Origin of the sequence: Paenibacillus sp. MMO-177 (assembly GCF_037147795.1) — a bacterium.
In the GTDB taxonomy this organism is placed as follows: domain Bacteria; phylum Bacillota; class Bacilli; order Paenibacillales; family Paenibacillaceae; genus Pristimantibacillus.
Window position 1 is genome coordinate 1 of sequence record NZ_JBBCUR010000017.1, and the last position, 54,591, is coordinate 54,591.

The 54,591-nt window shown below is 49.6% G+C and carries 71 protein-coding genes, 1 rRNA gene and 1 other annotated feature (1 of these 73 only partly in view); of the genes, 2 read left to right on the forward strand and 70 right to left on the reverse strand.

The window, feature by feature from the left end; all coding sequences use genetic code 11:
* From WFK81_RS29020 to WFK81_RS29030, 3 genes are all read right to left on the reverse strand, one after another.
* Nucleotides 1-102 (reverse strand): 16S ribosomal RNA (locus WFK81_RS29020); the annotation flags it as partial.
* Between the two features lie 198 nt (nt 103-300).
* Nucleotides 301-522 carry a hypothetical protein gene (locus WFK81_RS29025; RefSeq protein WP_015847185.1) on the reverse strand — a complete coding sequence of 74 codons (222 nt, stop codon included), beginning with the start codon at nt 520-522 and terminating at the stop codon, nt 301-303.
* A gap of 135 nt (nt 523-657) precedes the next feature.
* Nucleotides 658-1,281 (reverse strand): stage II sporulation protein M, encoded by a 624-nt coding sequence (locus WFK81_RS29030; RefSeq protein WP_336790757.1) that lies wholly within the window; start codon nt 1,279-1,281, stop codon nt 658-660.
* A gap of 121 nt (nt 1,282-1,402) precedes the next feature.
* Here WFK81_RS29030 and pdaB point away from each other — a divergent pair, with 121 nt between their 5' ends.
* The gene (gene pdaB, locus WFK81_RS29035; RefSeq protein ID WP_336790759.1) at nt 1,403-2,227 is read left to right on the forward strand and encodes a polysaccharide deacetylase family sporulation protein PdaB; all 825 of its coding nucleotides are present in this window, start codon (nt 1,403-1,405) and stop codon (nt 2,225-2,227) included.
* Between the two features lie 3 nt (nt 2,228-2,230).
* On the opposite strand, the gene WFK81_RS29040 is transcribed toward pdaB, so the two are convergent.
* Nucleotides 2,231-2,854, reverse strand: a complete 624-nt coding sequence (locus WFK81_RS29040) for a KinB-signaling pathway activation protein (protein WP_336790760.1) — start codon at nt 2,852-2,854, stop codon at nt 2,231-2,233.
* A 185-nt stretch (nt 2,855-3,039) separates the two neighbouring features.
* On the opposite strand from WFK81_RS29040, the gene gerD reads away from it, so the two are divergent.
* Nucleotides 3,040-3,750, forward strand: a complete 711-nt coding sequence (gene gerD / locus WFK81_RS29045) for a spore germination lipoprotein GerD (protein ID WP_336790761.1) — start codon at nt 3,040-3,042, stop codon at nt 3,748-3,750.
* 79 nt (nt 3,751-3,829) lie between these two features.
* On the opposite strand, the gene WFK81_RS29050 is transcribed toward gerD, so the two are convergent.
* The 66 genes from WFK81_RS29050 to WFK81_RS29375 form a co-directional block, all read right to left on the reverse strand.
* Nucleotides 3,830-4,924 (reverse strand): Mrp/NBP35 family ATP-binding protein, encoded by a 1,095-nt coding sequence (locus WFK81_RS29050; RefSeq protein ID WP_336790763.1) that lies wholly within the window; start codon nt 4,922-4,924, stop codon nt 3,830-3,832.
* Between the two features lie 98 nt (nt 4,925-5,022).
* Entirely contained in the window at nt 5,023-5,829 is an 807-nt protein-coding gene (gene cwlD / locus WFK81_RS29055; RefSeq protein WP_336790765.1) for an N-acetylmuramoyl-L-alanine amidase CwlD, read from the reverse strand.
* Between the two features lie 110 nt (nt 5,830-5,939).
* A complete protein-coding gene (sat, locus tag WFK81_RS29060; RefSeq protein ID WP_336790766.1) occupies nt 5,940-7,109 on the reverse strand; it encodes a sulfate adenylyltransferase in 1,170 nt (389 codons plus the stop codon).
* 62 nt (nt 7,110-7,171) lie between these two features.
* On the reverse strand, nt 7,172-7,867 hold the full coding sequence (locus WFK81_RS29065; protein WP_336790829.1) for a phosphoadenylyl-sulfate reductase: 696 nt from the start codon (nt 7,865-7,867) through the stop codon (nt 7,172-7,174).
* A 198-nt stretch (nt 7,868-8,065) separates the two neighbouring features.
* Complete coding sequence (gene rpsI, locus WFK81_RS29070; protein WP_015847193.1) at nt 8,066-8,458, reverse strand: 30S ribosomal protein S9; 393 nt, start codon at nt 8,456-8,458, stop codon at nt 8,066-8,068.
* An 18-nt stretch (nt 8,459-8,476) separates the two neighbouring features.
* Entirely contained in the window at nt 8,477-8,914 is a 438-nt protein-coding gene (rplM, locus tag WFK81_RS29075) for a 50S ribosomal protein L13 (RefSeq protein WP_127497518.1), read from the reverse strand.
* A 198-nt stretch (nt 8,915-9,112) separates the two neighbouring features.
* Nucleotides 9,113-9,859: a tRNA pseudouridine(38-40) synthase TruA gene (gene truA, locus WFK81_RS29080; protein WP_336790769.1), complete on the reverse strand. Its 747-nt coding sequence runs from the start codon at nt 9,857-9,859 to the stop codon at nt 9,113-9,115.
* A gap of 425 nt (nt 9,860-10,284) precedes the next feature.
* Nucleotides 10,285-10,650, reverse strand: a complete 366-nt coding sequence (gene rplQ, locus WFK81_RS29085; protein WP_091190749.1) for a 50S ribosomal protein L17 — start codon at nt 10,648-10,650, stop codon at nt 10,285-10,287.
* A 48-nt stretch (nt 10,651-10,698) separates the two neighbouring features.
* Nucleotides 10,699-11,643, reverse strand: coding sequence for a DNA-directed RNA polymerase subunit alpha (locus WFK81_RS29090; RefSeq protein WP_015847197.1), 945 nt, complete (start codon nt 11,641-11,643; stop codon nt 10,699-10,701).
* Between the two features lie 126 nt (nt 11,644-11,769).
* Nucleotides 11,770-12,165: a 30S ribosomal protein S11 gene (gene rpsK, locus WFK81_RS29095; protein WP_015847198.1), complete on the reverse strand. Its 396-nt coding sequence runs from the start codon at nt 12,163-12,165 to the stop codon at nt 11,770-11,772.
* A gap of 20 nt (nt 12,166-12,185) precedes the next feature.
* Complete coding sequence (rpsM, locus tag WFK81_RS29100) at nt 12,186-12,554, reverse strand: 30S ribosomal protein S13 (protein WP_015847199.1); 369 nt, start codon at nt 12,552-12,554, stop codon at nt 12,186-12,188.
* A gap of 18 nt (nt 12,555-12,572) precedes the next feature.
* Nucleotides 12,573-12,686 (reverse strand): 50S ribosomal protein L36, encoded by a 114-nt coding sequence (gene rpmJ / locus WFK81_RS29105; RefSeq protein WP_003333770.1) that lies wholly within the window; start codon nt 12,684-12,686, stop codon nt 12,573-12,575.
* Between the two features lie 44 nt (nt 12,687-12,730).
* Entirely contained in the window at nt 12,731-12,946 is a 216-nt protein-coding gene (infA, locus tag WFK81_RS29110; protein WP_015847200.1) for a translation initiation factor IF-1, read from the reverse strand.
* 2 nt (nt 12,947-12,948) lie between these two features.
* Nucleotides 12,949-13,230, reverse strand: coding sequence for a KOW domain-containing RNA-binding protein (locus tag WFK81_RS29115; RefSeq protein WP_336790771.1), 282 nt, complete (start codon nt 13,228-13,230; stop codon nt 12,949-12,951).
* Between the two features lie 6 nt (nt 13,231-13,236).
* The gene (map, locus tag WFK81_RS29120) at nt 13,237-13,995 is read right to left on the reverse strand and encodes a type I methionyl aminopeptidase (RefSeq protein WP_336790773.1); all 759 of its coding nucleotides are present in this window, start codon (nt 13,993-13,995) and stop codon (nt 13,237-13,239) included.
* Nucleotides 13,995-14,645, reverse strand: coding sequence for an adenylate kinase (locus tag WFK81_RS29125; protein WP_336790775.1), 651 nt, complete (start codon nt 14,643-14,645; stop codon nt 13,995-13,997). Before WFK81_RS29125 ends, map begins: the two co-directional genes overlap by 1 nt.
* Before the next feature lie 89 nt (nt 14,646-14,734).
* Nucleotides 14,735-16,036: a preprotein translocase subunit SecY gene (gene secY / locus WFK81_RS29130; protein ID WP_336790777.1), complete on the reverse strand. Its 1,302-nt coding sequence runs from the start codon at nt 16,034-16,036 to the stop codon at nt 14,735-14,737.
* Complete coding sequence (gene rplO / locus WFK81_RS29135; protein ID WP_015847205.1) at nt 16,037-16,477, reverse strand: 50S ribosomal protein L15; 441 nt, start codon at nt 16,475-16,477, stop codon at nt 16,037-16,039. It abuts the gene before it with no gap.
* A 44-nt stretch (nt 16,478-16,521) separates the two neighbouring features.
* Nucleotides 16,522-16,701 carry a 50S ribosomal protein L30 gene (gene rpmD / locus WFK81_RS29140; protein ID WP_015847206.1) on the reverse strand — a complete coding sequence of 60 codons (180 nt, stop codon included), beginning with the start codon at nt 16,699-16,701 and terminating at the stop codon, nt 16,522-16,524.
* A 13-nt stretch (nt 16,702-16,714) separates the two neighbouring features.
* Nucleotides 16,715-17,212, reverse strand: coding sequence for a 30S ribosomal protein S5 (gene rpsE / locus WFK81_RS29145; protein ID WP_015847207.1), 498 nt, complete (start codon nt 17,210-17,212; stop codon nt 16,715-16,717).
* A gap of 30 nt (nt 17,213-17,242) precedes the next feature.
* A complete protein-coding gene (gene rplR, locus WFK81_RS29150) occupies nt 17,243-17,611 on the reverse strand; it encodes a 50S ribosomal protein L18 (protein WP_132313336.1) in 369 nt (122 codons plus the stop codon).
* Between the two features lie 61 nt (nt 17,612-17,672).
* Entirely contained in the window at nt 17,673-18,215 is a 543-nt protein-coding gene (gene rplF, locus WFK81_RS29155) for a 50S ribosomal protein L6 (protein WP_336790780.1), read from the reverse strand.
* Nucleotides 18,216-18,245: 30 nt separating this feature from the next.
* Entirely contained in the window at nt 18,246-18,644 is a 399-nt protein-coding gene (gene rpsH / locus WFK81_RS29160; RefSeq protein ID WP_015847210.1) for a 30S ribosomal protein S8, read from the reverse strand.
* A 31-nt stretch (nt 18,645-18,675) separates the two neighbouring features.
* Nucleotides 18,676-18,861, reverse strand: a complete 186-nt coding sequence (locus tag WFK81_RS29165) for a type Z 30S ribosomal protein S14 (RefSeq protein ID WP_015847211.1) — start codon at nt 18,859-18,861, stop codon at nt 18,676-18,678.
* Between the two features lie 26 nt (nt 18,862-18,887).
* Nucleotides 18,888-19,430, reverse strand: coding sequence for a 50S ribosomal protein L5 (gene rplE, locus WFK81_RS29170; protein WP_091190722.1), 543 nt, complete (start codon nt 19,428-19,430; stop codon nt 18,888-18,890).
* Nucleotides 19,431-19,461: 31 nt separating this feature from the next.
* Nucleotides 19,462-19,815: a 50S ribosomal protein L24 gene (gene rplX, locus WFK81_RS29175; RefSeq protein WP_336790782.1), complete on the reverse strand. Its 354-nt coding sequence runs from the start codon at nt 19,813-19,815 to the stop codon at nt 19,462-19,464.
* A 69-nt stretch (nt 19,816-19,884) separates the two neighbouring features.
* A complete protein-coding gene (gene rplN / locus WFK81_RS29180) occupies nt 19,885-20,253 on the reverse strand; it encodes a 50S ribosomal protein L14 (protein WP_015847214.1) in 369 nt (122 codons plus the stop codon).
* Between the two features lie 48 nt (nt 20,254-20,301).
* Nucleotides 20,302-20,565 carry a 30S ribosomal protein S17 gene (gene rpsQ / locus WFK81_RS29185; RefSeq protein WP_015847215.1) on the reverse strand — a complete coding sequence of 88 codons (264 nt, stop codon included), beginning with the start codon at nt 20,563-20,565 and terminating at the stop codon, nt 20,302-20,304.
* 51 nt (nt 20,566-20,616) lie between these two features.
* Complete coding sequence (gene rpmC / locus WFK81_RS29190) at nt 20,617-20,817, reverse strand: 50S ribosomal protein L29 (protein ID WP_091190718.1); 201 nt, start codon at nt 20,815-20,817, stop codon at nt 20,617-20,619.
* Nucleotides 20,807-21,241, reverse strand: a complete 435-nt coding sequence (gene rplP / locus WFK81_RS29195; protein WP_015847217.1) for a 50S ribosomal protein L16 — start codon at nt 21,239-21,241, stop codon at nt 20,807-20,809. The genes rpmC and rplP overlap by 11 nt, the downstream gene beginning before the upstream one ends.
* Before the next feature lie 2 nt (nt 21,242-21,243).
* Nucleotides 21,244-21,906, reverse strand: a complete 663-nt coding sequence (gene rpsC, locus WFK81_RS29200; RefSeq protein WP_015847218.1) for a 30S ribosomal protein S3 — start codon at nt 21,904-21,906, stop codon at nt 21,244-21,246.
* 13 nt (nt 21,907-21,919) lie between these two features.
* Nucleotides 21,920-22,255 carry a 50S ribosomal protein L22 gene (rplV, locus tag WFK81_RS29205; protein ID WP_015847219.1) on the reverse strand — a complete coding sequence of 112 codons (336 nt, stop codon included), beginning with the start codon at nt 22,253-22,255 and terminating at the stop codon, nt 21,920-21,922.
* A gap of 42 nt (nt 22,256-22,297) precedes the next feature.
* A complete protein-coding gene (rpsS, locus tag WFK81_RS29210; RefSeq protein WP_156284261.1) occupies nt 22,298-22,576 on the reverse strand; it encodes a 30S ribosomal protein S19 in 279 nt (92 codons plus the stop codon).
* A gap of 66 nt (nt 22,577-22,642) precedes the next feature.
* Nucleotides 22,643-23,473: a 50S ribosomal protein L2 gene (rplB, locus tag WFK81_RS29215; RefSeq protein ID WP_336790787.1), complete on the reverse strand. Its 831-nt coding sequence runs from the start codon at nt 23,471-23,473 to the stop codon at nt 22,643-22,645.
* A 17-nt stretch (nt 23,474-23,490) separates the two neighbouring features.
* A complete protein-coding gene (gene rplW / locus WFK81_RS29220) occupies nt 23,491-23,784 on the reverse strand; it encodes a 50S ribosomal protein L23 (protein WP_127497493.1) in 294 nt (97 codons plus the stop codon).
* The gene (gene rplD, locus WFK81_RS29225) at nt 23,784-24,407 is read right to left on the reverse strand and encodes a 50S ribosomal protein L4 (protein WP_015847223.1); all 624 of its coding nucleotides are present in this window, start codon (nt 24,405-24,407) and stop codon (nt 23,784-23,786) included. The genes rplW and rplD overlap by 1 nt, the downstream gene beginning before the upstream one ends.
* 27 nt (nt 24,408-24,434) lie before the next feature.
* On the reverse strand, nt 24,435-25,058 hold the full coding sequence (gene rplC, locus WFK81_RS29230) for a 50S ribosomal protein L3 (RefSeq protein WP_015847224.1): 624 nt from the start codon (nt 25,056-25,058) through the stop codon (nt 24,435-24,437).
* A 39-nt stretch (nt 25,059-25,097) separates the two neighbouring features.
* A complete protein-coding gene (gene rpsJ / locus WFK81_RS29235) occupies nt 25,098-25,406 on the reverse strand; it encodes a 30S ribosomal protein S10 (protein ID WP_005544556.1) in 309 nt (102 codons plus the stop codon).
* 386 nt (nt 25,407-25,792) lie between these two features.
* Nucleotides 25,793-26,587 (reverse strand): ABC transporter ATP-binding protein, encoded by a 795-nt coding sequence (locus tag WFK81_RS29240; RefSeq protein ID WP_336790789.1) that lies wholly within the window; start codon nt 26,585-26,587, stop codon nt 25,793-25,795.
* A complete protein-coding gene (locus WFK81_RS29245; RefSeq protein ID WP_442956108.1) occupies nt 26,553-27,449 on the reverse strand; it encodes an ABC transporter permease in 897 nt (298 codons plus the stop codon). Before WFK81_RS29245 ends, WFK81_RS29240 begins: the two co-directional genes overlap by 35 nt.
* A gap of 121 nt (nt 27,450-27,570) precedes the next feature.
* Complete coding sequence (locus tag WFK81_RS29250) at nt 27,571-28,629, reverse strand: ABC transporter substrate-binding protein (RefSeq protein WP_336790793.1); 1,059 nt, start codon at nt 28,627-28,629, stop codon at nt 27,571-27,573.
* Between the two features lie 180 nt (nt 28,630-28,809).
* Nucleotides 28,810-30,000 (reverse strand): elongation factor Tu, encoded by a 1,191-nt coding sequence (gene tuf, locus WFK81_RS29255; protein ID WP_127497486.1) that lies wholly within the window; start codon nt 29,998-30,000, stop codon nt 28,810-28,812.
* 115 nt (nt 30,001-30,115) lie between these two features.
* Nucleotides 30,116-32,191, reverse strand: a complete 2,076-nt coding sequence (gene fusA / locus WFK81_RS29260) for an elongation factor G (protein WP_336790794.1) — start codon at nt 32,189-32,191, stop codon at nt 30,116-30,118.
* Nucleotides 32,192-32,244: 53 nt separating this feature from the next.
* Nucleotides 32,245-32,715, reverse strand: coding sequence for a 30S ribosomal protein S7 (gene rpsG, locus WFK81_RS29265; protein WP_132313320.1), 471 nt, complete (start codon nt 32,713-32,715; stop codon nt 32,245-32,247).
* A 64-nt stretch (nt 32,716-32,779) separates the two neighbouring features.
* The gene (gene rpsL / locus WFK81_RS29270; protein WP_132313318.1) at nt 32,780-33,199 is read right to left on the reverse strand and encodes a 30S ribosomal protein S12; all 420 of its coding nucleotides are present in this window, start codon (nt 33,197-33,199) and stop codon (nt 32,780-32,782) included.
* Nucleotides 33,200-33,355: 156 nt separating this feature from the next.
* The gene (locus WFK81_RS29275) at nt 33,356-33,586 is read right to left on the reverse strand and encodes a ribosomal L7Ae/L30e/S12e/Gadd45 family protein (RefSeq protein ID WP_132313316.1); all 231 of its coding nucleotides are present in this window, start codon (nt 33,584-33,586) and stop codon (nt 33,356-33,358) included.
* Between the two features lie 250 nt (nt 33,587-33,836).
* Complete coding sequence (gene rpoC, locus WFK81_RS29280; RefSeq protein WP_442956106.1) at nt 33,837-37,484, reverse strand: DNA-directed RNA polymerase subunit beta'; 3,648 nt, start codon at nt 37,482-37,484, stop codon at nt 33,837-33,839.
* 74 nt (nt 37,485-37,558) lie between these two features.
* Complete coding sequence (gene rpoB / locus WFK81_RS29285; RefSeq protein WP_336790798.1) at nt 37,559-41,122, reverse strand: DNA-directed RNA polymerase subunit beta; 3,564 nt, start codon at nt 41,120-41,122, stop codon at nt 37,559-37,561.
* 293 nt (nt 41,123-41,415) lie between these two features.
* Complete coding sequence (locus WFK81_RS29290) at nt 41,416-42,021, reverse strand: class I SAM-dependent methyltransferase (protein ID WP_336790799.1); 606 nt, start codon at nt 42,019-42,021, stop codon at nt 41,416-41,418.
* A 101-nt stretch (nt 42,022-42,122) separates the two neighbouring features.
* On the reverse strand, nt 42,123-42,482 hold the full coding sequence (gene rplL / locus WFK81_RS29295) for a 50S ribosomal protein L7/L12 (protein ID WP_336790801.1): 360 nt from the start codon (nt 42,480-42,482) through the stop codon (nt 42,123-42,125).
* 90 nt (nt 42,483-42,572) lie between these two features.
* Nucleotides 42,573-43,076, reverse strand: a complete 504-nt coding sequence (gene rplJ / locus WFK81_RS29300; protein ID WP_015847237.1) for a 50S ribosomal protein L10 — start codon at nt 43,074-43,076, stop codon at nt 42,573-42,575.
* A 59-nt stretch (nt 43,077-43,135) separates the two neighbouring features.
* Nucleotides 43,136-43,288 (reverse strand) — a sequence feature (ribosomal protein L10 leader region).
* 18 nt (nt 43,289-43,306) lie between these two features.
* Nucleotides 43,307-43,999, reverse strand: coding sequence for a 50S ribosomal protein L1 (gene rplA / locus WFK81_RS29305; RefSeq protein ID WP_127497471.1), 693 nt, complete (start codon nt 43,997-43,999; stop codon nt 43,307-43,309).
* Nucleotides 44,000-44,139: 140 nt separating this feature from the next.
* Nucleotides 44,140-44,565 carry a 50S ribosomal protein L11 gene (gene rplK / locus WFK81_RS29310; RefSeq protein ID WP_015847239.1) on the reverse strand — a complete coding sequence of 142 codons (426 nt, stop codon included), beginning with the start codon at nt 44,563-44,565 and terminating at the stop codon, nt 44,140-44,142.
* 51 nt (nt 44,566-44,616) lie between these two features.
* Complete coding sequence (gene nusG / locus WFK81_RS29315) at nt 44,617-45,150, reverse strand: transcription termination/antitermination protein NusG (protein WP_015847240.1); 534 nt, start codon at nt 45,148-45,150, stop codon at nt 44,617-44,619.
* 23 nt (nt 45,151-45,173) lie between these two features.
* Nucleotides 45,174-45,383: a preprotein translocase subunit SecE gene (gene secE / locus WFK81_RS29320; protein WP_015847241.1), complete on the reverse strand. Its 210-nt coding sequence runs from the start codon at nt 45,381-45,383 to the stop codon at nt 45,174-45,176.
* A 17-nt stretch (nt 45,384-45,400) separates the two neighbouring features.
* Nucleotides 45,401-45,550 carry a 50S ribosomal protein L33 gene (rpmG, locus tag WFK81_RS29325; RefSeq protein WP_015847242.1) on the reverse strand — a complete coding sequence of 50 codons (150 nt, stop codon included), beginning with the start codon at nt 45,548-45,550 and terminating at the stop codon, nt 45,401-45,403.
* 327 nt (nt 45,551-45,877) lie between these two features.
* The gene (gene sigH / locus WFK81_RS29330; RefSeq protein ID WP_015847243.1) at nt 45,878-46,528 is read right to left on the reverse strand and encodes an RNA polymerase sporulation sigma factor SigH; all 651 of its coding nucleotides are present in this window, start codon (nt 46,526-46,528) and stop codon (nt 45,878-45,880) included.
* A gap of 230 nt (nt 46,529-46,758) precedes the next feature.
* On the reverse strand, nt 46,759-47,283 hold the full coding sequence (locus WFK81_RS29335; RefSeq protein ID WP_336790804.1) for an NYN domain-containing protein: 525 nt from the start codon (nt 47,281-47,283) through the stop codon (nt 46,759-46,761).
* A gap of 3 nt (nt 47,284-47,286) precedes the next feature.
* Nucleotides 47,287-48,015, reverse strand: coding sequence for a 23S rRNA (guanosine(2251)-2'-O)-methyltransferase RlmB (gene rlmB, locus WFK81_RS29340; protein WP_336790831.1), 729 nt, complete (start codon nt 48,013-48,015; stop codon nt 47,287-47,289).
* A 23-nt stretch (nt 48,016-48,038) separates the two neighbouring features.
* Nucleotides 48,039-48,542: a Mini-ribonuclease 3 gene (locus WFK81_RS29345; RefSeq protein ID WP_442956107.1), complete on the reverse strand. Its 504-nt coding sequence runs from the start codon at nt 48,540-48,542 to the stop codon at nt 48,039-48,041.
* A gap of 35 nt (nt 48,543-48,577) precedes the next feature.
* Nucleotides 48,578-49,990, reverse strand: a complete 1,413-nt coding sequence (gene cysS / locus WFK81_RS29350) for a cysteine--tRNA ligase (RefSeq protein WP_336790806.1) — start codon at nt 49,988-49,990, stop codon at nt 48,578-48,580.
* Nucleotides 49,987-50,649: a serine O-acetyltransferase gene (gene cysE, locus WFK81_RS29355; RefSeq protein ID WP_336790808.1), complete on the reverse strand. Its 663-nt coding sequence runs from the start codon at nt 50,647-50,649 to the stop codon at nt 49,987-49,989. The genes cysS and cysE overlap by 4 nt, the downstream gene beginning before the upstream one ends.
* Nucleotides 50,650-51,204: 555 nt before the next feature.
* The gene (gene gltX, locus WFK81_RS29360) at nt 51,205-52,668 is read right to left on the reverse strand and encodes a glutamate--tRNA ligase (RefSeq protein WP_336790810.1); all 1,464 of its coding nucleotides are present in this window, start codon (nt 52,666-52,668) and stop codon (nt 51,205-51,207) included.
* Nucleotides 52,669-52,699: 31 nt separating this feature from the next.
* On the reverse strand, nt 52,700-53,188 hold the full coding sequence (ispF, locus tag WFK81_RS29365; RefSeq protein ID WP_015847249.1) for a 2-C-methyl-D-erythritol 2,4-cyclodiphosphate synthase: 489 nt from the start codon (nt 53,186-53,188) through the stop codon (nt 52,700-52,702).
* Entirely contained in the window at nt 53,185-53,895 is a 711-nt protein-coding gene (ispD, locus tag WFK81_RS29370) for a 2-C-methyl-D-erythritol 4-phosphate cytidylyltransferase (protein ID WP_336790812.1), read from the reverse strand. Before ispD ends, ispF begins: the two co-directional genes overlap by 4 nt.
* A 49-nt stretch (nt 53,896-53,944) precedes the next feature.
* A protein-coding gene (locus tag WFK81_RS29375) for a PIN/TRAM domain-containing protein (RefSeq protein WP_336790814.1) crosses the window boundary here: on the reverse strand, nt 53,945-54,591 show its 3' portion. The gene runs 445 nt beyond the window's last position; 647 of the gene's 1,092 nt are visible here — the last part of the coding sequence; its start codon lies beyond the right edge, outside the window — the gene reads right to left on this strand; its stop codon occupies nt 53,945-53,947.

Here is a 54,591-nt window from a genome sequence, read left to right on the forward strand (position 1 = left end):
CCGTCCGCCGCTAACTTTACCCGAAGGCAAAGTCCGCTCGACTTGCATGTATTAGGCACGCCGCCAGCGTTCGTCCTGAGCCAGGATCAAACTCTCCATTAAAGTGTTTGACTTGCTCATTCATTTAAAAAATCGCTTTTCCGTTATAAATAACGGGGCAGTTTCGCTCGTTGTTCAGTTTTCAAAGAACAATTTGTTTTTCGCGTCGTTCGCGTTTATCTCAGCGGCGACAAGAGATAATATATCATGGACGTCTATAGGATTGCAACCCTTTTTTAAAACTTTTTTTACTGGATTTTTCTACCTGTAATTGCGCACATTTAACGCATACCGGGACAGCTCTTTCGGGGATGCAATGCGGGCATACATACGGAAGATGATTTTGTACCGTCTCGTTATGGCTTGCTTAATATCACCGTCTAACCGATTGTCATTCAGATCAAGCAGCATCTCATCTAATTCTTTGCGCAGGACGTAGTCGAGTTCTTTGCATTCTTTGTCGTTGAATAGAATTCCTAGCATAACTAATGTGCGCCCTCCTAAGCTGTATTGGCCCTGCAGCTAAGTTTTGCTGCGGCAATCGAAAGCAAAAGCGGCGTCTTGCGATTACGCATCACGACGCCGCCTTACTGTTATGCTCAATTAATCGGAAAAATATTACAACGAACTTACCCAAACGCTAACCGTACTTTCTATAACCGCCGCAACAAGCAATGCCACCGTTAGTATAACGACCACCGGAACGGATCTGATCATGAAATACTCGATCTCCCGTCCGGATTTGCCCGCTTCCTTCCCCGGAATAACGATCCTCCCTATTGCCTTGAGCAAAAGAACGCCAAACTTCATCCCGTAAGCACACGCTACTACGATCGCCGGAATTTCAATAATACCGTGAGGCAGCAGCCCCAATACAACCGTAAGCATGTCTCCCGTCCCCTGCGTCTGTGCCACATGCTGCAGCAAGAAGCCTACAACCATGCCATTAAGAACGAGGAAGAAAATCGGGATGATCCCGAAGAGCGCCCCTATATAAATAATGAAGATGGACTTGATTGCATTGTTTAAAAAGATAAAGACCATAAAGGCAAGCGTCGGATTCTCCGTTTGATCCAGAGTTTGGGCCACATTGCCGAGTGCCTTCAGCTGCTGCTCGAGATAATCGCTGAATGCGCTGTTGGTACCTCCGACGACAAGTCCGGCAAAAAACAAAATGAATCCAAACGCGATGTAGGGATTCATGATTTTGAAATGAGCTTTTATTTCTGACCAGCGAAACATGCCTCTTCTCTCCTTTGTAACTTCTTTATGAATTGGTTTGAACAAGCATGAATATCTTGGATGTGTACGAGCATAGGATTGTACTAGAACAAGCTTCCAATAGAAAGGAGAGCCTTAACAGATGAACTTTTTCTATGTACTGAACGGACGAAAATTAAAACGCAACTTCCTTCTTGTTCTCGCACTCGTCTTCTCTGTAGGGGTTATTTACGCAGAAAGAGACAACATCACGGTATTCTCACCACAGCAGCCGGCCGCTATATACAGTGTCCCTACGGATAAGAAGGTCGTAGCCCTGACATTCGACATTAGCTGGGGGGACAAGCGTACCGAACCGATTCTGAAGGTGCTGAAAGACAAAGGGGTTACGCAGGCAACCTTCTTCCTGTCTTCCCCTTGGAGCCAATCGCATCCCGACATTGTCAAAGACATCGTGAACGACGGCTTCGAGATCGGCAGCCATGGACACAAGCATGATAACTACAGCAAACTTAGCGACGAAGAGATCCGCACGCAAATTACAACCGCCCATACGATCCTTACCGACCTGACCGGCAAGCAGCCGAACCTGATCCGCCTCCCTAACGGAGATTTCGACAAACGCGTGCTCCGTATAGCGGAAGAACTGAACTACAAAGTCATCCAATGGGATACCGACTCGATGGATTGGCTGAACATTGGAACGGATAAGATAATCAACCGTGTCGTCAGCCGTGCCCATAACGGCGACATTATTCTTATGCACGCCAGCGATTCGGTGAAACAAACGCATGAAGCGCTGCCCGTCATCATCGATGAGCTTCGCGCAAAAGGTTATGAATTCGTTACCGTATCGGAGCTGATTAATCAAACCGAGTCGGAAGGCCATGCGGTGCAGGACAAAACGTCCTCTCTTACGATGCTTGGACTCGATAACGCTATGGCAGCTGCGGATACTGGCTATTGATTATTACGCGACCGGCTTTGCAGATGTTGCAGAGTCGGTTGTTGTATTTTTTTGAAGCAAGCGGTGCAGCATGAGGATTTGGTAAGCATTGCAGACAAACAAAGGGATAATCATAAAGACGATAGCCGAAATGTTGGTATCTCCTTGCAGTGCAGGCCATGCTTCCACGAAGGTAACGAAGAACATCAAAAACGCGGTTGGTACAAACGCGCTTGGTTTTGTTTGCTTGACTTTGACGTATGCCACGCCCAAGGAGCAGATTAAAAGGGCAAGCGGCAGTACCCAGAAGAACCATTCGTTGGTCCGCTGTTCATAAAGCATATAGCCAAGGCCAAATACGGCAAACAGCGTTGTATAGCCCTGTAGAGCGTTCCAAAGATAACTTTTGCGGAAAATGCTTAATGCAATGTAATTCAAGGTCAGATAAGCAAAGAACCCCATCTGGCTGAATGCCCCTATCAATAAGCCGACCATCGCCATCATAAAGGCGTTGAATCCGGCTGCCTCAAGCCCCATAAATCCGAAGGACTGGTCCGTCCATTGCATGATCGATCCGCTGACGACTGTCACTACAGCCCCGACGGCCATGCAGGTCCAAAAAAGAAAAAACCATCTTTTCAAATTCATAATTCCGTTATCCTCCTTCATGTTCGGCGAGGGTCGTGCCATTGTAAGCACTTACCTGTACCATCCATTATTTTACCACGTTCGTCATAAAAAGCTAACTATGAAGCCATGATAATCCCGTGAACTTTAACGCATACTACGTTTAAATTCAGCAATGGTAATCATAGAAGGGAGATCGTGGGAACATGCGCGTGCGATTGGCTTTATTAACGGCGCTTTCCGCCCTAACATTTGTATTAACAAGCTGCGGTGCGGAATCCTCGGGAGGCAGTAACCAGCAGCTCAGCTACAAGGATATGAAGTCGATGGTTATTGACATCCTGAAAACCGAGGATGCCCAAAAAGCCTTGCAGGAATCCGCCCAGCAAATGTCCGGTTACAGCGGCAGCGGCACGAAGCTGTTGTCGGTACAGGATCAAGAGCAGGTACGTCTTGCCGTAAAAGATGTAATGGTTTCTCCGGAATACGATAAGGTTATCCGAACATTAATGACGGACACGCGTTTTGCCGGTGAATTTGCCAAGGCGGTAAACAAGCAGAACAAGGACATTCACAAGGAACTGATGAAGGATCCGACGTACCAGGAGCAAATGGTGAAAGCGTTGAAAACGCCTGAAATGGACAAAATGATCCTCGAAGTGCTGCAAAGCACGCAATATAAAAAGCAGGTTATGTCCCTGATGCAGGAATCGATGCAGAACCCCCTCTTCCGACTGGAAGTGCTTGATCTGATGAAAAAGGCCGTGCAAGAAGAGTTGAAACCAAAGCCGGATGAAAAAGTGGATAAAAAATCGCAAGAAGGCGGCGGTGGCGGTGACGAAGGCTCCTCTGACGGAGAAAAACAAGGCGGTGAAGGAGGCGGCGGCGAAGGCGAAGGCGACGGTTCTTCGACTTAACCGTACTCTATAGGCTTAAAAAAAGCCCGGTCCGGGTCGAGAGTTCCCTCTCTTCCCCGTCCGGGCTTTATTTATGGCATTAACGGCCGCATTTTTGAATGACTCGCTCGGCCATATTCAGATACAGCGCGCCTGTCTCGGTCTCGGCTTTGTATACCGAAGGCGAGAAATCCGGCTCCGAAATGTGATTATCCGGCTGTCCAAGCGGAATCTGAGCCAGCAGTTCTGCATGCAGCGACTCCGCAAGACGGGCGCCGCCGCCGCGTCCAAAGATGTATTCCGGCTCGCCGCATTTGCTGCATTTGTAATAGGACATGTTCTCCACCACGCCAATAATCTCGTGCTCGGTCTTGATGGCCATCGCACCGGCACGGGCAGCTACAAATGCTGCAGTAGCGTGAGGAGTCGTTACGATAATTTCTTTGCTTTGCGGGATAATCTGATGGACGTCGAGCGCCACATCGCCCGTACCCGGAGGCAGGTCAAGCAGCAGGTAATCCAGCTCGCCCCACTCGATCTCGGCAAAGAAATTGCGGAGCATCTTGCCCAGCATCGGTCCGCGCCATACGATCGGACTGTTGTCTTCAACAAAAAAGCCCATCGACATGACTTTGACGCCGTAACGTTCGATTGGGATAACGCGCTCGTTCACGATCTCGGGGCGAGTCTCAATGCCCATCATATCGGGCACGCTGAAGCCGTAAATATCCGCGTCGATGATGCCGACGCGTTTGCCTTTGCGGGCTAAGGCGACCGCGAGATTGACGGTCACCGTCGATTTGCCGACGCCGCCCTTGCCGCTGGCGACGGCGATGAATTGAGTGCCGCTGCCAGATGCAAGCAGCGGGCTGTCGATTCCGGCCCCGTGACCTTGTACGGGGCCCTTTGCCGCAGCCGGCTGGGCTTTGCCGCCGGCTTGTCCTTGCGGCGCGGCAGCTGCGCCTGCGCCGCCCTCCAGCGCGCGAAACCGGCAATGCACGGTTTCGGCGCCAGCCCGCGCGAGCGCTTCGCGCAGCGCGGTTTCCAGCGAGGGACGAATGTCCTCGCTGGCCGTCAGGACCGTCATCGATACTTGACGGTCCTTCACGACAACATCGCGGACGGTAACGGAGTCCGCGTTATATTGGGCCGTCACAGAACCGACGGCTTCCAGAGCTTGTTCACGTGTCAACATGAATGAGTCCCACCTTTATGTAAGAGAGTAGTTGTAGGTTTAAGCGTAAATAGTAGCTGCTTATTTAAAATGATTATAACATATTAAGCGGAACAAGGTTAATTCGCCGGTTCAGCCTCCAAGTCCGAGGCAGCATCGGTCGCCGTACCCGTACTCAGCTTTTCCCCTGATGAGTAACGGAGAATGCCCTGATAGATCGAAGCGGCCACCTGGCGCTGGTAATTCGAATCGGCCAGACGCGCGGCCTCACCCGGGTTGGACAGGAATCCGACTTCAACAAGTGCCGTAGGAATGTCATCCAACGCTTTAAGAAGGTACACGTTATTTTTATCCTTTATCGCAACCCGGCTCGTGTTCTCCAGATTGCGCCGGATCTCGTTTTGTATAAACGTGGCGAGCACCTGGTTGTCCGGATGATTAGCAGGGTTAAAAAACGTTTGAGCTCCTGACCATTTTGCAGAAGGAATACTGTTCATATGAATGCTGACAACAAGGCATGGCTTACTTTCCTTGATGTTGGCCACACGCTTCAGCAAGTCCTCCGTCTTGCGCTTGGCATATCCCTTCGTATCCTGCCCTGCGAGATCATAATCCCCTTCCCTGGTAAGCAGCACAATAGCTCCTGCCTGCTGCAGATAATCTCTGAGGTACAGCGCAATCGCGAGGTTCAAATCCTTTTCCACTATCCCTTCCTTGCTTACCGCACCGCCGTCCACGCCACCGTGACCCGCATCAATGGCAATTGTTTTCCCCGATAAAGGCAGCGTCCAGTAACTCCAGGTCCGAGATACAGGCTCGCCCCCTTGTGTAAGTAATATCCAGGTCAACACAAGCGCCGCCATGCCGCCCGCGATGCGGAGCGCTCCCTTATAGGTCATCCAGACGACTAAACGTTTTCGGCGCATAATAAAACCACCCCGTTCCCATACAAATGATCTCTTTATCATTTATATGGGACGAGGTGGTTGTTTATGATGGCCAAGCCGCAGTTAGACTGGTTGCTTAACCTTATTAATTAAAATGAAGCCGACTGCTGTGCCATTCCTTCAATCAGAATCTTCGCGACTTCCGGACGGGAAAATTCCGGAGGCGGGCAAACGCCGTTCCGCAGCAACGCGCGAACTTTCGTACCCGACAGCGTCAGGCGGTCTTCCTTGCCATGCGGGCAAGTTTTCGTAGTCGCCATGTTGCTGCATTTCGTGCAAAAGAAGCTGTGCTCGAAGTATAGAGGCGTAATGCCAAGATCCTTGGCAGGGATGGTTTTAATCAGCTCCTGCGCTTCGTAAGTTCCATAGTAGTCGCCCACACCTGCGTGGTCGCGGCCTACGATGAAGTGGCTGCAGCCATAGTTCTTGCGAACAAGCGCATGGAAGATCGCTTCCCGAGGGCCTGCGTAACGCATAGCCGCCGGGAACACGCCTAATAATACGCGGTCTTGCGGATAGTAGTTCTCCAGCAGAGTCAGATAGCTCTTCATTCGCACGTTCGCGGGAACGTCATCGGATTTGGTCTCGCCAACAAGCGGGTTCAGGAAGAGAGCGTCAACGATTTCCATGGCTGTCTTCTGAATATATTCGTGCGCACGGTGAACCGGGTTGCGCGTTTGGAAGCCAACAACCGTTTTCCAGCCTTTTTCGGCGAAAATACGGCGAGTTTCCGATGGATCGAAGTAAAACTCTTCGAATTTCTCGGGCTGCGGGCGGTTCAGAACCGTAATGGCGCCGCCAACGTAAGTAGATGGACGGGAAAGCAGCTTTTGAACGCCTGGATGCGCCGAATCGTCCGTTTTGAATACGTTAATTGCTTCTACCTTCTGATCAACGTTGTAGATGCTTTCTACGTTGATAATCGCGTAAGTCACGCCGTCTTCGCCAACAAGGGCAGCACGGGTGCCTGTTTGCAGCTCGGCGGCCTTTGCTTCTTCTACAGCGAGTGTAATCGGAATGCTCCATACCGTGCCGTCAGCAAGACGCAAACGTTCAACAACCGAACGGTAGTCTTCTTCGTTCATGAAGCCGGTCAGAGGCGAGAATGCCCCGACAGCAATCAGATCAAGATCAGATACCGTCCAGTTATTAATTACGATCGTATTCAAAAACTTGGCTTCATTCAAAAACGCCTCACGCTGCTCGCCGGTAGCGAGACGATTAACGAGCTCGCCGCCATGCGGTGAAATCTGACTCATAGCTTTTAGCCTCCTTGGGTAAGCGACCCCAAATTGCCGGCTGTTTCATGTGCTGAACGATCTTATTTATGCAGACCGCATTCGGTTTTCTCTTGACCGGACCAACGTCCTGCTCGAGGGTCTTCGCCAGGCATAACTTGGCGCGTGCAATACTCGCAGCCAATGCTTGGGTAGTTGTTGTCATGCAGCGGGTTGTAGATCACATCGTTCTCACGGATGTAATTCCATACGTCTTCCGAAGTCCAACCGGCAATTGGATTGAATTTAATCAAACCGAATTTAGTATCATATTCAACTTTCTTCGCATTGGCGCGTGTTGGAGCTTGGTCGCGTCGAATACCCGTAATCCAGGCATCGTATTTAGACAGGATTCTTGTCAGCGGCTCAACCTTCCGGATGTTGCAGCAAGCGTTAGCGTCGGATTTCCACAATTCAGGACCATGCTGCTCTGCTTGCTCTTCCGGGGTGATTAGCGGTTTAACTTCAACAAATGGAATACCTGGGTAACGCTCTACCATGCGGTCGCGAGTCTCATACGTTTCTTTAAAGTGGAAGTCTGTATCCAAGTAGAAAATATCTGTCTTCGGGCTGATTTTTTGCAGCATGTCGACCAGTACGACATCTTCCGCGCCAAAGCTGCATGCAAACGTAATTTTAGGGAAAGCTTCAACTGCATAGGCCAAAATTTCTTGTGGCGTTGCATTTTCAAGCTCTTCGGCTTTTTGTTTAACCAATGCTTCTTTCTCGAACAAGTTCATGGTTTTACCCTCCATTTGTAATTCCAAGTAAATTCATATGCTATTAAATAAAGTATACGTTCTAATGGGTTAAGGATCAATAATAAGTTTTCACCAAAATGAAATAAAGTTATGCCGGCAGATTCGCTTGTACAGGCACCTTTTGAAAAAATAAAAAAACACCCTCTCTGCATGCAGAGAAGGTGTTTGATCCCGATATTAACGTTTCGAGAACTGTGGCGCGCGACGAGCAGCTTTGAGACCGTATTTTTTACGTTCTTTCATGCGTGGGTCACGAGTCAGGAAGCCAGCACGTTTCAGAGCTGGACGGAACTCAGGGTCTGCTTTAAGCAGAGCGCGGGAGATACCGTGGCGGATAGCGCCAGCTTGACCGGACATACCGCCGCCGTTAGCGATAACGATAACGTCGTAGTTATTCAAAGTTTCAGTCAGAACCAATGGCTGCTTAACGATCAGCTTCAAAGTTTCCAGACCAAAGTATTCGTTCAGGTCGCGTTTATTAACAATGATTCGTCCTTCACCCGGCACCAGACGTACACGTGCAACAGAGTGTTTACGACGACCGGTTCCATAGTATTGTACTTGTGCCATGAAACTGTCCTCCCCTTATTAGCCGCGAAGTTCGTAAACTTCTGGATTTTGTGCTTGATGCGGATGCTCCGAACCAGCGTATGCTTTAAGTCTAAGCTTCATTGCGTTACCTTGGCGAGTTTTTGGCAACATGCCGTGAACAGCCAGCTCGATAGCGCGGTCAGCTTTTTTAGCGATCATTTCGTGAGCTGGCGTTACTTTCAAACCGCCAGAGTAGCCCGAGTGACGATAGTACATTTTGTTTTGCATTTTCTTACCAGTCAGAACGATTTTCTCAGCGTTGATTACGATAACGAAGTCACCAGTATCAACGTGAGGAGTAAATTGCGGTTTGTGCTTGCCGCGGATCAGGCTAGCAGCTTCAGTAGCCAGACGGCCAAGCGTTTTACCAGCAGCATCGATGATGTGCCATTTACGCTCAACTTCATTAGGCTTAGCCATATACGTAGTACGCATGGATGATCCTCCTTATTTCCATTACAGTTAAAGTTTTATTAAACAACGTTTCAGAACGTAATTTACATTTGTTAATTTCAGGTATTGCATGCCAAGTTTGTGTCAGTCTCAGTCGGGGCTGTGGGATAGCCACTAAGAAAGCACAAGTTATATTCTACTATAGATAATGGCCTAAATCAAGAAGTTATTAAATGTAAATTACATTTCTTCCGGATACTCTACCTTCATAAGCATCAACCCGTGAGGCATCGCCGTAGGGCCGGCCAAAGAACGCTTGCGGCCTTCCAATATGCGCGCCATATCTTCCGGCTTCAGCTTTCCGTGGCCGACGTGAAGCAGCGTGCCCATCACGATTCTGATCATGTTATAGAGAAACCCGTTGCCTGTCATATACATATGGAGCATTTGCCCTTCACGCTCGAGATAAGCCTCGTAGATAGTCCGAACATGATGCGGCTTAGTCGAGTGTATGGACGTAAATGAAGTGAAGTCATGTTCCCCCACAAGGAAGCTAAGCCCCTTCTGCATGGCTTCAACATTAAGCGGTGTAGGATGATGGAACGCATAGCGGCGATAGAACACATCCGGAAACTTCCCCATATCAATCGTATAGCGATATGTCTTCCGCTTTGCAGAACGCCGGGAGTGAAAGGCTTCCGGCACTTCATGCGCTTCGAGAATAACGATATCCTTCGGCAGGCGCGTATTCAAGGCAATGGCCCAACGCTCCGCCGGAATCGTGGATTCCGTCAGAAAGTTGAACACTTGTCCCATAGCATGCACGCCGGCATCCGTTCTGCCCGAACCGAGAATAATAATATCCTCGCCGGTCAGCTTCTTGATGGCCAGTTCGATTTCCTGCTGGATGGTCCGTCCGTACGGCTGAGATTGGAACCCGTTAAAGTCCGTCCCGTCGTAGCTTACCGTCACTGCTATATTCCTCATCCTTCATCACTTCCCCATCCGTTAACAACACACGTAATTAACATTCAATCCCCTTAATCATTCAAAAGGGTGTCCCTTTTCGGCCTCATTTTTTATTGCCTAGCACGAAGTATGTGCTTCACTGGCGGCGTGCGCGGAATAAAAGGTTTTGACCGAAGAAGCAAGTGAATGCTTCCGAAGCAGCTTTCTTGCAGAAAGCTTTTAAGCGTTCGCCTTTGTTCCCGGATTTCAACCGCTTAAGCGAGTTGTTAGAAGAAATCCGGGAACAACAGCGATCGAGGCAAAACCTTTTATGCAGCGCAGTCATTCGCCAGTGTAGCCTGCCTTCGATGCAGGCAATAAAAAAAGGTGGCCTCAAGGGTCCACCCTTTCTCACCGCGAAACGTAGCTCAACCGCTTAGAGCGGCGAGCCGATTACGCTTGTGTTACGCACGGTCAACCAGTTCCAGGTACACCATAGGCGCAGCGTCGCCACGGCGAGGTCCCAGTTTCAAAATCCGTGTGTATCCGCCCGCACGTTCCGAGTAACGGGTGGCCAGCTCGGAGAACAGCTTTTGGATTGCATCTTGCTCTCCATCAACAGTTTCACGACGAACGTATGCAGCTACTTGACGACGAGCGTGCAAGTCACCTTTTTTCGCTTTCGTGATCAGCTTTTCAGCGATAGAACGAACCTCTTTCGCTTTAGCTTCTGTTGTTTGAATGCGCTCATACAGGAACAGGTCAGTAACGAGGTCACGGAACAATGCTTTCCGCGCGCTAGCGTCACGGCCCAATTTTTGATATGCCATCTTGTTTTCCCCTCCCTTGCCTATAGTCTGTTCTAGATGTTCAAGCTACTACTCTTCCATGCGCAGGCCAAGACCCAGCTCTTCCAGCTTCTCTTGAACTTCCTCGAGGGATTTACGGCCCAGGTTACGAACCTTCATCATGTCCTCTTCGGATTTCGTAATCAGCTCTTGAACGGTGTTAATGCCTGCACGTTTCAAGCAGTTGTAGGAACGAACAGACAGATCCAGTTCTTCGATTGTCATCTCCAGAACTTTCTCTTTCTTGTCCTCTTCCTTCTCGACCATGATTTCCGCGTCTTTGGCTTCATCGGTCAATCCGACGAACAGGTCCAAATGCTCTGTCAAAATTTTAGCGCCAAGGCTTACAGCCTCTTCCGGTCTAATACTGCCGTCAGTCCATACTTCAAGCGTAAGCTTGTCGTAGTTGGTTACTTGACCAACGCGGGTATTTTCAACGCTGTAATTGACACGGGTAATTGGCGTGTAAATCGAATCAACGGGAATAACCCCAATCGGTTGATCGTCCCGTTTGTTACGGTCCGCTTGGACGTAACCACGTCCGCGATTGGCAAAAATTCGCAAATGGAGCCGCGCGCCGGAGGCCAAGGTTGCGATGTGAAGATCAGGGTTCAAAATCTCGACATCGCTGTCAGCTCGAATATCCCCTGCCGTAACGATTCCTTCGCCTTCAGCGTCGATTTCCAACACCTTTTCTTCATCGGAGTGGATTTTCAACGAGAGGCCTTTCAAGTTCAGAATGATCTCAGTTACGTCCTCGATCACTCCAGGAACCGTAGAGAACTCGTGAAGCACTCCGTCGATCTGAACAGATGTTACTGCCGCACCTGGCAGCGATGACAACAAAATTCGGCGAAGCGAATTTCCAAGCGTCGTGCCATATCCACGCTCGAGCGGTTCTACTACGAAACGCCCGTATGTTCCATCCTCATTCAAATCTACGGTCTCGATTTTCGGCTTTTCGATCTCAATCACTAATAGTACCCTCCTTCAAACGTCGCTCCGTTACCATTCGTATTGTTTAGTCAAATCTCGTAGTATGCCAAACCTTCACAACCATTATTCACAAGTTGTTGTTATTTGATACCACAGCGGATCCAACTATACGCGACGACGTTTCGGCGGACGGCATCCGTTGTGAGGAACTGGCGTTACGTCTTTAATCAGGTTAACTTCCAGACCAGCTGCTTGAAGCGAACGAATCGCTGCTTCGCGGCCTGCGCCAGGACCTTTAACCATAACCTCAACAGCTTTCATGCCATGCTCCATCGCTGCTTTAGCTGCTGCTTCAGCTGCCATTTGCGCTGCGAAAGGCGTGGATTTACGCGAACCCTTGAAGCCCAGGTTACCGGAGCTTGCCCAAGAGATTGCGTTGCCATGAGGGTCAGTGATCGTTACGATCGTGTTATTGAATGTCGAACGGATGTGTGCTACGCCCGACTCAATATTTTTCCGGTCACGACGTTTTGTACGAACGACTTTTTTAGGTTTAGCCATTGCCCTATTTCACCCCTTTATTATTTCTTCTTGTTAGCTACAGTCCGACGAGGACCTTTACGCGTACGCGCATTTGTTTTCGTACGTTGACCGCGAACTGGCAAGCCACGACGATGACGAACGCCACGGTAGCAGCCGATCTCAATCAGACGTTTAATGTTAAGCGAAATCTCACGACGAAGGTCGCCTTCCACTTTAACGGATTTGTCAATTGCTTCGCGCAATTTAGCGAGTTCGTCTTCTGTCAGATCGCGAACGCGAGTATCAGGGTTCACGCCAGTAGAAGCCAGAATCTTTTGCGAAGTTGTTTTGCCAATACCGAAAATGTACGTCAGGGCGATTTCAACGCGTTTATCACGCGGAATATCTACACCAGCAATACGTGCCATAAGCCATTGTCCCTCCTTTTATCCTTGTTTTTGTTTGTGTTTCGGATTTTCACAAATTACCATAACGTTGCCTTTGCGACGAATGACTTTGCATTTTTCGCAAATCGGCTTTACCGAAGGTCTAACCTTCATTGTGAATTACCTCCCGAATCCTTCGAGAGCAAACCGCGAGCGGCCTACTTCCGATAGGTGATGCGCCCTCTTGATAAATCATAAGGCGATAACTGTATAACCACTTTGTCCCCAGTCAGAATACGAATGAAATGCATTCTGAGTTTACCGGAAACATGTGCGAGAATTTGATGACCGTTCTCCAGCTCCACCTTGAACATGGCATTCGGCAGCGGTTCGATTACCGTACCTTCGACCTCAATGACGTCTTCCTTAGCCACCGTCATTCTCCTTTCGCATGTGCGTACTTCTGAATCACATAACGTAACTTGGCATTGGTCACCCTGCCCGTTTCAAGCAAGCTGCTTGTAACTTCGCTGCTTATAGCGGGTTGTAACTCGAGATGCAGAACGTTCTTTTTCTTCGGTTGATCAAACCTGCGTTTATCGCCATCGACGATCATTACGAAGCGTTCGTCAACAATTTCAATAATAACAGCATAGCTGTTCTCATCTTTGCCCCGAAGCACCTTAACGATTTGACCGATTTGCGGTTGCTTATCCATAACAGATTACACCGACTTCGGTAGTTTCGTCAAAATTTCGAATCCGTCCTCCGTTACGGCAACCGTGTGCTCGAAGTGAGCGCACCAAGAGCCGTCTTCCGTTACGACCGTCCAATTGTCTTCAAGCGTGCGAACGTAACGTTCGCCGATGTTGACCATAGGCTCGATGCAAAGCACCATTCCTGGCTTAAGACGCGGCCCGCGATCCGGAATGCCGTAATTCGGAATTTGCGGTTCCTCATGGAGGTCCTTGCCAATACCGTGTCCGACAAATTCCCGTACAATCGAAAAGCCCGCCGCTTCGGCAACCTGTTGAACCGCATGCGATATTGTAAATAAACGAACATCTGGGCGGATCAGATTAATCCCTGCGTACAGAGACTCTTCCGTCACCTCAAGCAACCGCTTGACTTCATCCGATACGTTGCCGACCGGATAGGTCCAGGCCGAGTCGCCATGATAGCCTTTGTATTGCGCTCCAATGTCGATGCTTATAATATCGCCTTCGTTCAACTTACGAGGTCCGGGAAAACCGTGTACCAGCTCGTCATTTACAGAAGCGCAAATGCTGGCAGGAAAACCATTGTAACCTTTGAAGGATGGCTCAGCGCCTTGACTGCGGATGTACGCCTCGGCCAGCTGATCGAGCTCCTGGGTCGTAACCCCGGGCTTTACCGCTTCGGCCATAATCCTGTGCGTCTCCGCTACAATGCGGCCGGCTTCCCTCATATATCGCAGCTCCGAATCGGATTTGCAAATGATCATTACAATGAACCTCGCAAGCAGGAAACAATCTCGGCCGTAACCGTATCGATTTCCTTCTCGCCGTCGACTTCGCGAAGTAGACCTTTACCGTTGTAGTAGTCAAGAAGCGGCGCGGTTTTCGAGATATACTCGTCAAGACGCGTTCCGACTTTCTCTTCCGTGTCATCCGACCGTTGGTACAATTCGCCGCCGCATTTGTCGCAGACGCCTTCTTGTTTCGGTGGGTTGAACATTACATGGTATGTCGATCCGCAAGCTTTACAAATGCGTCTGCCAGTCAGACGGGCAAGCAGCAAGCCGCGGTCAACTTTCAAATTAACAACATGGTCAATGCTGCGGTTCAGTTCGGTAAGCATAACATCAAGCGCTTCGGCTTGCTGCAGCGTACGCGGAAAACCGTCAAGCAAGAAACCTTTATTGCAATCGTCTTGAGCAAGACGTTCTTTGACAATACCGTTCGTAATCTCATCAGGAACAAGCAAGCCTTGATCGACATACTCTTTCGCTTTAAGACCGAGCGGAGTCCCCTGTTTCATCGCAAGACGGAAAGCATCGCCTGTCGAGATGTGCGGAATGCCAAACTCGTCAACGATACGTTCTGCTTGCGTCCCTTTACCGGCCCCCGGAGGACCCATGAATAAAATGTTCATTCATTCTTCCTCGCTTTAAGCACAATAGGCTCGTGCGGGTTCCGTCCATCGCGCCTGCGACGTTACGGAATCCCGGTCGGAACCTATTGTTATTTATTGATAAACCCTTTGTAATGGCGTTTTATCAACTGGCTCTCGATTTGCTTCATCGTATCAAGTGCAACACCGATAACGATCAGAAGCGAGGTACCGCCAAGTCTTACCGAAGCAGGCAATCCGGCGACTTCGCCGAATACCACTGGCAACAAGGAGATAACGGCCAGGAAAATCGCACCCGTCAGCGTAATCCGCGACAATACGCGAGTCAAATAAGAGGATGTTGGTTTACCAGGACGAATGCCCGGAATGTAACCGCCATTCTTCTTCATCTGATCCGCCATTTGAACCGGATTGATCTGTACGAATGTATAGAAGAACGTGAACCCGATAATCAGCAGAACATACAGTACCATGCCAAGCGGCTGTGTGTACGTCAGGTTATGCATGATCCAATCTGCCCAAGCGGCACCAGACCAGAACTGTGCGATTGTTGCCGGGAACATCAATAACGAAATGGCGAAAATGACCGGAATAACACCTGCACCGTTCACTTTCATTGGTATGTGAGTCGATTGACCGCCATACATTTTCCGACCAACTACGCGTTTAGCGTATTGAACCGGAATCTTACGGATACCTTGTTGTACGAAGATTACCCCTACAATAATCAGAACAATCGCCACTGCGATCAGTACAACTTTGCCGATGCTCCAGAACAGATTGCCATCTTGCGATGCGAATTCTGTCGAGTAGATCGTACGAATATGTTGCGGAATGCTTGCTGCGATAGCGGCAAAGATCAGAATCGAGATACCGTTACCGATACCGCGCTCCGTAATTTGTTCGCCAAGCCACATCAGGAATGATACGCCCGCTGTCAGAACGAGAGCGATGAGCAAGTAATCTACAAATGTCGCATTTGGAACCATCTTATAGCTGTATTGACGATTGAAGCCGATTGCTGTTGCAAAACCTTGCAATAAACCAAGGATTACCGTGCCGTAACGTGTAATCTGCGCGAGCTTTTTCTTCCCGTTCTCGCCTTCTTTCGCCCATTCCGCGAATTTAGGGATAACGTCCATTGATAACAGCTGTACGATGATCGAGGCCGTAATGTATGGAGCGATACCAATCGCGAAAATGGAGAAGTGGTACAGCGCACCGCCGGAGAACGTGTTAAGCAAACCGAACAGATTTACACCGGATTGGTCAACCTGTTTGAATACATCTTTGTCAACGCCTGGCGCCGGAATAAAAGCTCCGATGCGATAAACAAGCAGTATGAAAAGGGTGAAAAGGATCCGCTTGCGCAAATCCGCCACTTTCCAAATGTTGGACACGGTGTTAAACAATTAGATCACCTCGGTTTTACCGCCGGCAGCCTGGATTTTCTCTACCGCAGATTGAGAGAACTTGTTTGCTTTTACAGTCAATTGAACCTTAACTTCGCCATTACCCAAGATCTTAATGCCCGCCAAAGGATTTTTGATGATCCCTTGCTCAAGAAGAACTTCTGGAGTAACTTCGGAACCTGCTGCAAATTTGTTCAGCTCTTCAATGTTAACGATAGCGTACTCAGTGCGGAAACGGTTATTGAAACCGCGTTTCGGCAAACGACGGTACAATGGGTTTTGGCCACCCTCGAAACCAGGGCGTACACCGCCGCCGGAACGAGCGTTCTGACCTTTATGACCCTTACCAGAAGTTTTACCGTTACCGGAGCCAATACCGCGACCTTTGCGCTTAGCCACTTGCGTGGAGCCTGGTGCTGGTGCGAGTTCATGCAATTTCATCGTTCTTGCACCTCCTTATTTATTTCTTATAGCAAGCAAGTTGCTTACACTTCTTCTACTTTGATCAAGTGGCTTACGGCATTAATCATGCCGCGAACAGCCGGGCTGTCGTTCAAAACAACGGATTGGTGAATTTTCTTCAAGCCGAAGGATTCAACAGTCGCGCGTTGTTTTTCGTTACGGCCGATCACACTGCGAACGAGGGTGATTTGCAATTTTGCCATCCTATTCCCCTCCTTAACCTAACAGCTCTTCGACAGTTTTTCCACGAAGCTTCGCAACATCTTCCGCGCGCTTCAGGCGGGAAAGACCTTCAAGCGTTGCGTTAACCATATTCATGGAGTTCGAAGAACCAAGGGATTTCGTCAGGATATCGCCTACACCAGCCAGTTCGAGTACTGCACGAACAGGACCGCCGGCGATAACACCTGTACCTTTGGAAGCCGGTTTCAGGAGAACTTCACCTGCACCGAAATGTCCAACTACAAGATGTGGAATTGTTGTTCCTACGAGTGGAACGTGGATCAGGTTTTTCTTAGCGTCTTCGATACCTTTGCGAATCGCATCAGGTACTTCGCCCGCTTTACCGATCCCTGCGCCTACGTAGCCTTTGCCGTCGCCGACAACTACGAGTGCACTAAAGCTGAAACGACGTCCGCCTTTAACAACTTTAGCAACGCGGTTGATGTGGACAACTTTTTCAGTCAGTTCTAACGTATTTGGATCTACACGCAAGTCGATTAACCTCCTTATAAGTAAATTCGACTAGAATTCCAGACCAGCTTCGCGTGCTGCTTCAGCAAGCGCCTGAATTCTGCCATGATACAAGTAACCACCACGGTCAAATACGATTTGGGATACCCCTTTCGCTTGAGCGCGTTTTGCAATCAATTCTCCAACTTTACGAGCAGCTTCTACGCTGCCGCCGTTGCCGATTGCTTCTGCCAGTTCTTTATCCACTGTGGATGCGGATGCAAGCGTTACGCCTTGTACGTCATCGATCAATTGAGCATAGATATGCTTCGACGAACGGAATACAGAGAGACGTGGACGAGCTACCGTTCCGTTGATTTTTTTACGAACACGCAAGTGTCTTTTCAGACGAGCCTTGTTTTTATCGCCTTTCGTAATCATTCAAGGTTCACTCCTTTCCTTCTGCCTTATACCGCTATTTTAAGCAGCCCAATCAGACTGCTTATTTCTTCTTACCAGCTTTACCTTCTTTGCGGATGATGCGTTCGCCTTCGTACTTGATACCTTTGCCTTTATAAGGCTCTGGTTCACGTACGGAACGGATTTGAGCAGCAACAGCGCCTACGCGCTCTTTGTCGATACCGCGAACAGTGATTTTCGTGTTCGCAGGAACTTCGAACTCAATACCGGCTTCAGGTGCAATCTCCACTGGGTGGGAATAACCAACGTTAAGAACAATCTTATCGCCAGTTTTGTTCGCACGGTAACCTACGCCTACCAGCTCCAAGTTTTTCGAGAAGCCTTCAGTAACGCCGCTCACCATGTTAGCGATGACGCTGCGAGTTGTTCCGTGCAAGGAACGATGCAATTTATTATCGGAAGGACGTTCGACTACGATCTCATTCTCCGCAACGTTCACTTTCATATCCTTGTGAATTTCACGGGAAAGGGATCCTTTCGGTCCTTTTACAGTAATAACCGAGTTGTCCAGGCTGATGCTTACGCCAGCTGGCACTGTGATCGGTTTGCGACCAATACGGGACATTGTTACACCTCCAATCTTGTGACTAGTTAATTACCAAACGTAGCAAACGACTTCGCCGCCTGCTTTGCCTTGGCGTGCTTCTTTATCGGTCATAACCCCTTTGGATGTGGAAATGATAGCAATTCCCAGACCACCCAAAACGCGTGGGATTTCAGTCGATTTTGTGTATACGCGCAGACCTGGTTTAGAAATACGTTTCAGACCAGTGATAACGCGCTCTTGGTTAGGGCCGTATTTCAAGAAAATACGGATAATCCCTTGTTTGTTGTCTTCGATATATTCAGCATCGCGGATGAAGCCCTCGCGTTTCAGAATTTCTGCGATTTGCTTCTTAACTTTCGAAGCGGGCAATTCCACGGTTTCGTGACGAACAACATTCGCGTTGCGAATGCGCGTCAGCATATCTGCAATCGGATCAGACATAACCATTTGTGTTAACCTCCTTCCCGAACTAGGCTGATTACCAGCTTGCTTTTTTAACGCCAGGAATCTGGCCTTTGTATGCTAATTCGCGGAAACAAATCCGGCAAATTTTAAACTTTTGCAAAACAGAGTGCGGACGGCCGCAACGTTCACAGCGCGTATAGGCACGCACTTGGAATTTCGGTGTACGTTGTTGCTTCACTTTCATCGAAGTTTTTGCCACTTGGTATTACACCTCCTAAAAGTGGATTACTTCGCGAACGGCATGCCCATTTGGGTGAGCAGTTCACGAGATTCTTCGTCCGTTTTTGCCGTCGTGACGATGACGATGTCCATACCACGAACTTTATCAACTTTATCATACTCGATCTCTGGGAAGATGAGTTGCTCTTTCAGGCCAAGCGTATAGTTACCGCGACCGTCGAATGCTTTCGTCGATACACCACGGAAGTCACGTACGCGTGGAAGCGAGATGTTGAACAGCTTGTCAAGGAAGTAGTACATGCGCTCGCCGCGCAGTGTTACTTTAACCCCGATTGGCATGTTCTCACGAAGTTTAAAGCCCGCGATGGACTTCTTCGCACGAGTTACAACCGGCTTTTGACCGGAGATTTGACGAAGCTCGTCGACAGCGACATCAAGCACTTTGGAGTTAGCAACCGCTTCGCCAACACCCATGTTGATGACAACTTTCTCGATCTTCGGCACTTGCATTACAGTCGTATAGTTAAACTTCTGCATCAATGCAGGCGTAATTTCGTTAAGAAATTTATCTTTCAATCTTGCTGCCATTTTTTATGGACCTCCTTTCCTACAGTAACGATTAGTCGATCACTTCGCCGGAACGTTTTGCGTACCGGACTTTTTTGCCGTTGTCCAGCACTTTGTATCCGATACGAGTAACGTTACCGCTCTTCGGATCAATGTGCATCACGTTGGAAACGTGAATTGGAGCTTCTTGCTCGATAATTCCGCCTTGTGGATTCACTTGGGACGGACGAGTGTGCTTTTTAACAAAGTTCACGCCTTCTACGAGTACGCGGTTTTCACGCGGATACGCAGCGATAACACGGCCTTTTTTGCCTTTGTCCTTACCGGAGATGACGATTACCGTGTCGTCTTTTTTAACGTGCAGCTTGTTGTTGTGCGATTCAAGAATCTTTTTCAGTCTTGGCATTGATTACACCTCCTGCTCACTAAGCTTTCAGGCTATATCGCGATCCCCGTTATGCACAGGGCACTTGTCTTAGATAACCTCTGGTGCAAGCGATACGATTTTCATGAAATCTTTATCGCGAAGCTCACGGGCAACAGGTCCAAAAATACGAGTACCGCGCGGGCTCTTATCTTCTTTAACGATTACAGCTGCGTTCTCATCGAATGCGATGTAAGAACCGTCTTTACGACGAACTGCACGCTTCGTACGAACGATAACCGCTTTAACAACGTCACCTTTTTTGACAACGCCGCCTGGTGTTGCTTGTTTTACAGAGCACACGATCAGGTCACCGATAGCGCCTACGCGACGGCCAGTACCGCCAAGAACACGGATACACATCAGTTCTTTAGCTCCGGAGTTGTCAGCAACACGCAAACGAGTAAATGGTTGAATCATCTCAACGTCCTCCTTCCGGGAAAATGCTCATTCACTGATTATAACATCTTAAAGGACAACTGCCACTTCAACAACTTCTACCAGTCTGAAGCGTTTGTCTTTCGAAAGTGGACGAGTCTCCATGATTTTCACGATATCGCCAATTTTCGCTTGATTGTTCTCATCATGCGCTTTGAACTTTTTCGTGTATTTGATGCGTTTATGGTACAAATCGTGTTTTTTGTATGTTTCAACGGCAACAACGATTGTTTTATCCATTTTATCGCTAACGACTTTACCGATTTGAACTTTGCGGGCATTACGTTCGCTCATGTTCTTCCTCCTTCCTTAAACCTTGGTAACCCTAAGTCAAGGACAGCTAAATTAGCTGCTGATACCGAGTTGTCTTTCATGCAAAATGGTTTTAGCGCGAGCGATATTCTTGCGCACGTCACGAATACGTGTCGGGCTTTCCAGTTGGCCTGTAGCCAGTTGGAAACGAAGGTTGAAAAGCTCTTCTTTAAAACCAGCGATTTTTTGTTCAATCTCAGCAGAGGTTAGGTTGCGAAATTCACTAGCTTTCATTTGCTTCACCACCTACTTCTTCGCGTTTCACGAACTTCGTTTTGATCGGCAGTTTGTGGGACGCGAGGCGCATCGCTTCACGAGCGACTTCTTCGGAAACACCAGCGAGTTCGAACATGATCTTGCCTGGTTTCACGACTGCAACCCATTTCTCAACGTTACCTTTACCGCTACCCATCCGAACTTCGAGAGGCTTTTGAGTGATCGGTTTATGAGGGAAGATTTTAATCCACACTTTACCGCCACGTTTGATATAACGAGTCATTGCGATACGAGCCGCTTCGATTTGGCGGTTCGTAATCCAAGTTGGTTCAAGAGCTTGCAAGCCGTATTCGCCGAAAGCTACTTCAGTGCCGCCTTTAGCGCGACCTCTCATATTTCCGCGTTGTTGCTTACGGTGTTTGACACGTTTAGGTACCAACATGATTAGTTGCCTCCTTCCTGGGGAGCTTTCTTCTTAGCTGGAAGGACTTCGCCGCGATAGATCCATACTTTTACGCCGATACGGCCGTAAGTTGTATGTGCTTCAGCTGTGCCGTAGTCGATGTCTGCGCGCAGTGTATGAAGCGGTACTGTACCTTCGCTGTAGCCTTCCGAACGAGCAATTTCAGCACCGCCGAGACGACCGCTGACAGCAGTCTTAATCCCTTTAGCGCCTGCACGCATCGAACGTTGGATCGCTTGTTTCAAAGCACGACGGAAAGAAACACGACGCTCCAGTTGTTGCGCGATGCTTTCAGCTACGAGAATAGCGTCCAGATCTGCTTGTTTGATTTCGGAAATGTTAATGTGAACTTTTTTGCCTTTAGTGATTTTGCCAAGCTCCGTACGAAGGCTTTCTACTTCAGAACCGCCTTTGCCGATAACCATGCCTGGCTTAGCAGTGTTAATCGTTACGTTAACGCGGTTAGCCGCGCGCTCGATCTCGATGTGGGATACTGCCGCATCCTTCAGTTTGTTCTTCAGGTATTCACGAATTTTCACGTCTTCCAACAGAAGATCGCCGAAGTCTTTGCCAGCGTACCATTTGGATTCCCAATCACGGATAATCCCGATACGAAGACCGACCGGATTTACCTTTTGACCCACACGTTATCCCTCCTTATTTTTCAGATACAACCAATGTGATGTGGCTGGTTCTTTTGTTGATCCGGCTTGCGCGTCCCATTGCACGAGGGCGGAAACGTTTCATTGTCGGACCTTGGTTCACGAATGCTTGCGTGATAACCAGTTTGTTCACGTCCAATTGGTAGTTATGCTCAGCGTTAGCAATAGCAGAGTTCAGCAACTTCTCCAGGATTGGGGAAGCAGATTTCGGTGTATGACGCAAAATCGCGATCGCTTCACCTACTTGCTTGCCACGGATCAAGTCCGCAACCAGCTGTGCTTTACGAGGAGCAATGCGTACGAAATTAGCGTGCGCTTTAGCTTCTGGCATGGATGAACCTCCTCTCATACATTAAAAAATAATTCAGGCAGATTATCTTCTACCTGTCTTCTTGTCATCGTCATGGCCTTTGTAGGTACGAGTCGGTGCAAACTCACCGAACTTGTGTCCAACCATATCTTCCGTAACATAAACCGGCACATGCTTGCGGCCGTCATAGACTGCAATGGTGTGACCGATGAATTGCGGGAAAATTGTCGAGCGACGGGACCAAGTCTTGATAACGACTTTTTTGTTCGTTTCGTTCAATTCCTCGACCTTTTTGAGCAGGTGGCCGTCAATAAACGGACCTTTTTTCAAACTGCGACCCATTTGGAGTCCTCCCTTCGCGGAAACGTAGCGCGACCGTTAGTCACGCAGCTTGCAAACAAGCGATTATTACTTCGTGCGACGACGAATAATATATTGGCTCGATGCTTTTTTCTTCTTGCGTGTTTTGTAACCAAGAGTCGGTTTGCCCCAAGGAGACATAGGGGATTTACGACCGATTGGAGCACGGCCTTCACCACCACCGTGTGGGTGATCGTTCGGGTTCATTACTACGCCGCGAACTTCAGGACGTTTGCCCATCCAACGGGAACGGCCAGCTTTACCGATTTTCACGAGTTCGTGATCTTCGTTGCCAACGGAACCGATTGTTGCACGGCAAGTGCTCAGGATACGACGAACTTCGCCGGAGGACAGACGGATCGATACATAGTCGCCTTCTTTACCAAGAAGTTGAGCTTCTGTACCAGCCGCGCGAACCAATTGTCCGCCTTTGCCTGGTTTCAGTTCGATGTTGTGGATAACTGTACCCACTGGAATGTTGATAAGTGGCAAAGCGTTACCGATTTTGATGTCAGCATCAGGACCGGAAACAACTTGATCGCCGACTTTCAGACCTTTCGGTGCGATGATGTAAGCTTTCTCACCATCAACGTAGTGGATCAGAGCGATGTTGGAAGTACGGTTCGGATCGTATTCGACCGAAGCAACTTTACCTACAACACCATCTTTCGTACGTTTGAAGTCGATGATACGGTATTTACGTTTATGTCCGCCGCCATGGTGACGAACTGTAATTTTACCTTGGTTATTACGACCAGCTTTTTTGAAAAGCGGAGCAAGCAAGGATTTCTCCGGTGTGCTTGTTGTGATCTCTTCAAAAGTCGAAACGGACATGTTACGACGAGCCGGGGACGTCGGTTTATACTTTTTGATTGGCACTGTGTTTCCCTCCTTTTCTATACAGACGTTTCAAAGAATTCGAGTTCTTTGCTGTCAGCGCTCAGCTGAACGATTGCTTTTTTCCAATCTGGACGGTAGCCGTTGTACTTGCCGTAACGCTTCGGCTTACCTGCAACACGCATTGTATTAACGCTCGTTACTTTTACTTTAAAGATTTGCTCGATAGCATCTTTAATTTCGGTTTTGTTCGCACGAAGGTCAACTTCGAATACGTAGCGTTTAACCGCCATGAAGTCGCTAGTGCGCTCCGTAATAACAGGGCGTTTGATAATATCGCGAGGATTTTTCATTATGCAAACACCTCCTGTACTTTCTCTACCGCTTCTTTCGTGATGATGAGCTTGTCATGCACCAATACGTCCAGAACATTAATGCCGTCAGCAGCGACGAATTTCACGCCTGGGATATTGCGAGCGGACAATGCTACATTGTCATCATAAGCCGGCAAAACAACGAGTGCTTTGCGATCAGCTTTCAGGTTGTTCAAGATTGCTGCGAATTCCTTCGTTTTAGGAGCCGCGAATGTCAATTGATCAAGAACGACAATCTCGTTAGCGATCACTTTGGAAGACAATGCGGATTTAATCGCCAGACGGCGAACCTTCTTAGGAAGTTTAAAGCCATAAGAGCGCGGAGTCGGTCCAAATACTGTACCGCCGCCAACCCATTGTGGCGAACGAATGCTACCTTGACGAGCACGGCCAGTACCTTTTTGTTTCCAAGGCTTACGACCGCCGCCGCGTACTTCAGAGCGTCCTTTTGTTTTATGCGTGCCTGCACGTTCAGCAGCTTGCTGAAGCAGTACAGCGCTATGCAGAACATGAGAGTTAGGCTCAATACCGAATACGCTGTCCGCCAATTCGATTTCACCAACTTCAGAGCCACTCACGTTAAATACTGTAACTTTAGGCATTTCTTGTTCCTCCTTTCTTGTAAGCAATTAGTTCTTAACTGTTTGTTTCACTTTAACGAAACCGTTTTTAGGACCTGGAATGGAGCCTTTAACAAGGATCACATTGCGCTCAGCGTCTACACGGATAATTTCGAGTTTTTGGATCGTAACTGTCTCATGACCCATGTGACCAGGAAGGTGTTTGCCTTTTGGTACGCGGTTCGCTTGAATCGAACCCATGGAACCAGGACCACGATGGTAACGGGAACCGTGAGCCATAGGACCCGTGCTTTGTCCCCAACGTTTGATAACGCCGGCGAAGCCTTTACCTTTCGAAATACCTGTTACGTCAACAAACTCGCCCTCTGCGAACAAATCAGCCTTCACTTCTTGGCCAACTTCATATTCGCCCAAGTTAATTCCGCGAATTTCACGAACGTAGCGCTTAGGAGCTGTGTTAGCTTTCTTTGCGTGGCCGATTTCCGGCTTGATCGCTCTAGCTTCTTTCTTATCGGAGAAACCGAATTGTACGGCTTCATAACCATCGTTCTCTTGATCTTTCTTCTGGAGAACTACACAAGGACCAGCTTCGATAACCGTTACAGGAACGACATTACCTTCAGCGGTAAACACTTGCGTCATACCAAGTTTTTTCCCTAAGATACCTTTCATGTTGACACCTCTTTTCCTTTCAATGATCAGCTATGCTTATTACAGTTTGATTTCGATATCTACACCGGATGGTAAATCCAGGCGCATCAACGCATCAACCGTTTGCGGCGTTGGGTTAACAATATCGATCAAGCGTTTATGTGTACGCATTTCGAATTGCTCCCGGGAATCCTTGTACTTGTGCACCGCACGGAGAATAGTGATGATTTGCTTTTCCGTAGGAAGCGGAATCGGCCCGGATACGCCTGCACCGGAACGTTTTGCTGTTTCCACGATTTTCTCAGCGGATTGATCAAGAATTCTGTGATCGTATGCTTTCAAGCGAATACGAATCTTTTGCTTTGCCATATAAGTCCCTCCTTCTATCGCCCAATTTCTTATCGGACATACTCCGTGAGAAAACCCGGCACATGCCCCATGGCAAAGGGGCCGGGTGTGTCGGCAACCTCTCACATCATCGCAACGTCACAGACCAACAGTCAATATTATACCGAAACAGCTGGGCAAATGCAAGGGAAAGTTATATCTTTTCCTATCTTTACTCAGCTTGGTGCAACAACGATTTATGTTCGACTTTCCCGCGTCCGCCGCCTGGACGAACCGTGTTTTCCACTTCGCCTATAATACACGATAACGCACAAACTCTCAAATCCATTTTTGACCTTAAAAATAGCTTCTATATAATAGAAGAAACGCAACAGCATTTTCGCCATTGCGTTTCCATATTAGAGTGATTAGCCAAGCACGACGCGGTCGTCGGCCATCTTTTTGCCGCTGATCTGTTCGAACTCGCCAAGCAGGCGTTCTACTGTCAGATCTTTCTTCCGGTCCTCGTTGACTTCAAGAATGATTCTGCCTTTATCCATCATAATCAGGCGGTTGCCGAGACGGATGGCCTGTTCCATGTTGTGGGTAACCATCAAGGTTGTCAGGTTCATCTCGCGCACAAGCGTTTCGGTCAGCGTTGTGATGAGCTCCGCACGCGCAGGGTCAAGAGCCGCCGTATGCTCATCGAGCAGAAGAATCTGCGGCTTCGTAAAGGTAGCCATCAGTAGGCTAAGCGCCTGACGTTCACCGCCCGATAATAGGCCAACCTTGGCGCTTAAGCGATTCTCGAGTCCGATACCGAGACGGGATAGCTGTTCCTTAAAAATAGCGCGGCGTCCACGGTTGATGCTCAGCGAGAACCCGCGCTGCTTCCCGCGCGTATAGGCCATCGCCAGATTCTCTTCAATGGACATCCTTGGAGCCGTACCGGCCATCGGGTCCTGGAATACGCGGCCGATCCATTTGCTTCTGCGGAACTCCGGCAGATTGCTAATATTTTTGCCCTCGATCCGGACCTCGCCGGTATCCGGCTTCATCACGCCCGAGATGATATTCATCAATGTCGACTTGCCGGCACCGTTACTTCCGATAACCGTTATAAAGTCTCCCGGCTTCATCGCCAGGTTCGTATTCACAAGGGCTGTCTTTTCATCTAATGTACCCGGGTTAAAAAGCTTTGATACTTTGGATATTTCCAGCATCAGCGTCCGCCCCTTTTTGTTCAATGCTATTCAAAAGAGCTGCTGTGCGTTTTTGCGCCATCCTCTTTTGCTTCCACGATTTCTGCAGAGACGGGAAGACAAGCGCGATAATAACGATAACGGCGGTGATCAGCTTAAGATCGGATGCTTCGAAGAAATCGCTCTGATAAGCGAGACCGATAATAATACGATAGACGATCGAACCAAGCACAACCGCCAGTGTCGCGCGGAATACGGTTTTTGCTCCAAACAGAGCTTCACCGATAATAACCGATGCCAGACCGATAACGATCATTCCGACACCCATCGTGATATCGGCAAATCCACTTTGCTGTGCGACAAAAGAACCCGACAAAGCAACTAGACCGTTTGACAGAGCAATACCAAGAATCTTGGTCGTATCCGTATTTGTACCAAAACTGCGAATCATGCGTTCGTTGTCGCCAGTAGCCCGAAGACTCAAACCAAGATCCGTCTTGAAGAACAAATCAAGAAGAACCTTAATAATAACAACGACTATCGGCATAAGCACTAAAACCTTAACTCCCGAGAAGACAGTCGAGATGTCCGATCCCATAAGTCCGATGTTCGGCTTGCCCATAATCCGCATGTTAACGGAATAGAGCGCGATCATCATCAGAATACCGGATAACAATCCGTTGATTTTGCCTTTCGTGTGCAGCAAGCCCGTAATCGCACCTGCGGCAGCTCCGGCGCCAAATGCCGCAAGGCATGCGAGCCATGGCGAAGTGCCGTTCGTAATCAGAACTGCTGCTACCCCTGCTCCGGTTGTAAAACTTGCATCAACCGTGAGATCGGGAAAATCAAGGATGCGAAATGTAATATAAACGCCTAGAGCCATTAAGGAATAAAGCAAACCTAGCTCAAAAGCACCATTTAACCATACTGGCACCGGGGCACCTCCTCCACATAATAAGAGAACGGGATGAACGCAAGGGAGCGTTTACCCCGTTCTCAACTTTTTATTGAATGATATTATTATCCGGATCTTTAACTCCGGCTTTCATAGCGTCAGTTACGGTAATGCCTTCATCAGCAGCTGCCTTCAGGTTCAAGATCAGGTCGAGCTTGTCCGGCTTCGTCACTTTCATCTCGCCCGGATTTTTACCCTTCAGAATTTCGGCGGCCATTTGACCTACTTGGTAGCCATGGTCATAGTATTTAAAGCCTACAGTAGCAAAAGCGCCTTTCTCAACCGTATCGCGGTCACTCGAGAAGAACGGAATATGGTTTTGCTTCGCCAGCTGCAGAAGCGCATCTACACCCGATACAACCACGTTATCAAGAGTGATATACATAGCGTCTACTTTACCAATGAGAGATTCACCGGCTTGCTTTACTTCGGATGTGTTTGTAACCGGTGCTTCAATCAGTTCGATGTTGTGTTTAGCAAGTGCTTCTTTCGCAGTAGCAGCCATAACTACGGCATTGCTCTCGCCTTTGTTAATGACCAAGCCAACCTTCTTCACGTTAGGGAAGTTAGCAGCGATGAAATCCATCAGCTGTACAGCTGCATCCGGATTGGTATCGGAAGCGCCAGTTACGTTGCCTCCTGGAGCATCCAGATCGGAAACCAGATCTGCGGAAAGCGGATCCGTTACGGCCGCGAACAATACCGGACCTTTATTGCCGGCATTCGTGTAAGCTTGCACAAGCGCCTGTGCCGATGGAGTTGCGATACCAAGAGCAAGATCGGCTTTAGCGCCGGCGATTTTTTGAGCGATCGACAGGTTATTCGTTTGATCGCCTTGCGCGGTATTAAAGTCTACCGTCAAATTATCCCCTTCTACAAAACCTTCATCCTTTAACGCTGCAAGAAAACCTTCCTTCGTTGCGTCGAGAGACGGATGCTCAACGATCTGAGAAATCGAGATCTTGTACGATTTCTTCGCATCCGAAGCGCCTGCGTTTGCGGCGTTGCCGGAGCTGCTGTTCTCGTTGTTGCTTTTACCACTGTTCCCACATGCTGCTGTAATGAGCAAAAGTACTAAAGCAAGCGGTACCAACCATTTCTTTTTCATTTCTAGATTGCCCCTCCCAGTTGGATATTTGTCTGAATACTTCGAATAACGTCGATAGACGCTTATCCATTAATTCTAATGGCATGTAAAGTTATACGTCAATGGTGGGTTTTATCTGGAAGTAAAAAACCCTCTGCCAGCGGCAGAGGGTTCATAAAGCGCGGCTTAGGCCGCACTTTATTATTTTTGGATAGTTGCAACAGCGCCAGCGCCTACAGTACGGCCGCCTTCACGGATGGAGAAACGAGTTCCTTCTTCAACCGCGATTGGAGCGATCAGTTCTACAGTAACTGTGATGTTGTCGCCAGGCATAACCATTTCAGTACCTTCTGGCAGGTTGATGATACCTGTTACGTCAGTTGTACGGAAATAGAATTGTGGACGGTAACCAGTGAAGAAAGGCTTATGACGGCCACCCTCTTCTTTAGTCAGAACGTAGATTTGAGCAGTGAAGTTAGTGTGTGGCTTAACGGAAGCCGGTTTAGCCAATACTTGACCACGCTCGATGTCTTTACGGTCTACACCGCGAAGCAGTGCGCCGATGTTGTCGCCCGCTTGAGCGGAGTCCATCAGTTTACGGAACATTTCTACGCCCGTAACAACGGATTTGCGAGTTTCTTCAGCCAGACCAACGATTTCAACCTCGTCGCCAACTTTAACCACACCACGGTCGATACGGCCAGTAGCAACTGTACCGCGGCCAGTGATTGTGAATACGTCCTCGACAGGCATCAGGAAAGGCTTAGCTGTGTCGCGCTCAGGAGTTGGGATGTAAGTGTCAACTTGTTCGAACAGTTCAACGATTTTGTCAGCCCAAGGACCATCTGGGTTTTGCAGAGCTTCACGAGCTGCACCACGGATGATTGGAGTGTCGTCGCCTGGGAACTCATACTCGTTAAGAAGGTCGCGAACTTCCATCTCAACCAGTTCAAGAAGCTCTTCGTCTTCAACCATGTCGCATTTGTTTAGGAATACAACGATGTAAGGTACGCCTACTTGGCGGGACAGAAGGATGTGCTCGCGAGTTTGCGGCATAGGGCCGTCAGCTGCGGATACAACCAGGATAGCGCCGTCCATTTGAGCAGCACCAGTGATCATGTTTTTAACGTAGTCGGCGTGACCTGGGCAGTCAACGTGAGCGTAGTGACGGTTAGGAGTCTCATACTCAACGTGAGCTGTCGAGATCGTGATACCGCGCTCGCGCTCTTCTGGAGCTTTGTCGATTTGGTCGAAAGCGATTGCCGCGCCACCGTATTTTTTGGAAAGTACAGTAGTGATAGCAGCAGTCAAAGTAGTTTTACCATGGTCGACGTGACCAATAGTACCGATATTTACGTGCGGTTTATTACGTTCAAATTTAGCCTTTGCCATTGAACTTAATCCTCCTTAATATAACTGAAGTTTTATGTGTGGGCCAAACACAAATGCCTTAAGGAATTTGTGCCCGGCCTTGCATACCGAAGGTATGAATTTAAGGGCTTAATAATTAAGCGCCTTTGTTTTTCGCGATAATCTCTTCCGAGATCGAACGTGGTACTTCTTCATAGTGCGAGAGCTCCATGGAGAATACGCCACGGCCTTGCGTACCGGAACGAAGAGTTGTGGAGTAACCGAACATCTCTGCAAGAGGTACCTTAGCACGGATGATTTGTGCGCCTGCACGAGTATCCATACCTTCGATACGACCGCGACGGGAGTTCAGCATACCCATAACGTCGCCCATGTACTCTTCTGGCACTGTAACTTCAACCTTCATGATTGGCTCAAGAAGAACTGGGTTACATTTTTCCTTGGCAGCTTTAAGCGCCATGGAACCAGCGATTTTGAACGCCATCTCCGAGGAGTCAACGTCATGGTACGAACCGTCGAATACAGTTGCTTTAACATCAACGAGCGGGAAGCCAGCGAGTACGCCGTTCTTCATCGACTCTTCGATACCTGCTTGGATAGGAGCGATAAATTCACGAGGAATCGATCCACCAACAACTTTATTCTCGAATACGAAGCCTTGACCTGGCTCTTGCGGAGTGAATTCAACCCAACAATGGCCATATTGACCTTTACCGCCGGACTGACGAACGAATTTACCTTCAACCTTAGCCGCAGTACGGAATGTTTCACGGTAAGCTACTTGAGGTTTACCAACGTTAGTCTCAACTTTGAATTCGCGAAGCATACGGTCAACCAGGATTTCAAGGTGAAGCTCACCCATACCCGAGATGATCGTTTGGTTCGTTTCTTCGTCTGTATGAGCACGGAACGTTGGATCTTCTTCAGCCAGTTTGGAAATTGCGATACCCAGCTTGTCTTGGTCAGCTTTCGTTTTTGGTTCGATAGCTACCGAGATAACCGGCTCAGGGAAGTTCATCGATTCAAGAATGATCGGGTTCTTCTCGTCGCACAGTGTGTCGCCTGTAATGGTATCTTTCAGACCTACTGCGGCAGCGATATCGCCGGAGTAAACTTCCGAAATCTCTTGACGGCTGTTCGCATGCATCTGCAGGATACGTCCGATCCGCTCACGTTTGTTCTTAGTTGCGTTAAGAACGTACGAACCGGATTTCAAGATACCCGAGTATACACGGAAGAACGTCAGTTTACCAACGTAAGGGTCAGTCATGATTTTGAACGCGAGTGCCGCGAACGGCTCTTCGTCAGAAGAATGACGTACCGACTCTTCGCCGTCTTCGAGTGTACCTTTGATAGCCGGTACGTCGAGCGGGGATGGCAGGTAGTCTACTACTGCGTCCAACATCATTTGAACACCTTTGTTGCGGTACGAAGAACCTGCTACAACCGGGAAGATCTTAACTTCACAAACGCCCTTGCGGAGCGCTGCTTTAATTTCCGGAATCGTAATTTCTTCGCCTTCCAGATATTTCATAGTCAATTCTTCGTCCAGTTCAGCTACGCGCTCGATCAGATCGGTGCGAAGCTCTTCGACTTTATCTGCATATTCTGCAGGGATTTCGATAACTTCAGGATCTTTCCCGAGGTCATCTTTGTACTTATATGCTTTGCGTTCAACGATGTCGATAACGCCTACGAAATCACTTTCAGCGCCCATCGGCAATTGAATCGCTACAGCATTTGCTTGCAGACGGTCCCGCATGTCTTTAATAACATTCAGATAGTCTGCACCGATGATGTCCATCTTGTTGATGTAGGCGATCCGTGGAACGCCATAACGGTCTGCTTGACGCCATACCGTTTCAGACTGTGGCTCAACGCCTTCTTTGGCACTGAATACGCCAACGGCCCCATCCAATACGCGCAGGGAACGTTCAACTTCTACTGTGAAGTCAACGTGCCCCGGGGTGTCGATGATATTGATGCGGTTGCCTTTCCATTGAGCAGTAGTCGCGGCAGACGTAATTGTAATACCGCGCTCTTGCTCTTGCTCCATCCAGTCCATCGTTGCAGCACCTTCGTGCACTTCACCGATTTTGTGAGTACGGCCTGTGTAGAACAAGATACGCTCAGTGGTTGTTGTTTTACCAGCATCGATATGCGCCATGATCCCGATGTTACGCGTATTATTCAAGGAGAACTCTCTAGACATGAATTTGTCTCCTCTCGTGTTTTGAGTTAAACTCAAACATTTTGGTTAAAATCCTACCAACGGTAGTGAGCAAACGCTTTGTTCGCTTCTGCCATTTTGTGTGTGTCTTCGCGCTTCTTCACGGATGCGCCAGTGTTGTTCGATGCGTCCATGATTTCTGCAGCCAGACGCTCTTCCATCGTTTTTTCACCGCGGTTGCGCGAGTAGTTCACGAGCCAACGGAGACCAAGCGATGTACGACGCTCTGGTTTAACTTCAACCGGTACTTGGTAGTTGGAACCGCCGACACGGCGAGCTTTAACCTCGAGTACAGGCATGATGTTTTTCAACGCTTCTTCGAACACTTCCATTGGATCTTTACCCGTGCGTTCTTGGATCAGCGTGAAAGCATCATACAACAGCGTTTGAGCAACGCCGCGTTTGCCGTCGATCATGATGCGGTTGATAAGGCGGGTTACCAGTTTGCTATTGTAAACCGGATCCGGCAATACGTCGCGTTTTGTAACAGGACCTTTGCGTGGCATGAGAAAGTCCCCCTTTCTTAGTTAGTCGCAATATCCGAATATTTATCCGAACAAGTTGCTAATATTATTTTTTAACTTTAGGGCGTTTAGTACCGTATTTCGAACGAGCTTGGTTGCGGTTGTTAACACCCGCAGTATCCAATGCGCCGCGAACAATATGGTAACGTACACCCGGAAGGTCTTTTACGCGTCCACCACGGATCAATACAACGCTGTGTTCTTGCAGGTTGTGACCGATACCTGGAATGTACGCCGTTACTTCTACGCGGTTCGTCAAACGTACGCGCGCATATTTACGAAGTGCGGAGTTCGGTTTCTTCGGAGTCATAGTACCTACACGAGTGCACACACCGCGTTTTTGCGGAGCGCTGATGTTCGTTGCTTCACGTTTCAAGGCGTTAAAACCTCTTTGCAAAGCAGGCGATTTCGATTTTACGACTTTAGCTTGGCGGCCTTTGCGGACCAGCTGGTTAATTGTTGGCATGTTGCCACCCCCTTCCCATGATTATGTCTTATTAATGGCAAGACATTTTACCCAATTAATTAAGCCCACAGATCCAGGCGGTTCATAAAAGAACAAATAAAAATTTCTGTCAGTCCATCATCTTTCAATTCTGCACCAACAAAAATAGAGTCTACTTTATTCTTCATCAAGTATGAGCGCTGCCATAGCGGCTCCGACATCAATCCCGCAGGTTTCCCCGAGTTCTTGCATCGTATCTATCCACTTGACCGGAACACTCAACCGCTCGCACAGATGAACGATCTTCTCTCTCATCCGCGGATCTGCATCACGAGCCACATAGACTTCGATAGCTTTACTCTGTTCAAGCATCTTAGTCGTCTGTTTCGCGCCAACCTTAAACTGCATGATATCACCTTTCCTATTGCGGTAGAGCGATCACACAATTAGGCACACTTCGATATAGTATCACCTACATCTAGAAGTGTCAAGCTGTAATACACCCTGTCCAATTGCAAAGTTTTGGTTAACTCATTTTCACGGTTAAAGGTAAGGCCCATTAATTATTATACATGTAAAAGAGCGGGCATCAACAGGGAAGACCAACCATCCCTGCCGAATGCCGCGCTCTCCTCATCTATTACAAAATATGCGGTTCCTATTCGATCGTTACAGCTTCGGATTCCAATTCGCCTTCCGCTGTTGCTTCAGGCTCATCTTCAAGGCCTACCAGCTTGATGCTGCGGTAACGGTTCATACCTGTACCGGCCGGGATCAGCTTACCGATAATAACGTTCTCTTTCAGACCTAGCAATTGGTCGACTTTCCCTTTGATAGCAGCGTCGGTCAGGACGCGGGTCGTTTCTTGGAACGATGCCGCGGACAAGAACGAATCTGTTTCAAGGGACGCCTTCGTAATACCAAGCAATACCGGCTTCGCAACGGCAGGCTCAAGACCTGCAAAGATGGCTTCGCGGTTAGCTGCTTCGTATTCGTGGATGTCAACAAATGCGCCTGGAAGAAGCGTGGTGTCGCCAGCGTCAACGATACGGATTTTGCGAAGCATTTGCTTAACCATAACCTCAACGTGCTTGTCGTTAATTTCTACGCCTTGGTTACGGTATACGCGTTGTACTTCTTGCAAAATGTAGTTTTGAACGCCGCGGATACCTTTAATACGCAGCATATCTTTAGGATCGATCGAACCGTCTGTAAGCTCGTCGCCTGCTTCGATTTGCTGGCCTTCGGTTACACGGATACGCGAGCCGTACGTAATAGCGTAGACTTTCGTTTCTGCTTCGCCTTGGACTTCGATTTCGCGGCGGTCTTTCGCCTCGCGAATTTCTTTAACGACACCGTCGAGCTCCGTAATGATCGCTTGACCTTTCGGATTACGCGCCTCGAAAAGCTCCTGGATACGCGGCAAACCTTGCGTAATATCGTCGCCGGCAACGCCGCCGGTATGGAATGTACGCATTGTCAGCTGTGTTCCCGGTTCTCCGATGGATTGCGCCGCGATAATGCCTACCGCTTCGCCGATCTCAACGTGCTTGCCGGTCGCCAAGTTACGGCCATAGCATACTTTACATACGCCATGACGGGCGCGACAGCTAAGAACAGAGCGGATTTGAAGCTTCTCGATACCTGCATCGATAATCGCATCGGCTTTGCCGGAGTCGATCAGCTCGCTCTTCTTGACAATAACCTCACCCGTTTTCGGATGACGGATTGTTTCGAACGAGTAACGGCCTTCGATACGGTCGTACAGATCCTCGATAACCTCTTTGCCGTCTTGAATTTTGCTAACGGTAAAGCCTTTATCCGTACCGCAATCGTCTTCGCGGACGATAACGTCCTGCGCAACGTCTACGAGACGGCGGGTCAAGTAACCCGAGTCAGCGGTACGAAGCGCCGTATCGGCCAGACCTTTACGGGCACCGTGCGTCGAGATGAAGTACTCGAGGACGGTAAGGCCTTCACGGAAGTTCGATTTGATTGGCAACTCGATGATACGACCGGATGGGTTGGCCATCAGACCGCGCATACCGCCGAGCTGGGCGATCTGCGATTTGTTACCCCGTGCTTTGGAGTCCACCATGAGCATGATGGAATTGTAACGGTCCATCGACTTCATGAGGATATCGGTAATTTGGTCTTTCGATTTGGACCAGATTTCGATAACACGGTCATAGCGTTCCTCGTTCGTGATCAGACCGCGGCGGTACTGATTCATGACGACTGCTACTTTAGCATCCGATTCTTTCAGAATCTCGACTTTTTCCTCCGGAACGACAACGTCCGCTACCGCAACGGTAATACCGGCACGGGTGGAGTACGTAAAGCCAAGCTGCTTGATCCGGTCAAGAATAACCGAAGTCAAGGTTGTATGGTAGATACGGAAGCACTCGCCGATGATATTGCCGAGATACTCTTTGCCGACACCGCCGGCAATTGGCAACTCATTCATGATTTTGTTCAAGTCGCTGCCTTTTTCATAGACAAAATACTTATCCGGCGTACCTTGCAGCAAGTTCGCTTTGGTAGCTTCGTTGATGTAAGGGAAATCTTCCGGGAAGATTTCGTTGAAAATAACTTTACCGACAGTCGTACAAATCAGGGAGTTCTGCTGCTGCTCCGTAAAGATGGTTTTCTTCAGTACTTTAGCAGGCACGAATACACGCGCATGAAGCGATACAATGCCGCGTTGGTATGCGGAGATTGCTTCGTTCACGGTAGCGAACACCGATCCGGAACCTTTTGCTTCTTTGTTATCCATCGTCAAGTAGTACGATCCGAGAACCATATCCTGGGATGGCGTAACAACCGGTTTGCCGTCTTTCGGGTTCAAGATGTTGCCCGATGCGAGCATCAGGAGACGTGCTTCAGCTTGCGCTTCTGCCGACAGCGGTACGTGAACGGCCATTTGGTCACCGTCGAAGTCCGCGTTATAAGCGGTACATACGAGCGGATGAAGCTTGATGGCGCGGCCTTCAACCAGAATCGGTTCAAACGCCTGGATACCGAGACGGTGAAGCGTAGGGGCACGGTTGAGTAGAACCGGATGCTCCTTGATTACTTCTTCAAGAACGTCCCAAACTTCCGGGCTAACGCGTTCAACTTTGCGTTTTGCGCTCTTGATATTGTGAGCCAGGCCTTTGTTCACAAGCTCTTTCATAACGAAAGGCTTGAACAGCTCCAGCGCCATCTCTTTAGGAAGACCGCATTGGAACATTTTCAGGTTTGGTCCTACGACGATAACGGAACGACCAGAATAGTCAACCCGTTTACCGAGCAAGTTCTGGCGGAAACGGCCTTGTTTACCTTTCAGCATGTGGCTGAGGGATTTCAAAGGACGGTTGCCTGGGCCTGTTACCGGACGGCCGCGGCGGCCGTTATCGATGAGGGCGTCAACCGCTTCCTGCAGCATGCGCTTCTCGTTCTGAACGATAATGTCCGGAGCGCCCAGGTCAAGCAAGCGTTTCAGACGGTTGTTACGGTTAATAACACGGCGGTACAGGTCGTTCAGGTCAGACGTTGCGAAACGTCCGCCGTCCAGCTGTACCATCGGACGAAGCTCTGGCGGGATAACCGGAAGCACGTCGAGAATCATCCATTCCGGCTCATTGCCGGAGTTGCGGAAGGCTTCGATAACTTCAAGACGCTTAATCGCACGATTGCGGCGTTGGCCTTGAGCCGTGCGCAATTCTTCTTTAAGTGTCTCCAGTTCTTTTTCTACATCGATGTCCTGCAGCAATTTTTTAACTGCTTCGGCACCCATGCTCGCTTGGAAGCCATAACCATATTTCTCACGGTAGCTGCGGTATTCTTTCTCCGACAGCAGTTGTTTTTTCTCAAGCGGCGTATCACCTGGGTCGGTTACGACATAGGATGCAAAATAAATGATCTCCTCAAGGGAACGAGGCGACATGTCAAGCGCAAGGCCCATACGGCTTGGAATGCCTTTAAAGTACCAGATATGCGATACTGGAGCAGCAAGCTCGATATGGCCCATACGCTCGCGGCGTACTTTCGCGCGTGTAACTTCAACGCCGCAGCGGTCACAGACAACGCCTTTATAACGAACGCGTTTGTATTTACCGCAATGGCATTCCCAGTCTTTTGTAGGCCCGAAGATCTTTTCGCAGAAAAGACCCTCTTTCTCCGGTTTTAACGTCCTATAGTTGATCGTCTCCGGTTTTTTGACTTCTCCGCGGGACCAAGAGCGAATTTTATCAGGCGAGGCAAGCCCGATTTTCATATACTCGAAGTTGTTCACGTCCAACAAGGAGCAACCCTCCTTCGTCATGTATGGCTATGTCGTACAAATTGGCGGCTGCACGCCCTCCGGTTAAGAAGGACGAGCAGCCTTTTATTCAAAGCTTATTCAGCGCCTGCTTCGGCGCCTTCTAAGTTGAGGTTAAGCTTATCGCTTGTTCCGTCATCTTCGTCATCGATTTCTTTCATTTCGATCTCTTCTTCATTCTCGGTGAGGATCTTAACGTCCATACCAAGGGACTGAAGCTCTTTGATCAATACTTTGAACGATTCTGGAACGCCTGGCTCCGGAACGTTCTCGCCCTTCACGATCGATTCGTATGTCTTCACCCGGCCGACCACGTCGTCGGATTTGACCGTAAGAATCTCTTGAAGCGTGTAGGCTGCGCCGTAGGCCTCGAGTGCCCAAACCTCCATCTCACCGAAGCGCTGGCCGCCGAATTGAGCTTTACCGCCCAGTGGCTGCTGCGTAACGAGAGAGTAAGGACCCGTCGAGCGGGCATGGATTTTATCGTCGACCATGTGCGCCAGTTTGATCATGTACATGACGCCAACCGTAACTTCGCGTTCAAACGATTCGCCTGTACGTCCATCGTACAGAATCGTTTTACCGTTACGCTGCATGCCGGCTTCTTCCATCGTATCGAATACGTCATACTCGCGCGCGCCGTCGAATACCGGCGTTGCAGCATGAAGACCAAGACGTTTACAAGCCATACCCAGATGGACTTCGAGCACCTGACCGATGTTCATCCGCGATGGTACGCCCAGTGGGTTCAACACGACTTCAACCGGTGTGCCGTCTGGCAAGAACGGCATATCTTCCTCCGGCATAATGCGGGCGATAACCCCTTTATTACCGTGGCGTCCTGCCATTTTGTCGCCCTCGGAGATTTTACGTTTTTGAGCAATATATACGCGAACCAGCTGATTTACGCCTGGCGGCAGTTCATCGCCGTTCTCGCGGGTAAATACTTTAACGTCTACGACGATACCGTCGGTACCATGCGGTACGCGAAGCGATGTATCGCGCACTTCACGAGCTTTCTCACCAAAGATCGCGTGAAGAAGGCGTTCTTCCGCCGTCAGTTCCGTAACGCCTTTAGGAGTTACTTTACCAACGAGGATATCGCCGGCGCCAATCTCGGCACCAACGCGGATAATGCCGCGTTCGTCGAGGTTTTTCAGCGCTTCTTCGCCGACATTCGGAATGTCGCGCGTAATTTCTTCCGGTCCAAGTTTCGTATCGCGTGCTTCGGATTCGTATTCTTCAATGTGAATGGAAGTGTAAACATCCTCTTTCACAAGCTTCTCGCTAAGAAGAATCGCATCCTCGTAGTTGTAACCTTCCCAAGTCATGAACGCAACGACAACGTTGCGGCCCAGCGCCAATTCGCCTTGCTCCGTGGAAGGACCGTCGGCGAGAATATCGCCTTTCTTGATCACTTCGCCTTTGCGTACAAGCGGACGTTGGTTAATACATGTTCCTTGGTTGGAACGCATAAACTTATGCAGCTTATGTTTCACGAGATCGCCAACCACTTGCTTGCCGTCCAGCATCTCTGTGCGGCGCAGCCAAATTTCATTTGCCGATACTCGTTCAATAACACCGTCATACTTGGATACAATACATACACCGGAGTCTTTCGCCGACTTATGCTCCATACCCGTACCAACGAGTGGCGCTTTAGGAATAAGGAGTGGAACGGCCTGCCGCTGCATGTTGGATCCCATGAGCGCACGGTTGGAGTCGTCATTTTCCAAGAACGGAATGAGCGCTGTCGCAACCGATACAACCTGCTTAGGCGATACGTCCATGTAGTCAACGCGTTCGCTTGGCATGGTCAAGATGTTATCTGCTTGCTTATTGTAACGTACGATGACACTGTCATCGACAAATTTGCCTTCTTCGGTCAACTTCGCGTTCGCTTGCGCGACAACGTAGTTATCTTCTTCGTCAGCCGTCAAATACGAGATTTGCTCGGTAACGATGCCCGTCTTCGGATCTACCCAACGATAAGGCGCTTCGATGAAGCCATACTCGTTAATGCGGGCAAACGTCGACAAGGAGTTGATCAGACCGATGTTCGGACCCTCTGGCGTTTCGATTGGACACATACGCCCGTAGTGGGAGTGATGGACGTCCCGTACTTCGAAGCCTGCGCGCTCACGCGTCAAACCGCCCGGACCGAGAGCAGACAAACGACGTTTGTGCGTCAATTCTGCCAACGGGTTCGTTTGGTCCATGAACTGCGACAGCTGCGAGGAACCGAAGAACTCTTTAATCGATGCGATTACAGGTCGAATGTTAATCAAGGCTTGCGGCGTAATTGCGTTAGCATCTTGAATCGACATTCTTTCGCGAACAACGCGTTCCATCCGGGAAAGACCGATACGGAATTGGTTCTGAAGCAATTCGCCTACCGAACGCAGACGACGGTTACCGAGATGGTCGATATCGTCCGTATTGCCTACTCCGTGAAGGAGGTTAATGAAATAGTTAATGGACGAAATGATGTCCGCCGGCGTAATATGCTTAACGGATTTATCAATAACGCCATTCGAAATGACCTTAATAACCTTCGCATCGTCCAGCGGCGAGAATACGTTGATCGCTTGAAGCGGAATGCTATCTGCGTCAAGTACACCGTTTGCCACATGATACGTTTTGAAACCTACGTTTTTCTCCAGCTTGTCGAGGATCTCGTCAAGCAGGCGGCGGTCAATCACTTGACCTGCTTCCGCAATGATTTCGCCTGTTCCTGGATCAACCAGAGTCTCAGCAAGACGCTGATTAAACAGACGGTTCTTAATGTGAAGCTTTTTGTTTATTTTGTAACGGCCAACGTTAGCCAAATCGTAACGCTTTGGATCGAAGAAACGAGCTACGAGCAAGCTCTTCGCATTATCCAAAGTAGGCGGCTCGCCCGGACGAAGGCGTTCGTAAATCTCGATCAACGCTTTCTCGGTCGAATCTGTGTTGTCTTTATCCAGCGTGTTGCGAATATACTCGTCATGGCCGAGCAATTCTAAGATCTCAGCGTCGGTTCCGAAGCCAAGAGCGCGCAAAAGCACCGTCACCGGTATTTTCCGGGTCCGGTCAATACGAACGTAAATGATGTCCTTAGCATCCGTCTCAAGCTCGAGCCAAGCTCCGCGATTCGGAATTACCGTTGCCGTGTATGTTTTCTTCCCGTTCTTATCAACCTTCGTGCTGAAGTACACACTTGGGGATCGAACCAACTGGCTGACAATAACACGTTCCGCCCCGTTAATAATGAACGTACCGGTCTCTGTCATCAGCGGGAAGTCGCCCATGAACACTTCTTGTTCCTTCACTTCGCCGGTTTCTTTGTTGAAGAGCCGTACCTTAACGCGCAGTGGAGCAGCGTACGTCACATCGCGTTCCTTTGATTCATCGACCGAATATTTCGGTTCGCCCAAGCTATAGTCGATAAACTCAAGCGATAGATTGCCCGTAAAGTCCTGAATCGGCGAAATATCCTGGAACAACTCAAGCAAGTCGTTATCCAAGAATTTTTCGTACGATTTTTGTTGGATTTCAATCAGGTTCGGGACTTCCAGCACCTCGTTGATCCGGGCGTAACTTCTCCGCGTGCGCCGACCATACTGAACAAGTTGTCCTGCCAACTTAACCTCACCCCTCATGTCTGTCTCACAGCATCGATATCTACTGCGTCACTACTTTAAATAAAGAAAAGCCCTTATCGAATAGTTCGAAAAAAGAGCGTGTTCCGGCAGCCAACCAAACGCAGCGCGGCGCGATGGTTCCATATCAAGTAATTTTGCCCAAAATGTAAACATTATACGTCAAATGTGCAAGAAATATGCATTCCGCGCCAAAATTCGCACTTGACATTTTAGTTAGCTAAAGAGATTGAGCCCAATTTAATGCTGACATTTTATAATACTACCATATCTGAAAAGTCAAGTCAAGAAAATCAAGCCATAGATTTTGTTGCTAAAAATATCCGGTAGCCTTTATCCTTCGTTACCTCTTCCACATCGCCAAACAGCGCTTCCAGCTTGGCTTCCGCCGATGGCGCGCCTTGCTTTTTCTGAATAACAACCCACATCTTGCCGCCGGGGTTTAATAGATTGTACCCCTCTTCAAATATACGATGGACAACCTGCTTCCCTGCCCTGATAGGAGGATTGGTCAAGATCACGTCATAACGGCTGTCCTTCACTGATTCATAGATATCGCTCTGGAGAACGGTAACATTGGCAATCCCGTTCAGCCTCGCGTTCTCTTTCGACAGCTCAACCGCACGTTCATTAATGTCGATCATGGTTACATGCCCCTCCGGCGCAAGCTTCGCCGCAGTTAATCCGATGGGCCCGTAACCGCACCCGACATCAAGCACATTAGCAGATGGCGCAAGAACGAGCGCATCCAGCAGCACGCGGCTGCCATAATCGACCCCTGATTTCGAGAATACGCCAGCATCCGTCACAAACCGCAGCGCGAATCCCCGAAGCTTTGCTTCATGTACTTGTCTATCATGCTTCACTCCCGGCGTTTGGGAGTAATAGTGGTCCGACATTCTTTTAGGCCTCCTGCCTCTAGCTCTGTATGTCTCAAACATGCAACGAACCCCTTGAAACGTGACGTTTCAAGGGGCCCGTTATTATAGCTTGAAGCGAATTACTTCACTTCTACAGCAGCGCCAGCTTCTTCAAGCTTAGCTTTAACCGCTTCTGCTTCTTCTTTGCCAACTTTTTCTTTGATTGGTTTAGGAGCGCCGTCAACCAGGTCTTTAGCTTCTTTCAGGCCCAGACCAGTGATTTCGCGAACCACTTTGATTACGTTGATTTTGGAAGCGCCAGCGTTGTTAAGGATAACGTCGAATTCGGATTGCTCAGCAACTTCTGCTGCGCCGCCTGCTACTACTGCTACTGGTGCAGCAGCTGTAACGCCGAATTCTTCTTCGATTGCTTTAACAAGATCGTTCAGTTCAAGAACAGTCATAACTTTGATTGCTTCTAAGATTTGCTCTTTAGACATGGTTATACCTCCGAAAATGGTTGATTTTTTTGGTTTTATGCCGCCTTCCGGGGAAGGTCGGCGGTTCGTTCGTACAAACGACGGTCTAACTTAAGCTTGTGCTTCTTTTTGCTCGCCGACTGCTTTAACCGCAAGCGCGAAGTTGCGCATTGGAGCTTGCAGGACGCTGAGGAGCATGGAGAGCAAGCCTTCGCGGGACGGAAGTTCCGCCAGTGCTTTAATCTCTTGCGCACCTACTACTTTACCTTCAACAACGCCGCCTTTAAGTTTCAGAGCGTCGTTCTTTTTAGCGAAATCGTTGAGGATCTTCGCTGGTGCTACAGCATCGTTCACGCTGAAAGCAATGGCTGTAGGACCAACCAGAATGCTGTTCAGATCGGACAATTCCGCAGCTTCAGTCGCACGGCGAACGAGCGAGTTTTTCAGAACTTGGAACTCAACACCTGCTTCGCGCAGTTGTTTACGAAGTTCAGTTACTTGCGCAACGTTCAATCCGCGATAGTCAGCAACAACAGTGCTGGAGCTCTCACGAAGCTTCGCTGTGATTTCTTCAACCGCTTGTTGTTTCTCTTGGATGATTTTAACGTTTGCCAAACTGTACACCTCCTGTAATAGTTGTACATCCCGTTATATGACGAGCTTCCTAATGCCTAGGGTGCATGAGAAAGGCCTCCACAGCGACTGCGAAGGCCATGATATATCGCTGCCGTGAAGCTAATCACGCGCAAGCTGTATTTATCATAACACCTCGGTAGGAAATTAAGCCTTGCGGCACCTACTGTCTACGGTATGCGTATTCGAATTTAATTCCGTTCTCGTTAAACTTAGCGGTAAGCCGCTACGTTGACGCGAGCGCCAGGGCCCATTGTCGAAGAAACGGAGATGTTTTTCAGGTAAACCCCTTTAGCTGCTGCCGGTTTAGCACGGTTCAGAGCGTCGATCAGAGACTTAAGGTTTTCGTTAAGTTTCTCTGCGTCGAAGGAAACCTTGCCGATTGGAGCATGGATTTGACCTGCTTTATCAAGACGGTATTCGATTTTACCAGCTTTAATTTCTTGAACAGCTTTAGTAACGTCGAATGTTACCGTACCCGCTTTAGGGTTAGGCATAAGGCCTTTACCGCCGAGGATACGACCCAGTTTACCAACTTCAGCCATCATGTCCGGCGTTGCTACGCAGACGTCGAATTCGAACCAGCCTTGTTGGATTTTGTTGATCATGTCGGAATCGCCTACGAAATCAGCGCCAGCAGCTTCCGCTTCTTTTGCTTTATCGCCTTTTGCGAATACCAGAACACGTTTCGTTTTACCAGTACCATGCGGAAGCACAACAACGCCACGAACCGCTTGGTCTTGTTTACGAGGGTCAACGCCCAGACGCACAGCTACTTCAACGGACTCGTCGAATTTTGCTGTAGCGGCTTTCTTCACAAGCTCGATTGCTTCCAAAGACTCGTAAGTAGCTTCGCTGTCAATCAGCTTAGCAGCTTCTACATACTTTTTGCCGTGTTTAGCCATTTGAGTTTTCCTCCTTTGTGGTTGTAGCGGAAAATTCCCCTTTTGGGACTCCTCCCACTTGAACGAAGCATAACACTTCGCCGGGCTGCGCCTGTTCGGCTGCCCATGTGCTAACCGACCGCAAGCGGCCAGTCGCACAATTAGTCAACGATAGTAACACCCATGCTGCGTGCAGTACCTTCAATCATAAGCATCGCTGCCTCAACGGAAGCTGCATTCAGGTCAGGCATTTTTTGCTCAGCGATTTCACGAACTTTCGAACGTTTAACTGTAGCAACTTTCTTTTTGTTTGGTTCACCGGAACCTTTTTCGATACCTGCTGCAACGCGGAGCAATACTGCTGCCGGCGGAGTTTTAGTTTCGAAAGTGAAGGAACGGTCTTCAAACACTGTGATAACAACCGGGATAATCAATCCCGCTTGATCTGCAGTACGAGCATTGAATTCTTTACAGAACGCCATAATGTTAACGCCTGCTTGACCAAGTGCCGGACCAATCGGCGGAGCCGGATTAGCTTTACCTGCAGGAACTTGCAGTTTGACCATTTTGATAACCTTTTTTGCCATGACTTACACCTCCTTACACAAGTAATCCCAAACTACGGAAACCGGATAATATTATATCTTCTCCACTTGAGTGTAGTCCAGCTCAAGCGGGGTCTCCCTGCCAAACATGTTGACATGTACCTTAAGCTTGGATTTGTCGAGCAGAATCTCTTCTACCGTACCAACGAAATCCGCGAAAGGACCTACTTTGACGCGCACGGTTTCCTTCAGGTCGAATTCAATCTTCGGCTTAGGCTCTTCCATGCCCATGTGCTTCAGAATTTGTTCTACTTCGTCCGGCATAAGCGCGATTGGCTTGGAACCGGAACCCGTTGACCCTACAAATCCTGTGACGCCCGGCGTATTGCGAACAACATACCATGAATCGTCAGTTTGAACCATCTCCACTAGGACGTAGCCGGGGTAGACTTTACGTTGAACGGTCTTTTTCTTACCGTCCTTCTCTACCACTTCTTCTTCCATCGGAACCAGAACGCGAAAGATTTTGTCTTCCATGCCCATCGATTCGAGGCGACGTTCCAAATTGGCTTTCACTTTGTTCTCATAACCGGCGTAAGTGTGTACGACATACCATCTTTTTTCCATTCCAATCCACCTTTGGACCCTTCTTAAACAATCAGATTAACTAGAGACGAGATCCCGATGTCAAGAAGCCAAAAGTAAATCGTAACAAACGCGATCGTTAGAAGTACGACGATCGAATAGCTTGTCAACTCTTTACGGTTTGGCCAGCGAACTTTCTTAAGTTCTGCCCAGCTGTCGGCAAAGAAACTAAACGTTGTTCCGAAGCTTTGCTTCAGTTTAGCCAAAAATGCCACGTCAACACCTCCAATGACTATCTCGTCTCGCGATGAGGAGTCTGCTCGTTACAGAACTTGCAAAACTTCTTCAACTCGATGCGGTCGGGGTGATTGCGTTTGTTCTTGCTGCTCGCATAGTTTCTCTGTTTGCAGTTTGTGCATGCCAACGTGATTATTACCCGCATTGAATTACACCTCCCGAACTGCTAAATAACGGATCACAACGCCATATGTATATGACATTGCAACTTCGGCCCCAATACAAAACAAAGCCTCACATCAAGGCCTACCTAAAACAATTTATCACACGGCCTATTCCAATGTCAATGGAAACATAGACTGGGCCATAGCGAATATTATGGAAATATGGCGACACCAGGACGCTCGTCTCTACCATTATCGTCACAATCCCTGCTTTTAAAACTTAAAATGAGCTGCCCTCCGCCTCCGGCCTGATACCGAACGAGAGAACAGCTCATATCAACTCTATACCATGCACAACGATTAATAGCTTATCCGCTAAGGTCACGAACTTCCAAGTAACGCTCGAGCTTGCGCTTAACACGCTGCAGCGCGTTGTCAATCGACTTCACGTGTCTGTCGAGGTCAACGGCAATCTCCTGATACGATCTGCCGTCCAGGTACAGCATAAGCACCTTTCGTTCCAGATCGCTTAGAATCTCGGACATCTTGTCCTCAAGACCAACAAATTCCTCCTGGTTGATAATAAGCTCCTCCGGATCGGATACCCGGGTGCCGCAAATAACGTCAAGGAGGGTACGGTCAGAATCTTCGTCATAAATAGGCTTGTCCAAAGAAACATAAGAGTTAAGCGGAATATGCTTCTGCCGGGTAGCCGTCTTGATGGCCGTAATAATCTGCCGCGTAATGCACAACTCCGCAAAAGCTTTAAAGCTAGCAAGCTTGTCCCCTTTAAAGTCACGGATAGATTTATAGAGTCCAATCATGCCTTCTTGCACGATATCTTCCCGATCAGCCCCGATTAAGAAGTAAGAACGCGCCTTGGCACGGACAAAGTTCTTATATTTATTGATCAAATATTCAAGAGCCAGACTGTCGCCGTTACGAACCGCTTCCACGATATCCTCGTCAGAACTGCAGTCATACTCAAGCGTACTCCATTTTTTGAGGTCGATGCTCACGAACTATCCCTCCGGCCTGCAAGGCGTACGCCGCTAGATTCATATGCAACCTATCTCCATGGCTTCCTGCCACAACGATTTAAACAAGACGAAATAGCGATAAAACTGCCGTTCTCATCACTAAATATAGAGCCAGTATACATTATGTAATCTTACACCGTCAACCAATTTGCCTTTTTGGGAGAGTCGTTTTAATAGAAATTCTGTAAGTTTATGGATGAAAAAGGGGCCTATTTGCCGCCGCGCCGAAGACGCTCCAGCTTTGTGCGCACATCAAGGCTCAGATTCCCGTCGAGCGTATTGCGTTTGACCGGTATGTCCTCCCGCAAAGTCAGCTCGATTTGTTTGCGATTCTGCTGAATATTGATAAGCAGCTCGCGGGCCGACAGCCGGAGAGCTCCCTTGCCAAAAGCGACATGCTGTTCGACAAGGTCGGAGGTGGCGACAAATACGTTGCGGCGTCTGGCCGTCAATTCCGTAACCAGCCGCTCAATGCACTCGTCTGCCGTTTCTTTCTCTTTCGTGTAGACAATCGTAAGCTTATGATGCCGGTAAGTCGCGCCAAGGCCGGGCACCTGATGGGCATCAAAGATAACATACACCGTCATACCCGAGAAGCCTTGGTAATCGGCCAGCATATCAAGCAGCTTGTCCCGCGCTTCCTCCAGATGGATCTCCTTCAGCTTCTCAAGCATAGGCCAGGCGCCGATCATATTATAGCCGTCCACCAGCAAAATATCATTGCGCCGGTTCATCGGCTATACACTCCGGCGCTGCCTGACCACTTCGTACATCAGAACGCCCGCCGCTACGGACGCGTTCAAAGAATTAAGACGGCCGTGCATCGGCAGCTTGACTAGAAAATCGCATTTTTCCTTGATTAAGCGGCCCATCCCTTTGCCTTCGTTCCCGATTACGATCGCAAGAGGCAGATCAAACTTTGTCTTGTATACATCCTGCGGTGCGCTTACGTCCGTACCCGCTACCCATACGCCCTCTTCCTTCAAGCGGTCGATCGTCTGGGCAAGGTTCGTCACCCTGGCTACCGGCACATGCTCGGCCGCGCCTGCGGATGTCTTCAGCACCGTAGCTGTCAGGCCAACCGAACGTCGCTTCGGAATAATAACGCCATGGACGCCGGTGCATTCCGCGGTACGAAGAATGGAACCCAGGTTATGCGGATCCTCGATCTCGTCGAGAATTAGCAAGAACGGCGTTTCGTTCAACTCGCGGGCTCTCGCCAGCAGATCCTCAATCTCCGCGTAAGCAAAAGCCGCCGCCTGCGCGACAACGCCTTGATGCTGTACGCCCTCTACCATGGCATCCAGCTTCCGCTTGTCCACAAACTGCACGATGACGCCATGCTGCTTGGCTTCCGCCACGATCGGCTGAGTCAAGCTCTTCTGCGCGCCTTCGGCGATCCAGATCTTATTGATATCGCGTCCGGAACGAAGCGCCTCCATAACGGGATGCTTGCCGGCAATCATTTCTTCTTGGTTGTAACGTTCGCTCACGCTTGTCCCTCCTTCTCTTCCCGATGGTCTTCCGACTGCGGCGCAACCGCTGCCGCAAACAATTCATGCAGACGGTCAATCCGTCCTTCATAGTACAAATAGCCGACCAGGCATTCGAGCGCGGTAGCCTGCCGGTAATCGGCCGGATCCGCATTCTTAGGCGGCGCTCCGGATTTCGTATTGCGGCCGCGCCTTACGATATCCGCTTCCTCTTCCGTCAGCATCGGCTGCCATTTCTCCAGCAGCTTGCGCTGCGCCTTCGCCGATACGATCTTGGTCGCTTCCTTGTGAAGATGATGCGATTTATGATTGGGCAGCGATACCAGGTACTGCCGGACCAACAGCTCAAATACGCTGTCTCCTACATAAGCGAGCACAACCGGATTAATAAGCTGCGTCTTCTTGGCCGGACGGTGGAACAGAAGCCCCGCTCCCGCTCCACTGCCTTGTCCCGCTTCCTCTAAGCTTGCATGTTCACGTTCATTGCTGTTGCTGTTCAATATGACACGTCCTCCAATCGATTTGCGGCAGAGTTCTACAGGCGCCGCCAACGAATCCCTTGCGGAGTGTCCTCTAACGCAATGCCTTTTTCGGTAAGCAGGTTGCGGATTTCGTCCGCTCTTGCCCAGTTCTTCGCCGCGCGCGCTTCCGTCCGTTCAACGATAAGCGCATCGATCTCGTCATCGAGAAGCTCGGCATCGGCACCAGCTTCAGGCAGCAGACCCAGCACCGTGTTCATTCCTTCAAGAGCTGCCAGCAATGCGGCAATTCCCTCCTGCGAAGCGTCCGCGCGGTTCATGTACTGGTTCGCTTCCGTGACCAGCTCGAATACGGCGGTAATTGCATCCGGCGTATTAAAGTCGTCGCCCATTTTCGCTTCGAATTGCGCTTTAAGCTGCGCGATTCTGTCGCCAAGCTCGCCGGCAGCCTCACCCTCTGACTGACCGCCAAACGTTGAAAGCCGATGCTTCAGGTTAGCCGCGCAATTCGCGATCCGCTCCACGCTGTTCTCGGCCTGGGCGATGGTCTCGTCCGTAAAGTTAAGCGGGCTGCGGTAATGCGTCGACAAAATAAAGTAGCGGATAGCTGCCGGCTTCACGCGCTTTACCAGCTCGTTAACCGTAATCCCGTTGCCAAGCGACTTGGACATCTTCTCATTGTTGATATGAATGTAGCCGTTATGCATCCAGTAGTTCGCAAGCTGCTTGCCGGTTAATGCCTCGGATTGGGCAACCTCGCACTCATGATGCGGGAACTGCAGGTCATGGCCGCCGCCATGAATATCAAGCGTATCGCCCAAATATTCGCGCGCCATCGCCGAGCACTCGATATGCCAGCCCGGCCGTCCAGGTCCCCATGGGCTTTCCCAGTTGATTTCGCCGGGCTTCGCGCCTTTCCAGAGCACGAAGTCCTGCGGATTTTCCTTGCGCTCGCCAACCTCGATCCGGATGCCGAACTGCAGCTCTTCCAGGTTCTGATGCGACAGCTTGCCGTAATCTTCGAACTTGGAGGTACGGTAATACACGTCGCCGTCGCTTGCATATGCATAGCCTGTGTCGACAAGGCCTTGAATAAACGCAATGATCGACGGGATATGTTCGGTAACGCGCGGATTCATCGAAGCCTTATGCACGCCAAGCGATGCAATATCCTCGTTAAACGCGTTAATGAACTTATCGGCCACCTCCGGAACCGTCAGTCCCGATTGTTCCGCCTTCTTGATCAGCTTGTCGTCCACGTCCGTGAAGTTCACGATGTAGTTTACGTCGTAACCCACGTACTCCAAGTAACGGCGCACGACATCGAAGAAAATAACCGGACGAGCGTTGCCGATATGAATATAGTCATAAACGGTCGGTCCGCAGACGTACATTTTTACTTTTCCCGGCTCCTGCGGGACAAATGCTTCCTTTGCTCGGGTCAGCGTATTATAAATTTGAACGTTCATGATCTCGTTTCTCCTCCAGCTACAGGCTCGCGAAGCCTCTCGACCTCGGCCTTTAAACTATCTATTTCCTTTTGCATTTCGCGGAACATCTCAATGACGGGATCCGGTAGCTGCTTATGGTCAAGCCTGTCTCCGACCCGTTCGCCATTGCGTCTGACGACTCGGCCCGGATTGCCTACGACCGTACAGTTGTCGGGCACCTCGCGCAGGACAACGGCATTCGATCCGATATTCGAATTATCGCCAACACGGAACGAGCCTAATACTTTCGCGCCTGAGCCGATGACGACATTGTTGCCGATGGTAGGATGGCGTTTGCCTTTTTCCTTGCCGGTTCCTCCCAGCGTTACGCCTTGATAAATAACGACATCATCGCCGATCTCGCATGTTTCTCCAATCACTATACCCATTCCGTGGTCGATGAACAACCGCTCACCGATCGTGGCTCCCGGATGAATCTCGATGCCCGTCATAAAACGGCTGAACTGCGAGATGATCCGCGCAAGCGTAAACCACCCTCTGCGGAAAAATTTGTTCGCAATCCGGTGAGCCCATATCGCGTGCAGACCCGAATACGTAAAGACAACTTCAAAACGGCTACGGGCAGCCGGGTCGTTCTCAAATACTGCCTTAATGTCTGATCTAATATGGCGAAACATGCGTGCTCTCCTCTCCCCTGTGCCGCGGCCCCCCGCAACAAAAAACAAAGCTAACAAGGTGAAGCTAATCAATGCGTGAAAAACAAAAAGCCCCCGCAGCATTTGAAATGCTGCAGAGGCGGGCGTGTAACGTCGCGGTTCCACTCTGCTTGAACGACCAGATTAAAGGACCGCAGCTCGAAACGAGCTTAAGCCCAGCCTAATCCGGCTGTCCGTCTTAAAGCCTGTAACGTTGGCTGATACGTTGCTGCCTACCCCGCGCCGCCGGCTCCGGTATACGAAGCGGTAGGATTACGGATCGGAACAAAGCTCCCAGGTGCAATTTTCCGTCCCCCGAACTAGACAACTTGCAGCCCGCATCCCTGCATGCCAATCCTTGGCTTGGCTAATAGGCAGATGCTGATTGTCCTCTCTGTAAATCCGGCAAAACGTACTTATCCTGTTCATGGCTTTTTAAATCATCGAATTGTAATTAGTAACAGTATAGCGAATCCCCGTAAGGGTGACAAGGAATTTATAACACCGCTTGTCAACCTTGTCCGCCATGGGCAATGCTTAGCCCAGACGGTTCTTAAGACGGTTAATCACCTTATCGCGGCCAAGCAGGGCGATAGACTGGTTCAGGTCGGAGCCATGCGTCTGGCCCGTAAGCGCAGCGCGGATTGGCATAAACAGCTGCTTGCCTTTAAAGCCTGTTTCCTTCTGAACGGCTTTGATCCAGTCTTTAATGCCGTCAACGGTAAAGGCCGAAGCCTCGTTGTCTTCGATCTTCGCAAGGAATGCGGCCAGGACAGCCGGTACCTGCTCTTCGGCAAGCACAGCCTTAGCTTCCTCTTCATCCTCGACCGTATCGCGGAAGAACAGCTCCGTAAGCTCCACGATGTCCGACGCTGCGCGAAGCTTCTCTTGGTAGAGAGCTGCTAGTGCCGTAACCCATTCGCGGCCGGCGGCATCCAGCTGTTCGGCGACGCGGCCAGCCTTTTGCAGATGCGGCAAGCAAAGGTCGACAAGACGCTGCAGGTCGATCTTTTTCATATATTCGCCGTTCATCCAGCTGAGCTTTTGCGTATCGAATACGGCAGGGCTTTTGCTCAGACGTTCTGCCGTAAATACGTTAACCAGCTCGTCATGCGAGAAAATCTCCTGCTCGCCTTCAGGCGACCAGCCAAGCAAAGCGATAAAGTTGAACAGCGCTTCCGGCAGATAGCCAAGATCGTCGTATTGCTCGATGAACTGGATGATCGACTCGTCGCGTTTGCTGAGCTTCTTGCGGCTCTCGTTCACGATCAGCGTCATATGGGCGAACTTCGGAGCTTCCCAGCCAAGCGCTTCGTAGATCATCAGCTGGCGCGGCGTATTCGAAATATGATCCTCGCCGCGAAGCACATGGCTGATCTTCATCAGGTAATCATCAATGACAACGGCGAAGTTGTAGGTCGGGATACCGTCCTTCTTCACGATAACGAAATCGCCCATTTCCGCCGTATCGAAGCTGATGGAGCCTTTGACCATATCGTCCCAAGCAAAGGTTTTGCCTTCCGGCACGCGGAAACGCACGCTGGCTACGCGGCCTTCCGCTTCAAACGCCTGGCGCTGCTCCTCCGTCAGATTGCGGTGGCGTCCGGAATAGCGCGGCGTCTCGCCCCGGCTCATCTGCTCTTCCCGCTCCTGCTCAAGCTCTTCTTCCGTGCAATAGCAGCGGTAAGCGAGGCCGCGGTCAATCAGATCCTGCCAATATTCCTTGTAGATATCAAGGCGCTCGGTCTGACGGTATGGGCCGTAGCCTCCGCCGATATCTATGCTCTCATCCCAGTCGATGCCGAGCCATTTCAAATATTTAAGCTGGCTTTCTTCCCCGCCCGCCACGTTGCGTTTTACGTCCGTATCTTCAATCCGGATAATAAATTTGCCGCCTTGGCTGCGCGCATACAAATAATTAAATAAGGCCGTTCTGGCATTACCGATATGTAAATGACCCGTCGGGGACGGTGCATAACGGACTCTCACTTCTTGTGTCATCGCTAATAACCCCTCTCGTATAACTAAACCATTACTTGATTATAACATCCTGGATCAAGCAGACAACCGATTGGGAGGCAATTCCTTCGCCTCTGCCGGTAAAACCAAGCTGCTCGGTCGTCGTCGCCTTCACGTTCACCTGCTCGATGTCCGCTTCCAGCGCACGCGCGATAATTTCCGCCATTTGCGGAATGTAAGGCGCCATCTTCGGACGCTGGGCAATAATCGTCGAATCGCAGTTGCCAAGCTTGTAGCCCCGCTCCTTCGCCAGCGCCCATACATGCTCAAGCAGCTTCAGGCTGTCGGCATCCTTGAATTCCTCGGAAGTATCCGGGAAATGCTTGCCGATATCGCCAAGTCCAAGCGCCCCAAGAATCGCGTCCGTGATCGCATGCAGCAGCACATCCGCGTCGGAATGGCCCAGCAGCCCCTTCTCATAAGGAATCGTAACGCCCCCGATAATACACGGACGGCCCTCCACCAGCTGATGTACGTCAAAGCCTTGTCCTACTCGAATCATTGTTTGTTCTCCTCTCTCCTCTGTTTCTCTAACAAAAATTCCGCCCAAGGCAGATCATCCGGCGTCGTAATTTTGATATTCGTGTAATCGCCTTCCGCAATAACGACAGGCGCGCCTGTCCGCTCCACCACCATGGCATCATCCGTGCCGAGAAAATGCTCCTCCGCCGCGCGCTCATGCGCTGCGGTCAGCAAATCACGACGAAAAGCTTGTGGCGTTTGTATCGCCCACAAGCTTCGGCGGTCCGGCGTTGAAACGATCAGACCCGTGTCGTCTACCTGTTTGATTGTATCCTTGACCGGTACGGCCAAGACGGCAGCGCCGCTCTGCTCCGCTTTCTCGCAGCAGGCGCGTATCGCCTTCTGCGTGACGAGCGGCCGCACGCCGTCGTGCACCATCACCCATTCGGCAGCCGGCGACAACGCCTTGATTCCCGCGAAGACCGAATGCTGGCGCTCGCTTCCCCCGGCTACAACGGCCGTCACCTTGCCCAGCTTGTACTCCCGCACAAGCCCGCAGCAACGCTCCACGTCGTCCGCGCCAACCACAAGCGCTATATCCGCAATCTCGTCCATCGCCTGAAACATTTCCAGCGTATGCACGAGAATAGGCTTTCCTAGCAGCGGCAAATACTGTTTGCTTTCTTTGGTTCCCATGCGCGAGCCGCGTCCGGCCGCAACGACAACCGCTCCCCAATGTGCATTCATCGCCTAATCTCCCTCGTACGTATAAACAACTACTCCCTACTATACAAGGTTACAGCGCTTTTTCCAACAGCTTCGGCTTCGCGAATATCATTCGGCCTGCCGATGTTTGCAGAACGCTCGTTACGAGAACCTCCATCGTGGTACCGATATAATCGCGTCCGCCCTCCACAACGATCATCGTGCCGTCGTCCAGATAAGCAACGCCTTGTCCATGCTCTTTGCCGTCCTTGATAACTTGTACGATAATTTCTTCACCGGGCAGGACGACGGGCTTCACTGCGTTAGCCAAATCATTAATGTTCAGTACCGATACCCCTTGAAGCTCGCATACCTTGTTCAAGTTGAAATCATTCGTAACAACCTTGCCTTTAAGAGCTTTGGCCAGCTTAACCAATTTACTGTCGACCTCGCTTATTTCTTCAAAGTCTCCTTCGTAAATAAGCACCCGAACGTCCAATTCCTTTTGAATTTTGTTCAAAATATCAAGCCCGCGGCGTCCCCGGTTACGCTTCAGCAGATCCGAAGAGTCCGCGATATGCTGCAGCTCCTCCAGCACGAATTCCGGGATAACGAGAGTGCCTTCGATAAATCCGGTCTTGCAGATATCCGCAATCCGGCCGTCGATAATGACGCTGGTGTCCAAAATTTTATGCTCTTCAAAACCGCTCGCTTCTTCAACCGCCGGAACGGCCTTGC

Bases quoted from the DNA above. Each gene is read 5' to 3' on its own strand.
- map (WP_336790773.1), bottom strand. From the start codon at position 13,995: ATGATCATTTGCAAATCCGATTCGGAGCTGCGATATATGAGGGAAGCC.
- WFK81_RS29275 (WP_132313316.1), bottom strand. From the start codon at position 33,586: ATGCAGTTTAAGGTTGGCGCGAAACAGACGACTAAGATGCTTGAACAG.
- rplC (WP_015847224.1), bottom strand. From the start codon at position 25,058: ATGAAAGGTATCTTAGGGAAAAAACTTGGTATGACGCAAGTGTTTACC.
- WFK81_RS29040 (WP_336790760.1), bottom strand. From the start codon at position 2,854: ATGAATTTGAAAAGATGGTTTTTTCTTTTTTGGACCTGCATGGCCGTC.
- rpmG (WP_015847242.1), bottom strand. From the start codon at position 45,550: ATGCGGGTAATAATCACGTTGGCATGCACAAACTGCAAACAGAGAAAC.
- rpmD (WP_015847206.1), bottom strand. From the start codon at position 16,701: ATGGCAAAATTGCAAATCACCCTCGTTCGCAGTGTGATCGGCCGTAAC.
- rlmB (WP_336790831.1), bottom strand. From the start codon at position 48,015: ATGATTGCCGGCAAGCATCCCGTTATGGAGGCGCTTCGTTCCGGACGC.
- WFK81_RS29250 (WP_336790793.1), bottom strand. From the start codon at position 28,629: ATGAAAAAGAAATGGTTGGTACCGCTTGCTTTAGTACTTTTGCTCATT.
- WFK81_RS29335 (WP_336790804.1), bottom strand. From the start codon at position 47,283: ATGAACCGGCGCAATGATATTTTGCTGGTGGACGGCTATAATATGATC.
- WFK81_RS29290 (WP_336790799.1), bottom strand. From the start codon at position 42,021: ATGTCGGACCACTATTACTCCCAAACGCCGGGAGTGAAGCATGATAGA.
- WFK81_RS29245 (WP_442956108.1), bottom strand. From the start codon at position 27,449: ATGGCTCTAGGCGTTTATATTACATTTCGCATCCTTGATTTTCCCGAT.
- gltX (WP_336790810.1), bottom strand. From the start codon at position 52,668: ATGACACAAGAAGTGAGAGTCCGTTATGCACCGTCCCCGACGGGTCAT.
- gerD (WP_336790761.1), top strand. From the start codon at position 3,040: ATGCGCGTGCGATTGGCTTTATTAACGGCGCTTTCCGCCCTAACATTT.
- WFK81_RS29065 (WP_336790829.1), bottom strand. From the start codon at position 7,867: ATGAACTTGTTCGAGAAAGAAGCATTGGTTAAACAAAAAGCCGAAGAG.
- rpsS (WP_156284261.1), bottom strand. From the start codon at position 22,576: ATGGGTCGCAGTTTGAAAAAAGGTCCGTTTATTGACGGCCACCTGCTC.
- rpsJ (WP_005544556.1), bottom strand. From the start codon at position 25,406: ATGGCAAAGCAAAAGATTCGTATTCGCTTGAAAGCATACGATCACAGA.
- rpmJ (WP_003333770.1), bottom strand. From the start codon at position 12,686: ATGAAGGTTAGACCTTCGGTAAAGCCGATTTGCGAAAAATGCAAAGTC.
- cysE (WP_336790808.1), bottom strand. From the start codon at position 50,649: ATGTTTCGCCATATTAGATCAGACATTAAGGCAGTATTTGAGAACGAC.
- sat (WP_336790766.1), bottom strand. From the start codon at position 7,109: ATGAGTCAGATTTCACCGCATGGCGGCGAGCTCGTTAATCGTCTCGCT.
- truA (WP_336790769.1), bottom strand. From the start codon at position 9,859: ATGAGGAATATAGCAGTGACGGTAAGCTACGACGGGACGGACTTTAAC.
- cwlD (WP_336790765.1), bottom strand. From the start codon at position 5,829: ATGCGCCGAAAACGTTTAGTCGTCTGGATGACCTATAAGGGAGCGCTC.
- WFK81_RS29115 (WP_336790771.1), bottom strand. From the start codon at position 13,230: ATGGATAAGCAACCGCAAATCGGTCAAATCGTTAAGGTGCTTCGGGGC.
- WFK81_RS29030 (WP_336790757.1), bottom strand. From the start codon at position 1,281: ATGTTTCGCTGGTCAGAAATAAAAGCTCATTTCAAAATCATGAATCCC.
- rpsM (WP_015847199.1), bottom strand. From the start codon at position 12,554: ATGGCACGTATTGCTGGTGTAGATATTCCGCGTGATAAACGCGTTGAA.
- rpsQ (WP_015847215.1), bottom strand. From the start codon at position 20,565: ATGAGCGAACGTAATGCCCGCAAAGTTCAAATCGGTAAAGTCGTTAGC.
- WFK81_RS29240 (WP_336790789.1), bottom strand. From the start codon at position 26,587: ATGCTGGAAATATCCAAAGTATCAAAGCTTTTTAACCCGGGTACATTA.
- rplX (WP_336790782.1), bottom strand. From the start codon at position 19,815: ATGCCAAGACTGAAAAAGATTCTTGAATCGCACAACAACAAGCTGCAC.
- tuf (WP_127497486.1), bottom strand. From the start codon at position 30,000: ATGGCAAAGGCTAAATTTGAACGTAATAAACCGCACGTAAATATCGGT.
- rpsK (WP_015847198.1), bottom strand. From the start codon at position 12,165: ATGGCTAAACCTAAAAAAGTCGTTCGTACAAAACGTCGTGACCGGAAA.
- WFK81_RS29050 (WP_336790763.1), bottom strand. From the start codon at position 4,924: ATGTTGACACGTGAACAAGCTCTGGAAGCCGTCGGTTCTGTGACGGCC.
- cysS (WP_336790806.1), bottom strand. From the start codon at position 49,990: ATGAACGTTCAAATTTATAATACGCTGACCCGAGCAAAGGAAGCATTT.
- rplQ (WP_091190749.1), bottom strand. From the start codon at position 10,650: ATGGCATATCAAAAATTGGGCCGTGACGCTAGCGCGCGGAAAGCATTG.
- rpsL (WP_132313318.1), bottom strand. From the start codon at position 33,199: ATGCCAACAATTAACCAGCTGGTCCGCAAAGGCCGCCAAGCTAAAGTC.
- rplF (WP_336790780.1), bottom strand. From the start codon at position 18,215: ATGTCCCGTATTGGTCGCAAACCGATCACAGTGCCAGCTGGCGTAAGC.
- rplM (WP_127497518.1), bottom strand. From the start codon at position 8,914: ATGCGTACTACGTATATGGCTAAGCCTAATGAAGTTGAGCGTAAATGG.
- ispF (WP_015847249.1), bottom strand. From the start codon at position 53,188: ATGATTCGAGTAGGACAAGGCTTTGACGTACATCAGCTGGTGGAGGGC.
- rplK (WP_015847239.1), bottom strand. From the start codon at position 44,565: ATGGCAAAAAAGGTTATCAAAATGGTCAAACTGCAAGTTCCTGCAGGT.
- rpsI (WP_015847193.1), bottom strand. From the start codon at position 8,458: ATGGCACAAGTACAATACTATGGAACCGGTCGTCGTAAACACTCTGTT.
- rpsH (WP_015847210.1), bottom strand. From the start codon at position 18,644: ATGGTTATGTCTGATCCGATTGCAGATATGCTGACGCGCATTCGCAAC.
- rplA (WP_127497471.1), bottom strand. From the start codon at position 43,999: ATGGCTAAACACGGCAAAAAGTATGTAGAAGCTGCTAAGCTGATTGAC.
- rplD (WP_015847223.1), bottom strand. From the start codon at position 24,407: ATGCCTAAAGTTACAGTATTTAACGTGAGTGGCTCTGAAGTTGGTGAA.
- rplL (WP_336790801.1), bottom strand. From the start codon at position 42,482: ATGTCTAAAGAGCAAATCTTAGAAGCAATCAAAGTTATGACTGTTCTT.
- rplR (WP_132313336.1), bottom strand. From the start codon at position 17,611: ATGATTACGAAAGGCGATAAAAACAAGGCTCGTCTGAAAAGACACTTG.
- rplV (WP_015847219.1), bottom strand. From the start codon at position 22,255: ATGCCAGAAGCTAAAGCGCACGCTAATTTCGTACGCATTGCTCCTCGT.
- rplO (WP_015847205.1), bottom strand. From the start codon at position 16,477: ATGAAATTGCATGAACTCGCACCAGCACCAGGCTCCACGCAAGTGGCT.
- rpoB (WP_336790798.1), bottom strand. From the start codon at position 41,122: ATGAGGGGTGAGGTTAAGTTGGCAGGACAACTTGTTCAGTATGGTCGG.
- rpoC (WP_442956106.1), bottom strand. From the start codon at position 37,484: ATGACGAAGGAGGGTTGCTCCTTGTTGGACGTGAACAACTTCGAGTAT.
- ispD (WP_336790812.1), bottom strand. From the start codon at position 53,895: ATGAATGCACATTGGGGAGCGGTTGTCGTTGCGGCCGGACGCGGCTCG.
- rpmC (WP_091190718.1), bottom strand. From the start codon at position 20,817: ATGAAAGCTAGTGAATTTCGCAACCTAACCTCTGCTGAGATTGAACAA.
- fusA (WP_336790794.1), bottom strand. From the start codon at position 32,191: ATGTCTAGAGAGTTCTCCTTGAATAATACGCGTAACATCGGGATCATG.
- rplN (WP_015847214.1), bottom strand. From the start codon at position 20,253: ATGATTCAACCATTTACTCGTTTGCGTGTTGCTGACAACTCCGGAGCT.
- rplE (WP_091190722.1), bottom strand. From the start codon at position 19,430: ATGGCAGCAAGATTGAAAGATAAATTTCTTAACGAAATTACGCCTGCA.
- WFK81_RS29125 (WP_336790775.1), bottom strand. From the start codon at position 14,645: ATGAACATTTTATTCATGGGTCCTCCGGGGGCCGGTAAAGGGACGCAA.
- rplP (WP_015847217.1), bottom strand. From the start codon at position 21,241: ATGTTGGTACCTAAACGTGTCAAACACCGTAAGCAACAACGCGGAAAT.
- rpsG (WP_132313320.1), bottom strand. From the start codon at position 32,715: ATGCCACGCAAAGGTCCTGTTACAAAACGCGACGTATTGCCGGATCCG.
- nusG (WP_015847240.1), bottom strand. From the start codon at position 45,150: ATGGAAAAAAGATGGTATGTCGTACACACTTACGCCGGTTATGAGAAC.
- WFK81_RS29025 (WP_015847185.1), bottom strand. From the start codon at position 522: ATGCTAGGAATTCTATTCAACGACAAAGAATGCAAAGAACTCGACTAC.
- pdaB (WP_336790759.1), top strand. From the start codon at position 1,403: ATGAACTTTTTCTATGTACTGAACGGACGAAAATTAAAACGCAACTTC.
- rplW (WP_127497493.1), bottom strand. From the start codon at position 23,784: ATGAAAAATCCTCGCGATATTATCAAACGCCCTGTTATTACGGAGCGC.